Here is a 57,671-nt window from a genome sequence, read left to right on the forward strand (position 1 = left end):
AAGCGTTAGGAAACTTGCAAATAAAAGAACCATCAGCCAATAGCGCCTTTTGTTTTCCATGTACTTGTCCTCCCCATTTTATTTATGTAAACGGTTTCAATTAAAAAGTAAATGACTATGTACATTGTCAAATTTCTTTGAAAACAGCTTGTCAAAATTTTTAAGCACTGTCTATTTTCTTTTACAGCAATTAGTTTGTAATAGTATATTTCAGCTTACTCTTAACGCAATCCATTGCGAAACTTTTCCAACTAGTTGCCTGTCTTCTCACATACATTCTTTTTTGGAACGGTTGCCTCCCCTCCTTTTATTGTAGTTATTAATATTGCAATATTTATGCCAGCTTTCCCGTGGCACATTTCTTGCTTTTTTATGTTTAAATAGAAGAAAAGGGGATGAATGGAAACGTATGTATGAAAAAAGAAGAACTCTATTAAATAAACATTTATCAGAAAAAGGAATAGAAGCGGGAATCATTATCGATCCGGCCAATGTGTATTATTACACCGGCTTCCTATCTGAGCCTTACGAACGGTTTATGGCCTACGTCACTTGCCCAAAAGCAGAAAAGGCCTTTTTGTTTGTACCCGCTTTGGATTTTGAAGCTGCCCAAATGGATGCCGACATGGAGACAATCATTCCCATCGCCGATGATGAAGACCCTTTTGAAGTGTTGAAAAATAGCATGGGTTCCTTTCCAACCTGTTTTGGGATCGAAGGAAAAGCCTTCTCCTATGACCGTTATACGAATTTGCTAAAAATGTATCCCGGCGCTCAAATAAAAGATGTACAGCCGTTTATTAATCAGCAGAGGGAGAAAAAATCAAGGGCGGAAGTAGAAAAGCTATCCCATTCTATAAAGCTAATTGAAAAAGTGCTGGCCGAAGGTATCAAAAAAGTTGCGGCAGGCATGACAGAAGCCGAATTGACTGCTGAGCTTGAGTTTTTGATGCGTAAGTTTGGAGCGGACGGCCCTTCTTTTTCCACCATCGTCCTTTCCGGTGAAAAATCCGCTCTGCCGCACGGTTCACCCGGAGATCGCAAGTTGGAAGAAGGAGACTTCCTGCTAATTGATTTTGGTGTCGTCAAAGATGGGTATTGCTCTGACATCACGAGAACTTTTGTACTGGGGGAGCCATCTGAAAAACAAAAAGAGATCTATAACATTGTCTTGACATCAAATGAAGCCGGAATTCAGGCAGTAAAGGCCGGAGTCCCCTTGAAAACATTTGATATCGCGGCCAGGAAGGTCATTATAGATCATGGATATGGCCAATACTTCAACAACCGGGTTGGACATGGACTGGGCATTGAGGTCCATGAATCGCCTTCCATCCACCAACATCATGAAGAGATCGCCGAAAAAGGTCTCGTTTTTACAATTGAGCCAGGAATTTATATACCCGGAGAGGGAGGAGTCCGAATCGAAGATATTGTGTACATCAATGAGAGAGGAGAAGCAGAAGTACTCACTTCCTTCCCGAAAAAGCTGCAAACCCTTTAAATAGACTGGGCCATACCTCAACATAAAAGGCTTCGGATTCGTTTCTAATCCGAAGCCTTCATTGATGAAGGGGGTATTTTAGAAAGATCCAACCGATCGCCGCTTTTGTTTACAATATATCTTCCTTGTTGGTGACCGTATCCGCGGAGTCGGGAATGATGTCTTTTCCGGCAATCCTTGTAAAGTGGTCAGGAGCGTATTGGGCTTTTAGTTTCATGCCTATCAGGTAAATGAATACGGATGCAATCAGGGACTGAACTGCTGGAATTCCAAAAGGGACAAGATACTGTGTTACATATCCCAGGAATCCTCCGCCCGCCATGGCAATTGTTGCCACCCAATTCCAGCCTTCCTTGTCCTCCCAATTTTTATTTCGAATAAAAAAGAAATCGGCAAACATGACACCCGCAATGGCTGGATAGATCACACCCAAAAGTACGAGAAAATCCATAAAGTAAGACAGGATGCCCAGCAACGCTAAAAGTACGCCAACAGCCGAACCGATCACTGTGAGCCAGGCACGTCCTCGTCCCGATTGGACATTAAACATATTAGCGGCTGCCAGTCCGATAGAGTAGCTGGCAACAAGTTGGCTAGTCCACAAAGCGAGCCACAAAATTAAAAATCCCCAAAATGGAAAGCCCAAATTTTGCATCACAAGAACGATATCAGCTTCGCCCACACCTACTGACATAATGGCTCCTGTCAAAAAGAACACAAAACCAATGACAACGATTCCCAATGGTATCAATGCCTGATCTTTTAGGGCTGGTTTAGAATATCGCGTATAGTCTGAAGCAATTAACCATTGCGCCACATTCGCGCCCAAAACGAGGCTGATGCCTCCCATGAATGTCATGGTTGGTTCCGGACTCCAAGACATGATGGCATCCCAGCCTGTTCCTTTCAGGACGTAAAAAACAGCCGCTGTAATCAATAATAATCCTGAAGGGACTGCCAAATAGTCAGTCCATTTCATGGAATGATAGCCAATGACCGCCGGCAAAGCAAAAAGAGCCCCGGCTAATACTGTTAATAATGCCCATAAAATTCGGGAATTCGCATAATCAATCCCGAATACCGCCGCAATCGCATTTCCAGCAACAGCCGTATTTACCGCGAACCACCCCACATTTAAAATCACTAAAGCCAATGCAATAATAAATCTTGCTTGTAAAGATCCAAAACTGTTTCTCGCGATGACTGAAGAAGGCAGTCCCGTTTTGGCGCCAATATATCCTTGCAGGGCATTGCCTGCCCACTGGATGATAACCAAGCCTATCAGAAGAATGACCAAAACCTTTGTCAGTCCAAAACTGCCTGCAAGGGCTGCCCCAATCATGATCACCGGGACAGAGAACTCCAATCCTCCAAAAATTGTCGCAGGCACAATCCAGTGTTGTCTTTCGGATGCAGGTACACGATTCATTGCGGAGTCTTTATCTAAAAAACTCATGTGAATTCCCCCGATTTCCTCTCATTTTAGGCTCTCTCCATATACATTTTTTGAGCGCCTTTTAGCCAAATCATCTCTCCCAATTCCGTCAACGTTTCTATATCACACTCTTTTACTCGTCCAATGACGTTCACTGGCTCCTCGCCACATTTACTTCTCGTCATTTCTGCCCCATAGTAGATGGCTATGACATGTTTTTGCTCTTCGTTTTCTCCTCTTCTCCAGTTGCTCCAATAACACACTTCTCCCAAGCTTGTATAGATCGTTTGATCCTCCGGAGGAATTTTTTGATCGATGGGCAATTCGGCATTGATCTCCCTTCCTGACCATCTGGAATGTACTGCTTCACTTTTAAAAGGCAACATCTTATAAATTTCTCGCGCTGTCCTGCTGTCCTCGTTTAAATGCACAAATAAGCTTTTGCCCGATTGAAATGTGATTTTGATTTTTTTCACGTTTGCTACTCCTTCTCACACATTTATACCTGAATATTCCGACTTATATTTTAAAAAAGGAATTCTTTTGAACCAAAAGAATTCTTTCAAAGATGTCCATCCCTATCCGTCTATATATTCATTTCTTAAATCGCTTTCTATGTCTTCCTGTCTGCGTAAGGAATACTTGCCAAAACCGCCGCCGCCTCCGGTTTTAACAATCACTCGATCTCCTTTGCTCAATTCTTTTCCATTCACCTTTAAAATATGCTCGCTGCCGTGTCCAGAAACAATTTCAACGTCCGGCTCCTGGCCCGGTTCTCCTCCAAAAAGTCCCCATGCAGGTGTTTTGGATCGCTCAAACCACAGTGATACATAAGTTTCGTCACGTAACACTTCATATTCTCTTATAACCCCAAGACCGCCCCTGAACTGCCCTTTTCCACCGGAATTTTTTCTTAAAGCGTATTGGTTGATCCGGATCGGGTATTTGGATTCAAACACCTCAATAGGCAAATTTTTAAAATCTCCACTTACATGGTTAATCAAAGCCGATGGCCCATCGCCGCCTTGGAATGCTCCCCAACCGCCTGCTGTTGCTTCCACACTTAAAAATTCACTGTTATTGTCTTTTCCCGCAAAAGTGACAACCATTGAATCTCCGTAATGGGCGGCCGCTGCTTTTTCCTTCATAACGGGAGAAAGAGCTTTAATGATGAGGTCTATTAATAGACCTAATGGTGTAAAATACCACCCGCAAGGCGCAGGTTCAACGGCATGAAAAACGGTTCCCTCTGGCGCCACGACACGGAGCGTTTTAAAGTTCCCGCCCGTGACAGGAGCACTCGGGCTGATTAGATCTTTAAATGCAACCCTGCAAGCAGAAATTGTCTGGGCATAGCCACAGTTTGTCTGCCCTCTCCTTTGACGGCTTGATCCCGATAAATCAATCGTTATATGTTCGCCTTCCACTAAAACTTTTACTTTTACATAAATAGGTTCATCGTTTGTCCCGTCATTATCAAGATACCCCTCCGCCTCGTATGCTCCATCTGGTATTTTCTCGATGACTTCTCTATCCAACATCTCAGATTGCAAGAAAATATCATGGATACAATGGCCGATTCTTTCGAGACCAAACTTATCTATTAACTCTTTAAATCTTTTTTCACCCGTTCTGCACGCTGCCACTTGAGCATTCAAGTCACCTAAAGCCGCTTCCGGAAAGCGGTTATTCGTTGTTATTAACCGTATAACATGTTCCAGAGGTTTGAAATTTTCATATATTTTCGTAGGAGGGATACGAATGCCCTCCTGGAAAATACTTGTGGCATCCATCGGATATCCCGGATCTTTTGATCCGATGTCAAGCCAGTGGGCTCTTGTAGCGGTAAATCCCACAAGTTGCCCTTCATAAAAAATCGGAGAAAATGTCGTTACATCATTTAAGTGGGTTCCTCCAATATAGGAATCATTTAATATATATAAATCGCCTTCTTTGTACTTCTCTATCCCGCCTATTAAGTCCGTCGTTATTTTAATGCATTCATCCAGGTTGCCGAGGAATATGGGCAATCCGGCCGATTGGCCTAGCAACCGGACCTCTTTGTCAAATAAACAAACACTGCAATCCTTCATTTCATAAATGATCGGGGAAAAAGCGCTTCTGGCTAAACTGGCATTCATTTCATCCGCAGCAGAGATCAGGGCATTTCGCACAATTTCAGTAGTAACGGGATTTTCTAAAAAGTTTTTTTCTTGCACTTTCATGAATATACCTCCTCTTTGCTGAAGATTTTTTCAACTTGAATGTTCTTATTTTCATCAATCAAAACAGCGTATTTAGGCGGAATCACCATTGTCGTGTTCTGATCTTCAATAATAGCCGGGCCTGTCAAATTGTTTCCGTTCATCAAATCCGCCGTTGAGTATATCCCGGTTCTTTTGGCTTCACCACTCCAAAAAGTCTCTCTTGTATGCTGAGGCATTACTGTTTTGCTGTCCTTTTCCTCTTTTTGATGAAACTCCAATTTCTCCAAATCACCTATGGCGGTCATCCTGAGATTCACGATTTCCGTTGGATTATCCGGATTATGATGCCCATATATTTCGAAATGAGCTTGATGGAATAAGCGCTCCAAATCATGTGGATCATCCGAATGATTCACAATGTTGATCGTGTATTCTTGCCCCACATAGCGCACATCCATGCTTTTCTGAAGACGTATTTTATGAGAGCTGATATGCTGCTGGCGCATCATGTCCATACATTCTTCTTTCATTTCTTCATGGGAATGCATTCTGTCTTTATCAACGCTTAACAATAATGAGTGATCATTTCTGACAGAATCAAAACGAATATCTGTTTGCAGCATTCCCCAAGCGGAAAATGTCCCGGATGTGTTTGGAACGAATATTTTTTGTATCCCCAATGACTCGGCAATCATTACCGCATGCATGGGTCCGGCGCCGCCAAAGGCCACCATCGTAAAATCACGCGGATCAATGCCTTTTCTGACAGTCAGAGTCCGGATGGCATCTGCCATCTTCGCATTGGCAATATTACATATGCCTTCAGCCGTTTCTTCGACAGATAACCCAATTTCATCTGCCACAGATTGGATGGCCTTATAAGCGGCTTTCTTGTCCAGTTTCATCCCTCCCCCCAAGAAATGATCCGGATCAATCCTGCCAAGAATTAAATTGGCATCAGTGACAGTAGGTTTTTTCCCGCCGTTGCCGTAACAGGCTGGGCCCGGGTACGATCCGGCGCTCTCCGGGCCGACTCTCAATCCTCCTCCCTCTGTATAGGCGATGGAGCCCCCTCCGGCACCAATCGTATGAATATTCACCATAGGTGAAAGAAGTGGAAAGCCTTCCATCATTGTTTCAGCGGTAATATCCGGTTCCCCGTCAATCGTCATGCTCACATCAAAGCTCGTACCGCCCATGTCTACACAAATTAAGTTTTTTTCATTTATGAGCGCAGAGAGATTGGCACCTCCGATCGTGCCGCCCACCGGCCCGGACATAAGCGTTTGCAAAGGCAGTTGCTTAGCCACCTTTGATGTCATCACACCGCCATTTGACTGCATAATGTAAATATCGTTTGTATATCCGCTTTCAGCGAGCATCGTTTCCAACTTATTTAAATATTTCCTGACGATCGGAGCGATGTACGCATTCATGATCGTGGTGCTTGTACGCTCATATTCACGCCACTCTCTTGCAATATCACTAGAAAGCGAGACTGGGATATTCAGCTCTTTTTCTATCAAATCCTTTACCGCCTGCTCATGGATTGGATTTCTGTAAGAGTGCAAAAAGCAAACAGCGACGGCTTCATAATGGTTTTTTTTCAGACGGTTCACCAATTTTTTAACTTCCTCATCGTCAATTGGCTGTAATATTTCTCCGTCATGGGAAACTCGCTCCGCCATTTCATATATGTGTTCTCTATCAACCAATGGAGCTGGTTTTTTATACTGAATATTATACATGTCCACACGGTTGGCTCTGCCAATCTCATAAACATCCCGAAATCCTTCTGTTGTGACCAATGCAACCTTGGCACCTTTTCTCTCCAACAAAGCATTGAGCCCCGAAGTCGTACCATGCACAAAATATTCAATTTCATTGAAACCCCTTACATATTTACTGATAGATTGCATGACGCCTTCAGCCAGGTTATCAGGTGTTGTCAATGTTTTATGAGTGTGGAAACTCCGGGTTTTTTTATCGTATAAAACCAAATCTGTAAATGTGCCACCTATGTCTACTCCTAAACGGTAACGGTGCATGGTATATCCTCCTCATTTCTTTCAGATATGAACGTGCAGTGAACAATTGTTATGCGCTTACATTATTTCATTCGCAAGCAGTTTTATCTGCTGCGAATCAAAAAACGGCTGGTGTTACAGAGCTGACTAATGTCGTCTCGCTATCAAGCGGATTTTCCCATTTATGAGGAATGGTTGAAGGAAAATGAATGGCATCTCCCTTTTTTAACAAGTATGTTTTGTCATGAATATAAATGAGAACCTCGCCTTCCAATACATAATAAAACTCTTCTCCCGGATGCTGAACCAATTCCGGATCTTTATGTTTTGGATCTAACGTAATAATAAAGGCATCTATTTTTCTTTCTGGGAACTGACTGCTTAATCTGATGAGCGTGGAATCCGAACTGCCTATTCGAAAAGGATGTTGGTCTTTTTTATAAACCGCATAGTTTACATCCCTCTCCTCTTCGAAGAAATAGACCATGGGCACTTCTAAAGCATCTGCTATTTTCTTCAATGAAGTGATCGCCAATGACGTTGTTCCTCTCTCGACTTGCGATAAAAAACTAATGGAAAGACCAGTCGCCGTACTCAGCTCTTTTAAAGTCAGCCTCCTCTCTTTTCTCAACTTTTGAATCTTAATAAAAATGTCCTCCATCAAAATCCTCTCTTCTCTATTTTTACAGTATTACTGAAATTATTTATGATTATACTGTAAAAAATAGAGTGAATCAACCTTTTTTTTAATAAAATTGATTTTTCATGAAAAGGTTTTATGAGGAAGTGGCCGGGACATAAGCAAATACGAAATAGCAAAAACCGAACAATTCATTTATAATTGTCCGGTTTATTTGTGTAAAAAAATCCCCATCATCGCTACGTCAACATATTTCGCTTTCCGTCGGGAGTAAATCAAAATAGTCGCTAGTAAACCCCAAAAGTCGCTTCCCCCAAAAAAGACGAGTAAAATCCCCAAAGGGGAGGATGGATTTGCCGTGATTAAGTTTTCTTCGAGGGTTTCTTGACAGCCTAGGGGCTGGGACATAAGTTGAAAGTTGATTAATATTCGTAAAAATCGTTAGAATAATACCGCGTGAAATCAAGGTTTTAAACTTGATTCCATGCGATTTATTTCATTTTTACAAGGGGACGTCCCGGCCCCTTTATGGCAGTTTTTCTCTAAAAATCTATTGATTACGATCTCACTTTCACCCAAACACTTTTTACCTCGGTATATTCATTCAGCGCATAGCTTCCAAGTTCTCGGCCGATTCCCGATTGTTTATAGCCCCCAAATGGCGCGCCTTCCATTTCCAAGCCGTAGTCATTAATCCAAACGGTTCCTGCCTCGAGACGACTGGCCACATAATGGGCAGTTTGAATATTTTCCGACCAGATTCCGGCGGCCAAACCATAATGACTGTCGTTTGCCCTGCGAATGACCTCTTCTACCGTGTCAAACGGCATCACCACAACGACCGGCCCGAAAATTTCTTCCCTGGCGATGGTCATATCGTCTGTCACATCGGCAAAAATAGTCGGTTGCATGAAGAAGCCTGTATCGAATGCCCGTTTTCCGCCTGCAACCATTTTGGCTCCTTCTTCCTCTCCCTTTTGAACATAGCCAAGGACGCGTTCTAATTGTTTCATGGATATGAGCGGCCCCATTTCCGTTTTATCGTCCAACCCATTGCCAAGAACGAGTTCGTTCGCTTTTTCAACTAGGGCATTCAACACTTGATCATACAATGAACGCTGGACGTAGACGCGTGAACCCGCGCTGCAATTTTGCCCATGATTGTACATGATCCCTTGGAAAGCCCCTTCAATCGCTTCTTCCACATTGGCATCTTCAAAAATAATATTTGGCGATTTGCCTCCGAGCTCCAGGGTTACATGTTTGATTTGATCTGCCGCTTTCTTCATAATGTTTTTTCCCGTGACGGTCGATCCGGTAAATGCAACTTTATTTACTTTCGGATGGGTGACGATTGCTTCGCCTGCTTCGGGCCCGAATCCCGGAACAATATTGACCACACCGTCGGGAAAGCCTGCCTCTTTAAAAAGTCTTGCTGTATAAAGAAGCGACAAGGGAGTCTGTTCGGCAGGCTTGATGACAACAGTGCAACCCGTTGCAAGTGCCGCTCCCAGTTTCCATGAGGCCATTGCCAGCGGAAAATTCCAGGGAATAATCTGCCCCACCACCCCGACTGGCTCATGAACCGTATAATTTAAATATTGTTTAGAGATGGGAATCGTTTGTCCATACAACTTCGTCGACCAGCCGGCATAATAGCGAAAATGGTTCACGGTTCCATCCACATCATCTTCCAGGGCATTTTTAAATGGCTTGCCATTATCAAGCGTTTCAAGCTGGGCAAGCTCTTCTCTGTTCTCCTCCAGCAAATCAGCCAATTTATAGATCAAATGTGAGCGCTCGGCCGTTGTCAAAGCAGACCATGGTCCTTCATGAAAAGCCCTGTGGGCGGCCTCGACAGCCGCATCAATATCTTCTGCCTGTGCTTCGCTCACCGTTGCCAGCACTTCCTCTGTCGCCGGATTTAATGTTTCAAATGTTTTCCCGCTTTTCGCCGGCACAAAATTTCCATTTATATATAGACCAATCGGTTTACTTAAAAAATCCTGTACCTTTTCATTCAAAGTTGCATAAGAAGTAATCATAGATAAGTCTCCTTTTTGTAATAGAATACATTTTTATACAAATCTTTTTCCTTCTAAATAAACTTCTTTTATTTCTTCGAGGTGATTGAGATCTAATAAAGGGTTTTGATCCATTAAAATAAAATCGGCGAAATAGCCTTCTGTAATTTGGCCTGTAGGAATTCCTAATATCTTTCCCGCATTGACTGTCGCCGTTTTCAAAATGTCTCTAGGATTATTCACATATTTATTCATTGTATGAAGTTCACCCAGCAAAGAGGGGTGAGGAGTGGATATGGATCCGGCATCCGAACCGGCGCCAACAAGCACTTGATCAAAAAACTGACAAAATGCTTTCTCGTGCGCCTCTATTACTTTTTTTGCTTTTTCTCGGGCATATAAAGGCACATGCTCCAGACTGGCAAGCTTTTGATAGACTTCCAATGTCGGTACCCACGATGAACCCTTTCTATTCATTAACTCGACGATCTCCTCATCGATATAATGACCATGCTCGATTGAATCTACTCCCGCATTAATAGAGTTGATAATCCCCTCCCTTCCAATGGCATGGGAGGCTACCTTAAGATCAAATCGATGAGCCTCCTCACATATAATCTTTAACTCTTCGTAAGTGAGTTCCGATCTTTCGGCTACTTCGCCTTTGCTTCTGCCATATACTCCTCCGGTGGCGCTTACTTTAATAACACCGGCATGTTTGTATATTTGCTCTCGTGTCGCTTTTAGAACTTCGGAAGGTCCATCCGAAAAACTTCCCCAAAAAGGATCATGTCCGCCCGTCATCGTGATCGTTTTTCCACATGCGACTAATCTTGAACCGGCGATCAGGTTTCTATCGGCTGCTTCGGCCACATGTAAGGCAATATCTTTTATGGAACCAAGATCCCTGATTGTCGTAATCCCTTTCGTTATATATTTTTGGTAATTGGTTACAGCGCGAATGATAATTTGTTCATAGCTTTCTTCCGCGTTCGTTTTAACAGGGTCCGTCTCACCGTCCCAAATAATATGGACATGTAAATCGATTAATCCAGGAAGTAAAAACATCCCGCTTCTATCAATGACATGCTTATCTGATGGAATTTGATCACTTGGTAAAACTTTATAAATCATCTCATCTTTAATCCAAATAGCCTGCTCTTCTTTCAATGCCAGATTTTCACCACAAAAAGCCGTTACCCCATTTATGATAAATTCCATAAACATACCTCCGATAAATGGATCATTTAGTTGCAAATTTTTTTCATCAGATTTTTGCAGACATTGCAATATGTTCAAGGACTCATGAAAAATTTGTCCAATACGGTGACAGGCAGTCACTATTTGTCCTGCGAATCTGCAACAGGCGTATCGGAGAAAGTCCGGATGTATAGTAACTCCCGGATTAACGATAGGTTAAATCTTCTAATTCACGCGGGTATTCGGTGATGAGTCTATGACCATTCTCAGTCAGTATAAGTGTATCTGAGTGTCTAAATCCCCCTATGCCTGGAATAAAAATTCCCGGCTCAATCGTAAATACCATCCCCTTTTTTAACATCAAATCATTATCAAACCGTAATGAAGGCTCTTCATGCGCGGATATCCCAATGCCATGCCCAGCCCTGTGAATGGCGTACTGTCCAAATCCAGCCTCTCTTAACACATTTCTTGATACCTCGTCGACTTCAGCGGCCGTAACTCCCGGTTTAATAAAATCAATTGATGCTTGCTGGGCCAGTTTTGCCGCTTCAAAACCTCTTCTTTGCTCTTTCGTTAATTCGCCAAGGACTACCGTTCTTTCCAGCTCGGCCCGATAACCGTTGAGTGCCACTTGACGGCTATGAATAATCACATCTCCTTTTCGTAGTTTCCTTGTATTTGAAAAGACATGCGGCATGATCGTGCGTTCTATGCCGGAAGGAGACATGGCAAATAAATCCAGTGTTGAGTTTGGATGCTTTTTAGCCGTTTCCTTAAATAAAGCTTCATTTCCTGCCGCATCCATTTCGATTTCCGTGATTCCTTCTCTACACGCCTTTAAAGATTGATCTACCGCCAAGTTGGCAAGCCGGCCCGCTTCCTCTATCAACTTCAACTCTTCTTCATCTTTTATATAACGCATTTCAACGATTTTTTGTCCTACATCAACGAGTGTAAATCCCAACTTCCGGATCCATTCAGCCAGACCCGCGGAAGTCGCACTCATATCGATGCCGATTTTTGATCCTGTCGAATACGGAACGAGCAATTTTTCCAAATGTTGATATGGATGAATACCTTCCTTTGCTTTTTCCGGATGTTCATAATAAGTAAGAATACGATCTATCTTTGCTTCTTCCTTGGCATGAACCTCTTCCAACGCCGGAACGATTAAGCTCGTTGATTTTTCATCTAGCACAAATAGAATGGGACGCGAATATAAGATCGCCTTAAAGGAACTGAGATAATATTGATGATCCGGATTAGAAATGACACAAGCCGCAAGCCCTTGCTCATTCATAAACGTTCTTAATTCATTTAACCGATGGTCTATATTCATTTTTCACCGACCTCCCGGAAGTTTATCATTTGCTTGATGAACGATTGTTGAATCTGTATCCATACTCGCGATATCCTTCTTTTTTGACGTGAGTAACGTGATAATAATGAGGGCAGCGACCGATAACGGCAAAGAAAACAAAACACTGTTCCAATCAAACGGCTTATTGAGTACAAGTTCCCAGAAAAGGGTTGCCATCCCACCAGTAATAATAGAAGCCAGCGCCCCCGCCGTATTGGCTCTTTTCCAAAAAAATGTCGCCATCACAACGGGTGTAATTGCTGCACCATACATCGTGTAAGAATACATTTGTACTTCTAATACACTCGGAAAAAAAGTACCGAGTACATAGGCCAAAATACCAAGCAGTATAACAGACATCCGACTAAAACGTAAATGCTGCCGATCTGTGAGCGTACCCTTAAATCGAGAGTAAATGTCGTAAACGATATTTCCGGCAATGGATAATAAAAAGGAGTTAGCTGTCGTAATGACCAACGCAATGGAAGCAACCAATATCAGTGACCCAACGGGAACCGGTACTGCATTTGCGGCAATATGAAAAATAGAAGTGTCAGATTGAATTTCCGGGTATAACACAACAGCAGTTGTCGCAATAAAGATCGCTAAACTAATAATGATGACATTCCCAAAAAAGAATCCGATTGTTGATTTTTTTGCGGTGATTTCGTCCCTGGCTGCCGAAAATCGATTGTACATATTTTGGTCTCCCAGTATTAATAGGAAGGTCGGTAAAAAGAACCCCAACAATTGCGGGAATGTCAATCCTCCCGACCAGCTTACATGACTGTCAGGCAATGCGGAAACCATTCCAGAAAAACCATCTACCTTGGGCAATAAAAATGGGACAGCGATTAAAAATCCAAACACAATCAATATAGCGCTTACAAAATCTGTGTAAGAGACAGAAAATAGTCCACCTGTTACAGCTAAAAATATGACAAAAACAGCAATGAGTATCGTGCCGGTTTCAGGTGATATGTCAGTCGTCATACTCAGTATGACTCCTCCGCCTATGAATTGGTAAGCGGTAATGCCCACATACGCCAACAGGATAAAAACAGTGGCGACAAGCCGAGTAGTACTTCCATATCTATTCTCCAACATTTCTGGTAAAGTATTTTTCTTCAATAATCGGGCCTTATCGGCAATGAAGTATAAAATCATGATCCCAATAGGTCCACCGGCAAAGTAAATAATAGAGGCGAGAGGCCCGTATTGAAAAATAAAACTGGCCCCTCCGACTATTGTTCCTGATCCCACCCACGTGGCAAGCAATGTTCCAACGAGGATAAAACCCGGCAATCGCCGCCCTGCTATCATAAAATCCTCGGTATTTTTAACTTCGCGCTTAGCAAAATACATTCCTAAGAAAACCATGCTAGTTAAATACACAATAACAATGATTAAATGAACATTCATGGCTTACCACCCCTGGTAGAAGATTGACATTTTACTAAACCATGTAATCCTGTCCTTTCCACTGAATTTCGCAAACATCATATTCTTTTATTTTACTGTGGCGAGTGTAATGTTTAATTGAGATAAAATATCTCTCAACTGCTGTTCTTCAGCCGGCGACAATCCCAGTCTTGGATAGCGCGACGGTCCGCCGGCCTGCCCGGTCAATTCCAGAGCCCGCTTGACAATTTGGACATATTTCCCCGATCCTTCAAGGAAATGACAGAGAGGAAGAATGCGGTCGTTGATTTCCCAGGCCTTGTCAATTTCACCATTTTGGAAGTAGTGAAACATATCTGTCACCAGTTTCGGCACAATATTGCCCGCTACGGACACCCAGCCCGTTGCTCCGACGAAATAAGATTCCATGACCAGCTCTTCAGCTCCGCAAAACACTTCAATGTCGCCTTTTCCTTCACGGGCGAGGTCTCTCGCTTTCTGAATATCGCCGCTCGATTCTTTGACATGTGTAATGGTTTCACATTCTCTTGCAAGCCGCAGCATCAACTCCGTGCTCATATCGATGCCGGACAGACCTGGATTGTTATACAGCATGATCGGAATATCCGTTTCTTTGGCAACTTCTTTAAAATGAAAATAGATTTCTTCTTCCTTCGGTTTGCAATAGTAAGGATTAATGATCAAGGCGGCGTCCGCGCCATTCGCTTCCGCCTGTTTCGTGTATTCGATTGTTTCTTTCGTCGTTTCGGACGCTGTCCCAACCATTACAGGAATTCGTCCGTTTACTTCTTGAACCACCGTTTCAACCATCTTATATTTTTCTTCTTTCGTCAGACTGACAAACTCTCCGGTGCTCCCATTGATAATGACTCCAGCCACACCTTGGTCGATAAAATAATGTATATTGTTCTTAACACCTCCCCAATCAATCTCCTGATGTTCATTCATCGGGGTAATTAAAACCGGAAAAGCTCCCCTGATTTTTGACATTTTACTTCCTCCATTCATTATGTTATAGACTTGCAATTTGTTGATCCGTCTCTTCACTGTCCGAATCGTTCGTATACCAAATAAACTTATTCGTAAACCCGTAAATCAACGTAATGAATACAGCCAAAAAGTTAAACCATAAAAAGGGAAGGTAGGACAAAGTGCTTACACCTAATACAGTGGCCATATATACCCCGCCATCACTCCACGGCACCATCGGCGTCGTAACCGTTCCGCCCGCTTCTGTATTTCTTGAAAGCACCCGCCGGTCAATGCCAAGACGATCATAGTTTTTTTCGGTAATCTTACTCGCCGTGATAATGGATACGTAAGCAGCGCCTCCAAAGAAGTTCCCAAAAAATCCGGAAATGATCGTAGAAAGTGTCACTTTCCCCGCATTATCCGCCCAAGCAAGCATCGTGTTGCAAATAACCTGCAATATGCCGATTTTCTCCATCAAACCGCCAACGCCAAGAGCAAACAAAATGAGAACAATGACATCAAGCATGGAGACAATCCCGCCCCTGTTGAGCAAATTGTCGATAAAATCGACGCCCGATTCAATCGCAAATCCGCTGTAGGAAGTTTTAATCGCATCCAGTATCGTCATATCTTGAAATAGAAAGGACCAAATGGCTCCGAGCAAGGCACCAAAAGCAATCGTCGGAATCGACGGCTTTTTCATGGCTAGAAGGATAATAACAATCACGGCAGGAATGAGCATATACCAGCCAATATGAAAATGCTCCTGCAATGAAGCCATCGTCGCTTCTGCACGGCTTAGGTCGCCGCTTTTGTTCACGTAAAACAAACCGGTAAAGATAAATAACAAGCCCGTTAACACCCAAGCGGGAACACTGACATACAGCATGGATTTGATGTGCTCAATCAAGTTTACTTTCGTCAATGAGGCCGTCATAATCGTCGTGTCTGAAAGCGGAGACATTTTATCTCCAACATAAGCTCCGGAAATAACGGCCCCTGCCACAAGCGCCATCGGTATTCCAAAACTGTGTCCAATCCCCATCATGGCGATGCCGGCAGTGCCCGCTGTGCCGAATGACGTTCCGGTTGCCAGCGATGTCAACGTACAAATAACGAAAGCGGCAAATAAAAAGATCGTCGGATTAATAATGGTGAGACCATAATAAATGATGCTCGGAACGATTCCGCCGGCAATCCATGTACCAATCAACGCCCCCACCGTAATGAGGACCAAGACAGCTTCCAAACCGTTATGAATCCCCTTTAAAATGCCATCCTGCAAATCGGAATACGTGTAACCGATTTTAAGGCCGACAAGCATAATGACAAACCAGGAAACGAACAATGCCAATTGAATCGGAAGGCCAATTTGCGCAACAAACACGTACATGATGACAATAAAACTCACTAACACAAAGATTACTTCAGGCAGATTGGGAAGACGCTTTTCTTTTACCATGGTTTTCCTCCTCATTTTTCATAAACCAGGAATGCCATTACTTAAGCAAAAAACCGTCAGGCAGAGGGTCCGTTGGATCGAGGATAAACGTTTGCGCCCCTGTCATAAACCCTCTCGCACGTATACTGAACCGATTGTCGCCGTCGACTTGAAGCAAATTTGCTTCAAGAAAACTTCCAAAAATGCTTTCATTCACTAGCCGTTGTTCCGACCGGATTTCCCCTTTCCCCACCAGACTTGTAAAACAGGCCGCCGTCGAACCGAAGCCCGGCGAACGGACGAGCCATCCGTCCTCCCGGAACGTGACTGATTTCACCCTTCCCTTGGATGCTTCCGCCCAATCCATTAACACAACCCTTTCAACTGCGCGTTCCCTTGCCAACTTTTGAACAGCCTGTCGTCCCCATTCTTTTAATTCTGAAAGATTGGCGAGTTCCAGCACGGCGCCAACTTCTTTCGCGTCAAACAGAGCATACAAATGCTCCCCCTGCACGAGGGTATACATTGTCTCTAAAAAAGGAATGTCAGACTTCACAAGAGTAAACGAACCTGTCTCCACAATAACGGATACAACCTGTTCCTTTTCCATTACCGCCGATGCAAAAACGATGCCTTGAACGGTTTCTATCAAATACTCGCTTGATTGTTTCTCCTTTAAGCGGCCATTTTCAAGCAGGGCAGTAGTGATGGCGGCAACTCCGGCATTATGAACAGGCAATGTGCCTTCATGATCAAAAAAGATAACAGCCACATCCGCTTCTTCACTGACAGGCGGAACAACGAGACAGCCGGTGATCCCCGCAAAACCGCGCGGCTCTTTTACAAGCAATTTCATTTCTTCTGAAAAAGTGGCCGGCAGCTGCTCCTCCAATTGTTGCAGACTTCTGTAATGAACGAGTGGCACATCATGGATGATCCGAAAAACTTCGCCTGCCACATGCACGTCAGTCGTGTGATACATTTTTTGCAGTTTCATGTCACATCCTCCGTTTCATGCTCCATCGGCGGAATAAGAAGAAACCCTTCCCTAAGCGGATCTTCCTCATTGTAGAAAAAGCGGTGCATGCCCATCAGCCAGGCCGATCCCGATATGTTTGCCACAACCGCGTCCATTCCTTGGACTTGCGTTTCATGAAGCACACGCCCTGTAAATAATGTGCCGACTATACTCTCATGGACAAATTCTTCTTCTATCCCTATTTCGTCATTGGCATAAAGAACAGCCAGCTTGGCAGAAGTCCCCGTCCCGCACGGTGAACGGTCGATCCCGCCCGGCGGGACGACAACGGTGTTTTTTACATCCGCTTCTTTATGCGTTGGCTCCGTAAAAAATTCCACATGGGTCAATCCCCTGATAAACGGAAATTGCGGGTGGACCACTTCCGTTGATTCGTTGATGGCGTTACGAATGTTGATCGCCTTTGCAATAATGTCGGAAGCGTTTTCAGGAATCAAATCGAGTCCCACTGATTTGGCGTCAATAATCGCGTAAAAGTTTCCCCCGTACGCGATATCCGCCTGTACCTCGCCAATGCCTTCCACATCAACGCTGACGCTCTTTAACAAAAAGGATGGCACATTGTTAAAAGAAACGGTGACCGCCTTTCCGTTTTCGACAAGGATATCCACTTCCACCAACCCGGCCGGTGTATCCAATGTCAAGGAGGTCACAGGCTCTTTTACAGAGATGAGCCCCGACTCTGTCAAAGCTGTGCAGACGCCAATCGTATCATGGCCGCACATCGGCAAATATCCGCCTGTTTCAATGTAGATGACGCCGATATCCGCCGCGGGATCGCACGGCTCTGTCAAAAGCACTCCCGACATCACATCATGCCCTCTGGGCTCATTCATGAGCAGCTTGCGGATCCAGTCATACTCTTTTTTCATGTACAGCATCTTCTCCGACATCGTGTTTCCTTTTAGTTCGGGAAGCCCGCTGATGAGAGTTCTCGTTGGATTTCCTCCTGTATGTGTATCTATCGTTGTAAACACTTTTTGCGCCTTCAAATACTTGCCACCCCTTTCTGAAAACGATGATAGCTTAAAGGTTGAATCGGAATACTGGTCTCTTTTTCATTCATGAGCTCCTCCACAACTTTCCCTGTGACAGCCGCCAGGCTGATTCCATCCCCCTCATGTCCTGCCGCTATGTAAAAATTTGGAATCTCATCCACTCGCGACACAATCGGCAAATGATCTTCCGTGTACGGCCGGAGACCTGCGTAAGTACGGATCATCATCATGTCAGCCATTTTTGGATAAAAGCGAATCGCTCTGCGGGCAATACATTGAATGACTTCATGCTCTACCTTCGTGTTAAAACCGACAAATTCCCGGCTGCTCCCGATTAGAAAATTTTGGCTTTCCGTCGGTTCAAAGACAAGCGCCACCCCATATTTCTCTGTAAGCGGATCAACCCGGCGCTCCCCGCCAAACTTGGAAATTAAATAGCCAAACTCCATCACTTTACGCAAACCGATCTGTTCTTGTCTGGAGGCGACAATGATATGCCCTTTCCTTGGCTTGATCGGAATCGACAGGCCCAGCATTTCCCCGATTTTAGGCGCCCAGACGCCAGCGGCATTCACCACATGGTTAGCGGTAAACATTCCGTTTGACGTATCAATGGAAAAAGACCCGTCTCCTTCCTTTTTTACACGCCTCACCTCTGTATGTTTCCAAGCCTCTGTTCCTTGCTCCTTTGCCGCTTCCAACAATGCAAAAGCAAGCATATATGGATTGACGGTTGAATCTGTGGAACATTCCAAACCCCCAAGCAAGTCGTCAGCAAAATACTTGGACTCATGCCGTATATCATTTCGGTCCAACATCCGAAACGGCAATCCTGCCGCTTTTTGGCGTTCCACCCATTGCTCCGCAGCTTCCATTTCTTCTTCAGATTCACAAACAAGAATACTTCCTGGTGCGCGGTATTCAAATGGATAATCCAACTGGCGTGATAAGTCAGCGACAAGCTTCTGGCTGACCAAAGACATCTGGCTGTCAAAACCCGGATCTTTATCTATAGCCAAAATATTTCCGTCACAACGAGAAGAAGTGCCGCTTACAAAATCTCCTTTTTCAACAAGGGTCACTTGCCGACCGGATTTGGACACGTAATAGGCGATAGCACACCCGATAATTCCGCCGCCGATGATGAACACATCACAATGTTTCAAAGCTGTTCCTCCCTTCGGTGCTTACTTTTTATAGGTTGCAAATACTGTGCCAGGTCGCTCCGCCGGCCACATGAGAAAATCAATATTACTTTCGGGAAAATTTTAAAAACTTGAACATATTAGTGTATAATAATCTTTACACTGTAAAATTTTTTATATATAAGGGGTGGAATCATGGCTCTTTCGCTGCCAACTATCCGTGAAGTGCTGCATACGAAAATACGGCCTAACAACATGGACTATATATTGGAAAGAGACGGGCGCTTTTTTTACCAAAAAAGTCCGTTTGAAAAAGAATGGCGATGTAAAACGGTATACGAGGACGACACTTTTATGGCATTAACCAATGCGTTCCAAGAAACTTTCGTCACAGTGGTGCTTGATGCCAATGACAAGCCGAACGGCTATATTACCGCAGCTCAGATGATCCAGTTTCTCTACACCTCCTTTCAACATGTAAGCGCTTTTTATGAAGCAGTCATCAACACATCAGATTCTTCGGTGACGGCCATTGACGCCGACGGTCGTGTCAAAACATGGACAAAGGGCGCAGAAGAAATATTTTCGATTAAACAAGAAGAAATATTGGGACGGTTGATTACGGACTTTTTTGAACCTGACAAACTGGAAATCTTGCATTCTCTTCACGAAGGGAAAAGCATTAAAAACAAACAACATCATCCGCGTTCCGACTTATTTGTACTGATCAATTCCAATCCCGTCTATTACGAAGAGGAAATCATTGGGGCGGTGGTGTCGGAAACGGATGTCACCAGCCAAGTAGTACTCAATGAAAAACTGTTTAACATGTCCTTTGAAGTACACCGCCTCGAGCAAGAGGTCGCGAAATACAGAAAAACAAACGATCCGTTCAGCACTATTAAAGGAAAAAGCAGAATCCTCCAGGAAACAGTGGATTTGGCAAAAAAAGTGTGTGCCGTTAAGTCAACCGTCCTGATTTTAGGGGAAAGCGGCGTTGGAAAAGAAGTGTTCGCCAAAGCCATCCATGATGCAAGCGAAAAAGAAAGCGCCCCATTTATTTCCGTTAACTGTGGGGCCATACCGGATTCTCTCTTTGAAAGTGAAATGTTCGGTTATGAACGCGGGGCCTTTTCAGGCGCCAGCCAAAAGGGGAAAAAAGGAAAGATTGAACTGGCTAACGGAGGAACTTTATTCCTCGATGAAGTGGGAGAAATGCCGCTTGACATGCAAGTAAAATTATTACGGGTGTTGCAGGAGCAAAAATTTTACCGAATTGGCGGTGAAAAGGAAATCAATATTGATTTCCGTATCATTGCCGCAACAAATCGAAACTTATCGGAGCTCGTGAAAGAAGGAAAATTCCGTGACGATTTATTTTACCGTTTAAATGTCGTCAGTGTCCAAATTCCTCCTTTACGTGAGAGGAAGGAAGATATTATTGAACTGACAAATCATTTTTTAAAAGAGTTGTCTATTCGCTACGATCGTCCCATCCAAGATTTTTCCCCCGAAGTTATGCATTCCTTATTACAGTATGACTGGCCGGGCAATATTCGGGAACTGCGCAATGTCATCGAACGGCTTGTCGTTTTTGCGACGGACGGTATCATCAAAAAAGAGTATTTGCCTTTCGTTCCGGACAGCTTCTCTGATCAAAAACAGCTGCCCAAATGGGAAGAGCAAGAACAACACCAAACCATTTTGCCGCTTCAGACCGAAATGGAAAAGCATGAAAGAAAAGTGTTGGAGCGGGCCTTAAAGATCGTAGAAGGAAATAAAGCGGAGTGCGCCAAGCAACTCGGCATCACACGAGCCACCCTGTATAACCGGCTAAAGCGCCTTGGACTTGACTGAATATCCTCCCTTTGTTGGTACAGTTTTTGCATTATAAACTTGCATAGACAGCAAAAGGAGGCAAAGCCTATGACTGGCAACGAGAACTTGGTCATTTGCCGATGTGAGGAAGTCACTTTCGGACAAATTCAAACAACTGTTGAAACATATACATGCAGTGCAAGGGAGTTAAAGCTCAGAACGCGGGCAGGAATGGGTTTCTGTGGAGGCCGCACATGCAGGGTGACACTTGACCGGCTCATTGAAGAGGTACTGCCGGGCATCTCCGTTTCAGACATTCCGTTGAAATACCAGCCGCCTGTCAGACCGGTCACTTTCGGAACGGCAGGTGATCTTGATGACTAGAATTATTGACCACCCTATTTTAGGCAAAATCGAACATAGAAAAAAAATTCCTTTTCAATTTGACGGAGAAACATATACCGCTTACGAAGAAGAAACAATCGCGGCCGCCCTTTTAGCCAATGGCATCCGCCAACTCCGTGTCCACGAACAAAGTGGAACACCTCGCGGATTTTACTGTAACATTGGCCATTGCATGGAATGCCGTGTCACCGTCAACGGGAAGGCAAATCAACGCGCCTGTCTTACGATTGTGAAAAAAGATATGGCTGTTGAGAGCGGAAAGCAGCATCCCAATATGATTAAAGAGATGGTGGCAAAAAAATGAGCGATGTTATTGTGATTGGCGCCGGACCCGCAGGACTTGCAGGAGCCATTGCCTGTGCTCAACACGGCCTAGAGGTAACAGTACTCGATGAGTTTATAAAGCCGGGCGGCCGGCTGCTTGGACAGCTACACGAAGAAAGACCGGGAAAATGGTGGAACGGAATAGAAGAATCGAAACGCCTGCATGAAAAAGCAAAACAATTGTCCGTTCATATACACTGCGGTGTTTCAGTCTTTGATTTGGAAAAAGCCCAAAAACTTTGGAAAATCCATACAGACGCCGGAACATTTGATGCTCCTTTTATATTACTTGCCACTGGAGCAGCCGAATTTCCAATCCCCATACCCGGCTGGACATTGCCGGGTGTGATGTCTATTGGAGCCGCCCAAGTGATGACCAATGTCCACCGGGTTCGGGCAGGGAAAAAAGGGATCATTATCGGAGCAAACATACTATCCTTTGCCATATTAAATGAACTGCAACTGGCCGGCATTCGTGTGGAACGGATCATCCTCCCAGAAAAAAACGCGCTCAGTCAACATGCCGCTATACCGGAAAATGTCATGGAATCCCTGCTCCATGCTTCCCATTTGGCTCCTTCGCGATTTTTGCGCATTGGCAGCCGCTTGATGAAGCGTCCTGCTTTCCGAAACTGGGGTCTTCAATTTTATCCGAAACAAGGCATAAAAGTAAACGGCACTTCCCTCCAACTCCGAAAAGCGGCTGTTGAAATTGTGGGAAAGACAAAAGTGGAAGGGGTACGAACCGTCAATATTGATTCCCGGGGAAATATCATGTCAAATTCGCAAACGGAGTACGAAGCGGACTTTGTTTGCATCGCGGGCGGGTTATATCCACTTGCTGAATTGGCCGCAGTCGCCGGCTGTCCGTTCCGGTATATTCCTGAATTGGGAGGGCATGTCCCTGTTCATTCAGAAACAATGGAAACACCGCTTGAAGGCCTGTTTGTGGCGGGAAATATCACCGGGATTGAAAGCGGAAAAATTGCCATGGCCCAAGGGACTGCCGCCGGACTCTCGATTGCAAAACAGGCGGCAAAAGAGTCCATGATCATTGATCAAAAATTGGATGAGGCCGTACGAGCTATCCAGGAAACCAGGCAGGCGGCCGCCATTCAATTTTCACCAAACATCCAACAAGGCAGAGAGCGCATGAAAAAGATTTGGGAAGAGCTTTCTGCCGAATAGGCTCATAAAAAAACAGGACCGGGCAGGTCCAGTTTTTTTATGCTGATTTGATATTTATGGCAATCTCTTGGCGTACCCTCATGGTTTTAAAAACCTGGCCAATTCACGAACTAACATCTTTACTGTTCATATACTACTTCACCAGTTCTGGATACATCATAACCGAGGGATTGCAATTCTTCTTGAAAAGATTTATTTTGTAAAATCGCCTGCACGTTGCCGATGAGCTGTTCATTTTCATTTGTTTTTAATATGACAAGATCATAGCTTTCTGTCATCAAGGGGATAAAATCAATATTCGCAACTTTGGCCGTATGTTCAATGCCGACACCGACATCGGCTCTTCCATTGGCCACGCTGCTAGCCACTCCCAAATGGCTTGTTTGAATATCTCCATATCCTTTTACGTGTTTTTTCGATATACCGTTAAGCCGCAGTTGTTCGTCTAGCAGCACCCGGGCTCCGGCCCCCTTCTCACGATTAATCAGCTTTAAACCAGCCTTGGCCAAGTCCGGCCAACCCCTTATTTGCAATGGATTTCCCTTTGCCACATAAAGCCCGGCCCTGCGGCCGATCAAGTTCATCACAATAAAGGATTGACTGACAAGCAGCTTTCTTATGTAGGGAATATTATATTGAAGTGTATCACCGTCGAGCAAATGCGTACTGACAATATCCGCTTTTCCCAAATACATGGCAATCAAGCCGTCAAGGCTGCCCGCGTAAGAACGCAACGGACGATACTGGTTTGTGTTCGATTCGATCTGTCTGGCCAAAATATCGAGACTGCTATCCTGGCCGCTGATCACGACTTGACGCACTGATCCTTTTACCGTTTTTTCAGCTTCCACTTCCGGAGCAGATTTCACTTCCAGTGTCCGTAATTTGTAATGCTCCAGCTCATTCGCATCCACACGCATTTGCCGTCCTACCCGGAACGCTTTCAATTCCCCTTTTTTAATTAAGTCATAAACCGTCAATTTGGAGACTTTCAAGAGCCGGGCAATCTCTTCCGTTGTAAAAGACTCATTGTGTGCCATCAACAACACCTCAATACATATAATCACTCTATTTTATCATTTACTTATATGTTCAAGCTAACTATAATTAGTTATAACTAATGATAAATAGATATAACCAAATCTGCTTTTTTGGGGGATTCAGATGAAAAAGTTCGCCATATTCATCTTGCTAGTCGCTTCGTTGTTATTGGCAGGATGCAACAGCAAGGAAACAACCACCAACGTCGACAAGGAAACAGAAGGGAAAAAGATACCATTGACTGTTTCCGCAGCAGTCAGTCTGACAGAGGCACTGGAAGAAATCAAAGAACTCTATGAAAAAGACCATACAGTCGATATCACTTTGCAGTTGGGCGGCTCCGGCACATTAGCCCGGCAAATTCAGCAGGGCGCACCTGTTGACATTTTTCTTTCTGCCAACCAGGAATGGATGGACACATTGGAAAAAGAAGACCTAATCAATCGTTCGACACGAGCAAATATTACAGGAAATAAAATGGTCATGATTACAAGTGCGGATTCCGATATCCAATATACTTCGGCAGCACAAATTTCAGCGAAAGATGTGGAGCAGATCGCCATTGGCAATCCTAAAAGCGTTCCGGCAGGTAAATATACGGAAGAAGCACTACATCATTTGAATAAATGGAATGAGCTAAAAGATCAGCTTGTTTTGGCAAAAGACGTTCGGCAAGTATTAACATATGTGGAAACCGGGAATGCCGACATCGGTTTTGTTTATGAAAGTGATGCGGTGAATTCCGATAAAATCAAGATGTTAGCCACTGTTGACGATTCTTTGCATGGCCCTATCGTTTACCCGGGCGCCGTCATCGCCAATACGAAGCATGAAAAAGAAGCGGAAGATTTTCTAACGTTTTTGCAAACAGAGGAAGCTCAAAACATTATGAAAAAATACGGATTCAAGAAATAACGTTGGTAAGGTATGATGGAACATATGAACTACTCTCCGCTTTTATTATCATTTAAAACGGCTGCTATCGCGACAATCATCGTCTTTATCACAGGAGTCGTCCTTGCAAGGGTGATTGGGCGCAATTCCTTTACCGGAAAAAGCGTAGTGGAAGCCATCATTATGCTGCCGCTCGTTCTTCCTCCAACCGTTGTCGGCTTCGGCCTGTTATACATTTTCGGAAAAAATGGCATAATTGGCAAGCTGTTGCTTGACTGGTTCGACTTTCAAATTGTTTTTACCTGGTACGGAGTCCTCATCGCAGCAATTGTCGTATCGTTTCCATTGATGTATCAAAGTGCCGTCGCCGCTTTTCAACAATATGATCCGAATGTTGAAAGTGCCGCCTATACGATGGGCGCTTCCAAATGGAAAGTATTTTGGACGATTTCCTTTCCGCTTGCCTGGCCGGGTTTGCTCGCTGGGACTGTCCTTTCCTTCGCCCGCGCACTCGGTGAATTCGGCGCTACTTTGATGATCGCCGGCTATATCCCGAACGTGACGGATACGATTCCGCTCGCCATCTACTTCGCAGTGGAATCTGGAGATATGGAGCTTGCCACCTTTTGGGTCATCATTATCGTTGCCCTTGGATTCAGCGCCATTTTATGGCTAAACTGGTGGAGTAAAAAGAACATGATGAAACACACGAAATCTTGATGGAGGGTTCGAATGTGCTTACCGTTGATATTCAAAAAAAACGATCCCATTTTCACTTGAAGGTGCAGTTCACGGCAGCCAATGAAATCGTCATCTTGTTCGGACCTTCCGGATCAGGGAAAACAACCATCCTACATTGTATTGCGGGACTGAACCAGCCCGACTCCGGGACCATCCGCTTGAACGAGACAACATTTTTTGACGGCAAGCCGCTCGTTCCCATCCAAAAAAGAAACATCGGATATTTGTTTCAAGATTACGCCCTTTTTCCACATATGACCGTCTGGAAAAATATCTCTTACGGCATGAAAAATGAAACATTTGCCAAAGACTTCATGAGAGAACTGCAAATCGAACATCTGGCAAACAAATATCCTTCTGAAATTTCAGGTGGCGAAAAACAGCGTGTAGCCCTTGTAAGAGCGATTGCCACCGAACCAGACGCCCTGCTTTTGGATGAGCCGTTTTCCGCATTGGATGACCATACGCGTATAAAAAGCCATGAAGAATTGCTCCGCATCCACCAGCTCTGGCGCATTCCCATTATTTTAGTCACTCATAACCGCGAGGAAGCTGAAAAACTGGGAGATAGAATTTTATATTTGGAGAATGGAAAACTGGCGAACGAAAGACCCCAACAAAAAACAGAGCCTGGTACATAAGTTAAAAACAAACTGACATTCCCGTACAAATCGTGAAAATAAAACCGCGTGAAATCAAGGTTTGTAAATTTGATTTCACGCTGGCTTATTTAATTTTATAGGGTTTTGTCCGAACCTCAAAGTTAGCTTTCTGACTACTTCGCCCAATCAGGTGCGAGCAGAATTGTGTATGTCACCATATAGCGGCCAAATGCGGAAAAGTCTCCCCCGACAGAAAGCAAGCTCTTTTCACCTTCTTTTAAAAAACATTCACTCCTTCCTTATTAGCTTTCTACTTTTTTAACGAACTCGTTTGCAAAAGCGTTAAGGATTTGTCCGGCTTTTTCCGAGATTAATTGATTCTTTTGCTGGTTATTAAGCAATGTCTCGAAACCGCCCATATGCTGAAGTACTTTTTCATCTTCTCCCTTTTCTTCAAAAAGCTCAACAGCGATCATATGAGTTTTTAATGCGCGGGCTGCCTCCGGATTGGAGAACTCTCCTCCTACTTCAAAATGCTTGATGAAAGAGAGGATATCTTGCGCATTTATATCAGATGTCCCACTTGCTTTATTCGAGGCTCCAAAGTCAGCAACTTTTGCGTTATTATGCACTGAAATGAGCGTTCCATGAACGGAGTTTCCAACTACAACCGGCCCGTATTCTCCGTATTTTTCGTTCACAGATACTTGGTTGTTGTCGAGCAAAGCAAGCGATCCGTTAAATGAGCTGCCTACAATGGATACATCGCTTTTCGTAGACATCACAGTTGTTTTCCCCTGGACAGTGGATTCGACTATTTGAACTCTTTCGGCATTTATACTCTCAATGGCACCATGAATTGTGCTGTTCGATACTATGATTGATGCGCCTCCTTGGACCGTCAGTCCCCCGGATACTTCAGCATCTTCAATACAGACGACCCCATCTTTCACCACTACATTACCTGGGTGCTTTCCAGTCATTTTTTCCGAACAGGCTGGTTTTCCGCCAGGCAAAACAGTCACGTGAAAGTCTTTGGATAAGCCGATATTTCCCGCCGCATCAATTGCACGATGTTCAACGAGATGTGTGCCAAATCCAGCAACAAACGGCCCTCCAGGATCATTCTCATTGTAAGTTTGCTCAAAAGCAGCCTTCGAAAGACCTCCTGTCCCCAAGTTACCATATACGAGTGCCTTAACTACTGTTCCGGAATGTGAAAATGTAAACGGTGTACCCAGAGGGGCGTCCGGAAAACCAAAGTAATTGTACCATCCATCTTTATTTAGCCGAAATTCGCCTACGACAAACCCGGATTGATTATCTTTTGGATCAAGCAGCATATCAAACTCATTGAAATATACGTAATGTTCAGTCCCTAACATGGCCAGCGGATCAGACAATGTTTTTTCGGCTAGCGGAAGTTCATTGTCAACAGTCCAGCCAACTGTATCCGATCCCCCGCCAGAGTCCAACGGGTCCATAACCTTTGCCTTTAATTCAAATGATCCTTTCGGCAAATTGAACTGGCTTAAATCGAGATGACGGGTATCATGTTTGTCTTCTATTTTCTTCCCATTAATCTCCCATGTTACTTGTAACACCCTGTCGACAGGATTGGCTGTTTCAACAAAAACGATTTCATCATGCGTCAAATGATGAAGCGTAGTAGAATGGTTGGTGAACTGAATCTCCACATCTTTTTTCGGAAGCGGAGCTCCAACTGTCCACTCTCTCGTTTGTGTCATGCGCGGCCCATCCAAGTATGCGGGGTCTCGGACAAATTCGGTAGTATCCTTCACAGTTGCCTTTATACTGTCTCCCTTTTTTACATTCACTTTCCCAAGTTCTAAATAGCGGCTATTATTCGTATCTGCCACCCTTTTCCCATTAATCTCCCACGTTACATCAAGCATATGAAATCTTGGATGCATTGTCTCTACCCATAGTACATCCTCGGTGCCGACTTCTCCTTCAGGCGTTGAATTAACCGGCATCTTATTGGCGTTTCTCATTCCAGTAATCCGCTGAGTCATGATTTCCCTGCCAACCTGATCGAAGTAAAATCCAGTCCACCGCATCATAGAATGCTCGCTGGGACGCCAAACATTTGACCCGCGTGTTGAACCACTTTCGTAACCGTCCGGATCCGCAGCCCGAATCATCCCCCCAGACTCGCTTTCTTCCCCCAACCAACGCCACCACTTTGCCTTTTGCGCCATCATTTCCTCTGAGCTCATCCGCGTATGGTGCAAAGAGCTTGGCTCGCTGTTCGGATGCGGCAGACCTGGATATTCTCTGCCCCAATAAGGATATTCATCTTGCAGTTGACCCAAGGAATGACCCAACTCGTGCAAAGAAACCAACGGTCCTTGCGGGCTTCCGCCAGTTGTTGTGGCATGCACGCCGCCGATCCCGCCATAAGTAAACGTATTGGCTATAACAAGCGTTTGAATATTTTGAGATTTTTCAGGTATTCCTAAAAGCGGAGCCACATGATCTCTAAGTATCGCATCCCTGGCTTCAACTCCTCCAGCCCCGTATGTCACACCGCGCGCTAACGGATCAGCCGGACATTCATTCGCATATTGGAGATGAAAAACAGTATCCCGACGGACATTTCCATCATCCGGGTCGCAACTGATTCCTGATTCCTTGGACGGTGTCTCTACCATATATACGTTAAAGTAATTCCGATAACTCCGAAACGGCTCAACACTCCACTGGACATTTTGATTCCGATCCACATCCTCGTGAAACTTGTCCATTTCATCAGCGGTATAACCATCTCCCAGAATGATTAGATTCAATCGTTCACTTGCCGGTCCTGTTACCTGCAATGGAACGATATTGACATCACCAACCTCAAGCTGTCCGCTTTTCGCTGATGCAATGGAAAAACGATCTCCTTGCTCCGTTGCAGGACTCAAACCCATAAGCATCAAGACACCGATCGCAAACAAGGACAATATCACCTTTTTACCTTGACGAAACACGTCATTTTCCCCTCCCTAATCAATCTGTTTTTTTAATGTTTTCCTATCATGTCAACATAATGTTAAAGGTAAAGGTCGATTTGAAAAGAATGTTTCATATGATAAGCAAAAAATAGGAATGATGGTAACTAGGTTTGTTTAGTAACAAAATATTCCAATTGTAATGTAAAATAGTATAAAAGATATAAAGGGTGAATGTATGAATAAAGGAAAGCTTCCACTTGTCATTGCCATTGCTGCGGTATCTGGTGGAGGAAAAACAACAGTAGCCACACAGTTAAACCAGAGCTTACAAAATTCAAAAATACTTTATTTTGATCACTACAATTTTGAAGGTCCAGATGACATGATCGATTGGGTAGACAGAGGAGCTAATTATGATGATTGGAACTTGGTTCCGTTGATTAAAGATTTAGAAGGGCTACTTAGCGAACCACTAGATTACATTGTGCTGGATTTTCCGTTCGCCTATAAACACACAAAAATGAGTAAATTTATTGATTTCGCAGTGTTTATTGATACTCCTTTGGATATCGCAATGGCAAGAAGAGTGATGAGAGATTTTAAGAATAATTCTATTGATGATATATTGTTGGATATGAAAAATTATATTGCACAAGGAAGACGGGGTTATCTTGAGATGCTAAAAACGATAAAGCCAAATTCGGATATCATTGTCGATGGGACATTACCTTTATTAGAAATTATTCATAAAATCTCTACATCTGTAGAAAAAATGTAATAACAGGAACGAACTTGGAGGTACATTTCCTCCAAGTTCATTTTTCCTGCTAGAATACGGTATTTCTAAGTCGTAACGTCTCTGCGGTTGGCCAAGGTCATTTGAATTACCCCTTTTTGTTAATTCCCCACAAAAGTGAACCAAACACTTTAACATAGCCTAATAAAAATCGAGGGTAATGTCTGTTTGTTCTTCCGGACACGTCCTCTATAGGAACGCACATATTTGTTAGACATATCGTTTACGATAGATACCATTATTCATTTCCAACTTTTTCAATCAGCTCATCTGCATAAATCTGAAGGGCTTGTCCAGCTTTTTCCGAAATCAATTGATTCTTTAACTGGTTATTTAACAAAGTCTCAAACCCGCCCATATGCTTGAGCACCTTTTCATTTTCTCCTTGTTTTTCAAAGCGCTCTACAGCGATCATATGGTTTTTTAAAGCCCAAGCTGCTTCTTGGTTGGCAAATTCGCCACCAGTCTCAAATTGTTGAATCAACGAAACTAGATCGCTGGCAGTGACATTTGTTCCGGCAACACGTTGGATTGTTACGGCTTGATTCGTATCTGTTTCCGATACTGCCGTAAAAGAAAGCACTGTCTGCGAATCTTGGCCTTCCGGAACTTGCACATAGACTGGCACATTCACTGTCTGCCCTGCTGCCACTTCAATCACTTCGTGTTGGAGCATCGTGTTCCATCCGCCTTCTGTTGCCGCATTCAGCCGGTATAGGTCAGCACTATCCCCACTGTTTGTCACATTGAAATGGTATGTGGCCACTTTTCCGGGAGCCGCTTTTTCCGCCTTGTCCTTGACCGCTTCTACTCCACGATTATAGTCCCCCGCACCATCCAAATGCCGGACAGCCACCCGGTAAGAAAGCACACCATCTTCGTCATATTTCTTATCAAGAATATAAAAGTGGAGCCTGTTATGCTCATCAACGTATTCGCTGACCACTCCATCCGCTGTTCCTGCTTTAAATAACGCATCTGCCAACTGACGATAGTCTCCTTTTGAATACATGGCTTTTTCACCATTCGGTCTCGTGAAGTCTACCTGATCAATATCTTCCGGATTTGCATCAATCACCCATATGTTTGGTGCGGATTCAGCGTTCTTTGTTTTGGCCAACAGCACTCCTGAGTCTGGTATAAATGAGTCAAACCCTACACGATCTACCACTTCCAAGGTATAGTTGTCGTACCATTTCGCTCCCCGTTGCATATCGGCGCGCCAATCATCCCGCAAGGAATTGGGCGGCGTCAAATCTTCCATTTCGATATTGATGCCATATATGCCGCTCCGGCCAAACTGCTCACCGCTCGGGACTGCGCGGGCAAGGACGTCCGCAAACACCGGACCGGTGTCTGCCAATTCATCCCGGTTGACGTTCAAATATTGGCCTTCTGTCAAGAAGCCCTGTTTAATCTTGTTTCTCAGCATATGATGGGATGGCGCAGAACCTCCTAAAGTTGGCTGAACCATCCATCTTGTATGAGGGCCGCCTGGCCCATTAAAGCTGCCGCGACTCATTAATTCCCAAGGACCTGAATACGTGCGGGAAACAGGGTCGGCATATGGATTGTTATAGTTGTCCAGCAACTGCATAATATGTCCAAATTCATGTGCGAAGGTTCCCATTCCATCGTTTTCACCTTGAACAGATATGCCATTTCTTATATCAGCGTGGGACCAAATCCCTTTGGCGGCAACCCATGAAGTCCATGGAACATACCGTGTCGCAGCCCAATTTGGCATATCGGGATATTCGGAAGGCGCTCCATATTCATCACTTACAGATTCGGGACCATCAAACATCATTTCACCAAACTCCTGCCAAACACCTGACTCATCATATCCGGCGTGCAGTATAAATGTAAAATCATATTCTTCTCCCGAAGCTTCCATATCGGCTTTTGCCTTATTCATCGCTTCTGTTCTAAAAGTACTTTTAGGCGTATAATCCGGTGGTAAAAATGGCTGCTGTCCAAACTCATTCATGCCATACTCAAATTCGTTGTGATCCATTCTGTAAGGACCAAAGGCATCAATGTCCACCGACCATTTTCCAAAAGAATTTTCCATCCAGTATTCGTTAATTGTCCGGTGATTGTTTAAAGGTTGAGGTTTGTTTAAAGAATCTTCCCAATACTTCGGCACCTCTTCCCTGGGAATATTTCCATTGATCGGATTCCCATGATGCTCGCTTCCCTCTTCCGAACTTAGAATAAACTCCCGGTCTGGAAAGTCTACTACGACCAATGCGCCTTTCAACACTCTTTCAGGTTGAATATTCGCGTTGTTCCAATCCATCCCTGGTACGGGTCGATAGTCATCCCATGTCATATGTTCCGGCAACACCCAAGACTCGGAATCTACCGGTTCCGGAAATGTGTCCAACCCGGATTGTTGAGCATAAACAGGTGAGGTGAGGCCTACTGAAAGCAAAAAAATACCTAAAACAACAAAAATGCTATTTATTCGCCTCAAACCAGCAACCTCCTTTTATTTTTAACAAAAGCATACCATTTAAATTTAATTCCGACAATTGAGAATATACTGAATGATATTTAAGTACTATAAAGGCTGACTGGTCCTTTGTTCATAAGAACATCGCCTATAACCCATTTTTTTACACATTATTCATTCTTCTTAAATAACAACTGAAATAGGGTTTAGGTGATGTTTTATTCTTAATGTTGATTATATTCTGAATAAAAGTGTGGATCATCACATCTATTCCTTTTCTGTACCCATTTCTAGAGACTTAATGAAAAATAGTGATAAAGACCTGTAAAGCATTTGCAAAAGGTTACAAGGTATGAACAAACCTTTAAGAATCCGTTCTCCCTTGATGGCTGAGTATGCACTGGATGCTTCGCTTTTGCCAAACAGCATAAAAGCAAATGATAGGCAATATATCCTAACGACAACAGATTACTTGCTTACTATTTTATTTATTTTAATAATTTTAAATTGTTTAAATTAAACAGCGGTGTTATGTTATGGATAACTCAAACTGTATTTTTTTAACGAGGGAGGAAATAGGAATTGCGCGGCAATACGAGCAAACCGAAATGAACGATTCACCAAAGGAGGAAGATGGGTAATGAAAAGGCCGGTCATCTATTCACTCTTCATGTTGATGATCCTTTTGGGAAGCACCGCCGAAGTTTCAGCCAATCAGATTTCACCGACTGCTTCCTCCAAGGAACCAGTCAAAATGAATGGACTTGTTCCGGAAACAGCAACAGAATACACCAAAATAGAACTAGAAGACGGAATGACGAAGCCGATCTATCCCATTGATGAGGCCATCATCGAGAACTTGTTGGTTGAAACAGAAACAGATAGCGACGGGGATGGTAAACGGGACCGCGTGGCTATTCGTGTCATGCGCCCGCATACAGATCCCGGAATAAAAGTGCCGGTCATCTATGAAATGAGCCCATATCGGGCCGGCGGAAATCCAGTTGATTTTCACAACGTTGATATGGATTTGGTTCCGATCGACGGCAAGCCGTCGGCAGCAAATCTTGGCTCTTTGGGAGATTATTATGTTCCAAGAGGCTATGCGGTCATTTTAGGATACAGCATTGGGAGCGGTGCCTCGGACGGCTGTCCAACAGTAGGCGATGTACATGAAATCATGGGAACAAAGGCGGTCATTGATTGGCTCAATGGACGGGCTAAAGCTTTCACAGAAGATGGGGGTGAAGTGAATGCCGATTGGTCGACTGGCCATGTCGGCATGATTGGCGTCTCCTATAACGGCACATTGCCAAACGGCGTTGCGGCTACCGGTGTGGAAGGGCTGAAAACGATTATACCCATAGCGGCAATCAGCAACTGGTACGATTACTACCGGGCAAACGGCGCCGTGGTTGCTCCCGGCGGCTACCAGGGAGAGGATGCCGACGTATTGGCTAAATATGTTTTAACACGGAAAAATCCCGATATTTGCCAACAAGGAATTGATCAGCTCACCGAAAAACAAGACCGAATAACAGGTGATTATAACGAGTTTTGGAACAGGCGGAATTATTTGAATGACGCGAATAACATCAAAGCAAGTGTCTTGATCGTCCATGGCTTAAACGACTGGAATGTAAAGACAAAGCAGTTTTCACAATGGTGGGAAGCACTAAAGCAAAACAACATACCGCGAAAAATGTGGCTCCATCAGGGAGGACATAGTGGGGTTTCATCAAATAATTGGAAACAGACGGAAAATAGATGGTTCGATTACTGGCTATATGGAATTGAAAACGGATTGATGGACGAACCGAAGGTCGACATCCAGCGTGAAGACCGTACGTGGCATCAGCAAGAGGACTGGCCTGCCCCTGAAGCAGCTTCCGTAAAGCTGCATCTTAAGGAAGGCACCGATACAGATAGCGGAGTTCTCAGCAGCGAAGCGTTCGCAAATGCATCGAGTCATGAAAGCCTGACCGATACCCCCTTGAAAAAAGCAACTGAGCTTGCGGCAGAACCGGAAATAAAGTCTGAAAATCGCCTTGCTTATCTTTCACCAGTATTAAAAGAGCCCATCCGTCTAAGCGGCACACCTGTAGTGACATTGAAGGCAAGCATTGACCGGCGTGTAGCCAACTTGACCGCACTTCTTGTCGATTATGGCGGAACAAAGCCGGAAATCGTCACACGGGGATGGATGGACCCACAAAACCTGGAATCAGCCGCACAATCTGTACCACTAACACCTCATCAAGCATATACATTCAAGTGGGATATGCAGCCAGATGACTATGTGTTTAAATCGGGGCATCGCCTGGGCATCATTCTTCTTGCAAGCGACCATGAATTCACAATCCGTCCTCCGGCCGGAACAAAAATAACAATATTTCCTGGAGAAAGTGAAATAACCTTGCCAATTGATGGTGACTTGCAACATCTGAATATCACCGCGGCCATCATGGAAAAAACTGTACAGCAATTCGAGAAAGATGGGGAGTTTACAAACAATGAGGCCGCCCGTTCCTTGCAGGTTCATTTAGTATCCATCCATCATTTCGAACAGCAAGGCAAAGCTGAAAAGGTAGTTCAACATATGAAAAGTTTTTACCCTTTGCTTGATCACTATTTTCAAAAAGGACATATGTCAGAACGCGCCTATCAAACTTTGAAATCTGACACGGATTACTTCATAAAAAAATGGCAATGACCTTTTGATTACCAAAATGATGATGAAATAAAGCAACTATTCTCCCCTTGATCCAGACAGATGGGGAGTTTTTTGATGACTCTAAAAAAGGGCGAGAACACCTAAAATTCATATCTTTATCTGTCAACTGCAATAAAATGCCAAAAGCGATAGGCATTTGAAAGAAGCGGTAGATGAGTGCGTTCAAGAAAGTGAACCGGCTTCAGCCCGCATACATAATAGGGCTGAAGCCAGTGTTATTCTAGGCGAAAAGCTCGCAAGGAAAGGCAATCACCATGTATCCCTCTGAATTTACGTAATCCGCCTTAAACACATCCTTGAATACATCCACCCTTACACAATTCCCGTCATTTCTACGAGTGGTTTCAGATCTACTTTTTTATTGGAGTGTCGCTAAAATCGCTTCTCCGTTTTTCTCATACGTCCCCGGCTTTTTCATCCACCTGCCTATATACGGGCTCGCCCTCTTGTTGACACACGGCTTCTTCAAATTCCGGCAGCATCGCACCGACAGTAAAATATTCTAATTTTCCTCCTGCTTTTGCATTGGAAGTATCGGTAGAATATTGTTTTGCCAACGCTTCAAATTTTTCTCCTTTATCAAACGTTTGTTTTATTTCCTTGGCCGTCTTTTCATTCTTTACCAAAATAGGGGGAGCCTGAATCTCCGTTTTCATGCGCTTATAGTACTCTTTTATCTATTTTTCTCAAATATTACCACCACATCTATCGCCTTTTCGTTTAAAAGGCCGATGCGCACCGCCCCTTCCCCAAGAAAGCCTTGACTTGCCAGCCACATCTTAAGCTGGACGCCCAGTTGATCTTTGCTCTCTATCACCTTTTCATCTATTTCTTTATCATTTAATCTTCCAATATGTTGACAAACACACTTAACAATTCCTGTCTATATCTTTCTTTTAGCTCCCATCACTTTCCACTACAACTACCACCGCTCATTTGTGTGTTTTGCGTTGCATGCGGACATGATGAAGGGCTTAAGAATGATCACCAAGCTACTCGCTATGCCTCGCTTTAGTTTTTCATCTTGGGGTCTAAAACGTCCCGCAGTCCATCCCCCATAAGATTGAACCCGAGAACAACGAGCACAATACAGACTCCCGGCACAATCAACGTCCACGGCGCAAGCTGTATAAAATCCCTTGAATCCGCTAGCATTTTACCCCACTCCGGCAAAGGCGGCTGCGCTCCGAGCCCCAAAAAACCAAGTCCGGCGGCATCCAAAATGGCTGTGCCAAATCCCAATGTACTTTGTACGATGAGCGGAGCCATGCTGTTCGGCAATATATGGTGGAGCAGTATGCGGCCATTTTTCATTCCCTGGGCCCTCGCCGCCATGATAAACTCCTCTTCCCGCAAACTAATGACCCTGGAACGGACAAGACGCCCAAAAATCGGAATATTAACGATGGCAATCGCAATCAAGGCGTTTTGCAGAGAGGCTCCCAAAATGGCTACAATAGCGATGGCCAATAAAATGCTCGGAAAAGCAAGCAAAATATCAAAAAATCGTGAAATAAGCATGTCCACCCAACGCCCGTAATATCCGGCAAGAACACCTAAAATCGTTCCAAAAAATAGTGCGCCTATAACCGCAAAGAAACCGACTTGAAGAGAAAGTCTCGCGCCATACGCAATTCTTGTAAAAATATCCCGCCCAAGATCATCCGTTCCAAGCCAGTGTGTTGCAGACGGAGGCTGCAGCCTGTCGGAAATGACTTGTTCATCGAATCCGTAAGGCGTAACGAACGGGGCAATGAATCCAAGCAAAACAAAAAATAGTATGATAAAAAAACCGGTAATGGCGAAACGATTTTTTCTAAGCTGTCTCAAAGCATCCCGCCACAGGGAGGGAGGGGCTCCCATTTCAGGTTCCTCGGGCCTTTTGGGAGGAATTTGTGTTGAGGGCCCCATTTCAACATTTGTTTGCATATTTGATCCCCCTTATTAGTATTTGATTCTGGGGTCGATGACGGTATATAAAATATCGACAATCAAGTTAATAATGACAAATATAAAAGCGATCACCAATATTCCGCTTTGAATGACCGGATAATCCCGATAATTAATCGCCTCAAATATATAACGTCCCACACCTGGCCAACTAAAGATCGTTTCAGTTAAAATCGCACCGCCCAATAATACGCCTGCCTGCAGACCAATGACGGTGATGACAGGGATAAGGGCGTTTTTTAATGCGTGTTTATAAATCACCAGGAACGTGCCCGCCCCCTTTGCCCGGACTGTCCTAATGTAATCGGACTTCATAACCTCCAACATGCTGGAACGTGTCATTCTGGCAATAATCGCCATTGGAATCGTTCCGAGTGCGATAGCTGGCAAAACGAGGTGTTTTAAGACTGTCACCGTTTTTTCAAAGTCCATTTGCAGAAGAGAATCGAGGACATATAAATGGGTGATGGGTGTAATGGGATCCTTGCTTGCCTCTCTTCCATAAGCAGGGAGCCATGCAAGCTCTTGGGCAAACAGCCACTGCTCCATGAGCGCCAGCCAGAAGACGGGCATTGATACACCGATTAAGGCAAACAGCATCGCCAAAAAATCAAACCATGAATTTTGCTTCCAAGCACTGATAATACCGGCATTGACCCCGATAATGATGGCAAATAAGATGGCGAAAAATGTCAGCTCAAAAGTCGCCCCCAACCGTGGCAGCATTTCAGTCAATATGTCGTTTTTAGTCCGCAAAGATGTTCCCAAGTCCCCCTGCAGCACATTTGATAAATAGATTCCATATTGAACGGGATACGGCTTGTTTAAGCCCAATCTTTCTTCCAGTTCCTTAACTGTCGACTCTTTAGCCGCTTCCCCTAAAATGGTTTGTGCCGGATTTCCGGGAATCATATGTACAATCGCAAACGTAATAATCGTCATTCCAAGCAAAACAGGAATAAGCACGAAAATACGCCTGCCAATATAGGCATACATACATCCACCCCATTTCCTAAATTGATGAAAGTGCATTTGATTGTAAAAATAAAAATATAGGGTAATAGAAGGACTCTATTACCCCACCAACTCGTGTGGTCTGCGCCACTCTTTTTCTAATGAACCGGCTTTTGTCCCAGCCCCATATTGATCTTTATTCCAGTTCTACTTCTTCCAACGGATCACTCGTGGATGGATGAGGTATAAAGTTTTTCACGGTGCTTTTTGCCGCCACAAGCGGTTTGGAATGTACCAACAATGCTGTCGGGGCGTCTTCACTTAACAGCACTTGCGCTTCCTTGTATAGTTTGGCCCGCTCGTCTTGCTCTATAGATAGCCGTGCCTGATCCAATAATTTATCCACTTCTTTATTTTCATAGAAGTTTCTGTTCTCTCCTCCGATCGCTTTACTGTGCATCAAGCTGTCAAAGAAGTAATTCGGGTCGCCATTTGTGCCCGACCAGCCCATTAAATACAATTCTTGATCACCTTTCGCCGTTTTCTCCAAATAAGGCGCCCATTCTTCACGGACAATGTTTACCTTGATGCCAACCTGTCCCAAATTGTTTTGAATGATTTCGCTTACCTTTTCTGGGTCAGGCATATATGGCCTTGATACAGGCATGACCCATAGGTCAATATCAAATCCATCCTTATACCCTGCTTTTTCCAGCAGTTCTTTCGCTTTCTCCGGATCGTAATCATACCCTGCCACTTCATCGTTATACCCCAAATAGGTTGGCGGGATGAGGTTCTTCGCGGGCGTCGCGTAGCCCGAATACAATGCGTCAATGATAGACTGTTTGTCAATGGCATAATTGATCGCCTGGCGTACTTGCTTATTATTTAACGGTTCTTTCTGATTGTTGAATCCCAAGTAACCTACGTTATTTTCGCTGCGTGTAAATAACTGCAAATTTTCATCCGCTTCAATGCCTTCGGCATCTTCGGGGTTTACATCATCAATGATGTCCACTTCACCCGATTTGAGGGCAATCAAGCGGGCGGCGGTGTCTGGAATGACTTTATAAATAACTCTATCTAATTTGGGCAATCCTTCTTTCCAATAATCTTCATTTTTTTCCAAAACAATTTGGTCATCCTTCGTCCAACTAGCAAACTTGAATGGACCAGTTCCCACCGGATTTTCGTTAATTTTTGAGCCATGTTCTTCTAAAGCGGCCGGAGATGTTATGGAAAAGTAGTGCATGGCCATATTTTGCAAGAAAGAACCTAACGGCTCATTTAAAACAAACTCGATTTCATAATCTCCTTTTACATTGACCTCCTTGATGATATGTCCCTCTTCCCCTTTATAGCCTCCGAACATGGCGCCGTATAAAGGATAAATATATCCATCATCGGTAAAGCTGTACTGATGTTCCGGATCGGACCAACGTTCAAAGTTGATTTTTACTGCTTCTGCATTGAAATCTGAACCGTCATGGAATTTCACTCCTTCTTCCAGGAAGAAAGTATACGTCAATCCATCTTCCGAAACTTCCCATTCCTTAGCAAGCTTGGGTACGATTTCAAATGACTCTCTGTCATAATCGAGTAAGCTTTCGTAAATATTCTTCGTCACACGGGAGGTTTCTCCATCAGAAACACTGGCAAAGTCCAAACTGCTGGAATCCCCGCCGCGAGCATAAATAAGCACCTGTTCAGTATCTTTTTCTTTCTTCCCCGATCCTTTTGAATCATCTGATGAAGTCTGATCTCCACCGCTGCATGCCGCAAGGAACAAAGCTAGTCCCGTGACAAGTGAAAGTAAAAGAGTTAAGCGTCTCTTCAAACCCATTTCCCCCTTTTCATTCATAAAATAAATTTAATAAAGCTTATTCCTTCTATTTAATAAAGATGACAAGCCACAAAATGCCCTTCTTCCATCTTGCGAAATTCTGGCCTTTCAATTTTGCAAATTTCCATTGCCTTTGGACATCTTGGATGAAAAGCACACCCCAATGGCGGACTCGAAGGGCTCGGCACATCTCCTTTTAAAATAATCCTTTCTCTTGCTACATCCGGGTCCGGTACGGGAGCCGCCGACAAAAGGGCTTCCGTATAGGGATGTTTCGGATTTGAGTATAGTTTGTCTTTCTCGGCCAATTCCACAATCCGTCCCAAATACATGACGCCAACACGATGGCTGATATGTTTGACCACACTTAAATCATGCGCGATAAAAATATAAGTCAAATGAAACGTTTCACGTAAATCCTCCAATAAATTAAGAATTTGGGATTGAACGGAAACATCCAGAGCAGACACGGGCTCGTCACATATGATTAACTTCGGATTGTTCGCAAGCGCTCTTGCAATGCCGATCCTTTGCCGTTGCCCCCCGCTGAACTGATGGGGGTAGCGGGAAGCATGATACATGCTTAGACCCACTATTTCGAGCAGTTCTTTCATCCGGGCTTTTCGTTCCTTTGCGGATGCCATTCCATGAACGAGAAGTGGTTCGGTGATAATTTTTTCCACTTTATGCCTTGGATTTAAGGAAGCATATGGATCTTGGAAGATGATTTGCATATCCCGCCTTAACTTTCGCATTTCTTCAGGTGGTATGGTGGTGAGTTCTTTTCCCTCAAAGCGTATTTTTCCGGCTGTCGGTTTCATCAATTGTAAAATGCACTTGCCGGTAGTGGACTTTCCACATCCGGACTCGCCGACGATTCCAAATGTCTCTCCCGGCATGACATGAAACGAAACTTCGTCAACAGCTTTCACTGCTCCTATTTTCCGTCCCAAAACGCCGCCTTTTATGTCAAAATGTTTCTTTAAACCCTTAACTTCCAAGAGTGGCTTTTGCATGTTCTCCCTGTTCACTCTCCTTCCCCTCATATAAAAAACAGCGACTGCTCCCCCCTTTTGCAAGCGCATACAATTCTGGCGTTTCAACAAAACAGCGATCAAATGCAAACTCGCATCGCGGCGCAAAATGACATCCAACCGCTCCAATTTTCGGCTGTGGAACCGTACCTGGAATAGAATACAATTTTTGCTGTTTTTTATGTAAAACGGGGAGGGACTTGATCAGGCCCTGGGAGTAGGGGTGCTTCGGGTCTTTTAAAACTTGCCGCATCGTACCTTCTTCAACAACCTGTCCGGAATACATCACCAACACCCGGTCACATATTTCGGCCACAACCCCCAAGTCATGGGTAATGAGTAATATGGCAGTCTCGTTTTCTGTATTTAACTTCTTCATCAAATCAAGAATTTGGGCTTGAATCGTTACATCCAGAGCTGTAGTCGGTTCATCCGCTATCAAAAGTTTCGGCTCGCATGCCATCGATATCGCAATCATGACGCGTTGCCTCATTCCGCCCGAAAGCTGATGGGGGTATTCATGGATAATTTGTTCCGGCCGGGGAATACCAACGAGTTTCAGTAATTGGATCGATTTCGCCCGGGCCTCTTTTTTGCTGATTTTTTGATGGATTCGGATCGCTTCAATGATCTGATCTCCAATCGTAAACAGAGGATCGAGAGATGTCATTGGCTCCTGAAAAATCATGGAGATTTCATTTCCCCTTATTTTTCTCATTCGCTTGTTGGAAGCTTTTACGAGATTTTCACCTAAAAAATAGATTTCCCCTCCCACAATTTTACCGGGAGGATTTGGAACCAATTGCATAATCGACAAGGACGTGACGCTTTTTCCACATCCTGATTCCCCAACAATTCCCAGCACTTCTCCTTTATGTATCTTGAGACTCACTCCATTTACAGCTGGAATTTCTCCGGTGTCGGTAAAAAAATGGGTATGTAATTGATTGATCTCTAAAATTACTTCATTCAAATATGTTCACACCTCCTAAAAAAAGCCATCCTATTTGGAATTATGTAAAAAATGAGATTAGGTTAAATATACTTTATTTAATCACAGTTTTCAAGTTTTATTGCAATAACATTTGTGTCTTCTTTCATTTTCAACCGCTTGTTTATTTCGTTACTGTTCATTTAAAATTTCCCGGCATCGCCTCGCCGACTGCTGCCGGGAAACAACTATTTTTCAAAAATATCATCCTATTACCGGCAAACTACGGCCCGCTTTCAATAAGTGATTCAGCTTCTTCTTTGAGCATATAATAGCCTTTATTGGATATTAGCCCATTATTTCGTTGCTGGTCCAGCAACAACATAAATCCATTCATATGTTTCGCTACTTTATCACCGAGCCCTTTTTTCTCATAAAGTTCAACTGCCGCCATATGAGTAGTTAAAGCACGGGCTTCCTCTTCACTTTGAAACTCGCCATCCTCTTTTAAACTCTCCACAAGCGATAGAATTTCTGTTGCGGTTGTTGGGGTTGTTTCTCCAAGTGCGTTTTCAAGAGCTTTTCTGCCTCCAACGATCGGCAATTCTACCAAACTCTTTCCTAGATGGACATGAAATGCAGCACGGTTTGGGTCCGTAAGGAGCCTTCCTTTATTGCTTCCAGCAATGACAATTCCAATCCGATGGCCTTTTTTAAATACATAATCTTCTGGAAGGGTTTCCCATTTGATGCGATGATTTTTTCCAGGCTCCAGAAAGACAGGGTGTTCAAGCGATTTTCTATTCTTGGCGCTAAGCCATCCATGTGTCACAATTTCATAGGGGGATTCAATTGTTGTTAATTCCGTTTCCAGATAGCAGGCGCTGTCGGTTGGAGAACTTTCACCCCAGCACGTTCTGTTGGAAAGTGTCCGGATCCCTTCATCACTGCTTTGATGATCTACCCTTACATCTGTTCCATAATCTACGATCAGCGCTGTAAGATTCGTATTTTCCTTATCAACGACCGTGCGAATATCTATTTCGGGAACACCGCTTAACCGGACATCTTCCTGAAGTTCCGGAGACAAAAAGATGAGTCTGTCCTCTTTTACTGTAAATTCATTTTGCACCATCTGCTTGTCAGTTTGATCCGGGTTATCCGTGAATGTTTGGACAGCTTCTCCATTCACCGGTCCAGTTGTCAGCGTGCCTGGCAAGCTTTCATTTCCTGGAGCAAGTCGTACTCTGACAAACGTTGAATTTTCAGCCGGCCAACTGGAATGTGTTTCCCACTCACCCGGACCTGTTTCCAAGTCTAAAATCGGTTCATCCATGATGCCGTTTTCTATGTCCAGCAGCCAATAGTCGAACCAGCGGTGAAGTGTCTGTACCCATTCTGCTCTTCTAAAATCAAACGGGTCTACATGCCCTGTCTGTGTAAGCCATAATTTCCTCGGTATATCGTTTTCAGCTAACGCTTCCCACCATTTGGAAAAATGGTTCGCTTTCACATTATAGTCATTTAATCCGTGAATCATAAAAACGCTTGCCTTGACCTTGCCTGTATCTTTATAGTAATTGCGCTCATCCCAAAACTCATTGTAATTTCCGGTTTCATCATCAGCGGCGACTCTTATTCTTTCGTGGATCGGTGCGCATTGCCGCACCCTTTTACTGTTTGTCACCCTGCTTGCCAAACCACTGGGGCCGTTGCGGTAAAACGGAATGCCTTCGTAACGATAATAATAATACCAGCTGCTGATGGCACCGATCGGCACGATCGTTTCCAAACCTTCTACACCCGTGGCGGCTACTGCATTTGCTAAGGTTCCATCGTAAGACTTGCCGACCATTCCCACTTTTCCAGCTGACCAATCGGCACTCACTTCATTTCCCTCTTTGTCGAACGCTTTTCCCTTTCCGTTTAACCACTCGATGACCACTTTTACGCTTTCCGTCTCTTCAAATCCACCTGTTGTGGGACAGCCATCGGAATTGTTTGTTCCCACCATATCCAGCAACACGACCGCATATCCCCGCGGAACGAAGTAATTGTCGTAAAATAAAGGGAACATTTCGTTTGTTCCGGAACCATCCGGATCTTTTACTTGGGACTCATTACCTCGTCCCAACTTTTCATAATAAGGACTTGCCTCCATGATTACGGGCACCTTTAATCCTTCCTCTGTTTCTTTTGGACGCATAATGTCAATCGCAATCCGATCCGGCTCTCCATTTTCATCACTGTCCAATTCCGATTGAATGAAAACGGTTTCTTTAATGGCGTCCAAATAAGAATAGATGGGCCGTGTGACGCCATCTTCCAATTCATGTCCAGAAACCGTTACCTGCTCGGCATATACTTTATCATTGTCGAGGTGGGAAAACGACGGCACTAACAAAAGAGACAATACTAGACTAAGGGCCACTCTACTTGTACTCCAACGCATTATATCATTTCCCTCCCTTTTGTTTATATTTTCATAATAATTTAAATATTCTTGATAGAAAAGGGTCTTTTCGGTTAATTATCTGGGATATTTTACAAATTTTTTTTACGAGAATGCTAGATTTCCCAAATCGACATTAGTCTTGTAGTGAGGAAAACGCCATAACATGGTCAGAACGGCTGAAAAAAGAAGCAGATTAAAAAAGCGTCATCAAAACACGCCAGATTAAATCTTTTGGTGCAGATAGCCCCATGTCTACCTTTGCAATATAAAAACCCTTCCAAGAAGTAATACCTATTTCCTGAAAGGATTTCTATCGTTCTATTTGATCCAAACTGTGTTTTTTTGCTCTTGTTCGTTCACGGTCAGCTGGAAAATATCTGGTCGCGCATAATGGCCTACGACATCAAAGTCAAACTGCGCTTCGGCAATCTTATCCAGATCGATTTCCGCGTAGAGAATCTTTTCCTTTCCAAACACTGGCTCAACAATAAATTCGCCCAGCGGATTCACAATACAGCTCCCCCCGCGGGTGAGTTCTTCCGGCCATTCGTTCATTTCCTTGCGTGAAGAAAGATCCTCCGGATACATACTCTTTGTGGCATACTGGTTGCATGACAAAACAAAGCATCTTCCTTCCAGCGCGATATGCCTCATCGTGCAAAACCACGTATCCCTTCCGTCAGCGGTTGGCGCAACGTAAATTTGCACACCTTTATCATACATGGCCGCGCGCGCAAGCGGCATGTAATTTTCCCAGCATATGAGTGCGCCTATTCTTCCGTACGGTGTATCAAAAACGGGCAATGTGCTTCCATCACCTTCTCCCCAAATAAGTCTCTCCGCCCCAGTAGGCTTCAGCTTGCGGTGTTTTCCCAACAGCTCCCCATCCGGGCCGAAAAACAACGCTGTGCAATAGAGCGTCCCCTGGCTGGATTCACTTTCTTTTTCAATCACCCCTATCACAACATAAGCTTTTGCCTTCTTGGCAGCTTTGCCGATTTCTACTGTCTCCTCTCCAGGCACTGTAATGGAATTGTTCCAATACCGAAAAAAATCCTTTCTCCCTTCATTAGACCGGGAACCTACCACCGTTCCAAAGGACATACCCCTTGGGTAAGCCGGTATGAACGCCTCCGGGAACACAATGATATTGGCCCCTTTTTGGCTCGCTTCTCTGATCAACCGGACCGTCTTTTCGACCCCTTTCACTTTGTCCATCACTTCTGCGCCGGCTTGAACAACAGCGACTTGACACTGTCTTTTTTTCTGCAAAATCATCATCCTTCCACTTTTCTTTCCGGGAAAATATATTTCCACCATCTCCCTCTGATATAGATGTTTCTCCTGCATATCTGGCTACCTTCTGTCGGCAAACTGATGCCAAAATTGCGGCAATCCGAGTGCTTTGTACCTTTGGCAAAAACGAAAAGACCTGAGCCTGATGCAATATCGGGCCCTGGCCTTATTAACGTTTCACTTTTCGTAGCACTTCAAGAGCATTGCTTGTCCCAATTGTTTTTAAGGTTTATAGTTATATAGTGCTGTTTTCATAGACTCATAAGAGTTGTTCCAAAAGTCCGGATTCTCCCTAAAAGATTTTGCCACTTGTTTTACCATCACTTTAAATTTTTCATCGTACCCTGGATCATCCTTCGGCGGCAAGTCTTTTTTGAACCCGTCAACAAACTTTTTTGTAAAATCTGTAATCGGTCCCCATTTCGCCACTTCATTTCCGTTTTCGTCTATAAAAATAAAAATCGGAATAATTCGTTTTTCATTCGTCAAATATCGGTCCATCAGTTCCAAGTTTTGATCCCGGAGCAAAAAGCGGACCGGCATATCCGTTTTTTCAGCCAAACGGAGCAAAACAGGGATGTTCAGCATACAATGTCCGCACCAAGGTTCTGCCAAGACAATGACCCGCAATTGCTTGTCTTTTATGGATTGAAAAAAGCGCTCATCCTCCGGGGGAGTAAACTGATCATAAACCCGCGAAAAGCCGTCCTTGTGATATTCAAGTGTTTCGATATATTCATCCGGCGTCAACCCTTTTTCATACCAATTATGTAAATCCATTCTCTTCATCTCCTTTTCCACTTTTATACTAAGAGTACTTCAATAAAATAGATTGTGTAAACCAAACCGCATTCTTCCGTTGTTTCAATTTCGCCAAATCGGTTAAAGTAAAAAGAGATTCCATTTGGAAGAGGTGTTAAGATGCATCCCATCGTATTGTTTGACGGCGAGTGCCATTTTTGTGATGCCAGTGTCCAATTTATCATTCAAAACGATCCAGAAGGAAAGATTCACTTTGCTTCTTTACAAAGCGACATCGGCCAAAAATTATTAAAAGCCCAGGATGTACCTGCCCATATCGACAGCATGATGTTAATCGACGAAAACAAAGTGTACTATAAATCGGCAGCAGCACTGCGGATATGCAGCCATTTGAACGCACCTTGGAAATGGTTATATCCATTGATGGTCGCTCCTTATCCAATCCGCAATCTATTTTATGACTTGATTGCGAAAAACCGTTACAAATGGTTTGGCAAAAAAGAAAGCTGTATGCTTCCGCCGCCGGATATACGCGCCCGATTTTTATCGTAGCAAAAGAACTTGTCACATCCACTTCGGATTTGACTCAAAAGCGGCACTTGGCCGGAGGGGGTTCGCTCAAATGGCGCTCCCTCCGACTTTTGCTTTATTTTCATTCCAGACTCTTGAAAGAGGCTGTTTGTCTGCCGATATTCCCAACATTCCACCCTGAATACAACTTGACAGGCGTTTGACCAAGCTCAAACTGTTCGGGCCGATATTCCCAACATTCCCCCCTGAATACAACCGCCGGAAAGCACCAAAGCGGTCTTGTCATGAAGCCGCCGTTGGCATGCCCTTGCCGGGGCCAAGAGCAATATTGCGCTTTCAAGTCGGGGAGAGGGAGCGGACTTCCCCTCTGACGACCTTTTCTTCGCCCCCCGATCATTCTTTTTCTAAATCCTTCACAAGCTAATCATAGAAGCCTCCGTATTCCCTAGTACACGATTTAGCCGAACTTTCACTTTCACAAAAAATAAGCAGCAAGCCCTTTGGCCGTGGGTTGTGCCGCTGCTTTCTACCTTTTCCATTATTTTACTTGAAGCAAACGGGGCGCCGTTGTGACGAGCAAAGCGATCACGATAAAACATGCCAATGAAGAGATAATGTAAGAAGTGCCGTTGGAAATCAGTGAATAAAGAAAAGCGGATTGACCCGAAGGTGCAAACTTACCCCAAAAAATGATTCCGGCTATGAAATGCCAAGTATATCTGGCAAAGCCGCCAACAAAGATCGCTGCAAACAAGAGCAGTACGAGCCTTGTTTTTCCTTCAGACCTTACAGCCTTTTGCACTGCAGGCGCAAACCATCCTGCCGCTCCAACAAAGCTAAAAGCAACGAAAAATTCAATGAATCCTTGCAGAGGCGTTAATATTTGTCCCGCGGCTTCCCCGGAAACTACTTGCAACATCCCCCACAAAAAACCTGCAGCAAAACCGGCTTTAGCCCCCCAACGAAGCGCCACAATAAAAATAGGCACCATGGCAAACGAAAATTTGATCGCCGGCGTTACCTGAATCGATGGAATCATGTCCAGCATCATCGCAAATGCCGCAAAGATCGCTACCTCGATCAAAATGCGTAAAGACATCTTTTTTCCCATAAAAAAACCCCCTATGATGTAATAACCGACCGTAACCATAGGGGAACAAAGACAATGAAATACTCCATTGCCTTCACACCTCAAATAACCATCCCTGCGCTGGAATTAACCAACAGGTTCTAAGGGTCTGGAACGAATCCACTCTCAGCCAAAAGCTCCCCCTGGCACGCCGATTCAACTACTATCCTTTATTGTAATCTTTTTTTGAAAAATTTCAATATTTGTTATTGCAAGTTTGATACCCGCCAATACTGTGAAGCCATCGTCCCCGACATCCATTCCAGGCCTTGGTCCTGCGCCTGATGGACAGGCTCCCATACTGCTTGGGATTGAGCGTCCGATTGAACATATACTTCATGGTGAGGCGACTGATCATGCTTCCCGGAAATATCATACAAACCATCCCGCCAAAAAGTGGCACAAACTTCATAGTCGACAGCCGGGGAAACAACAAGCGGGTTTTTCACGGAATGTGTAAGCCGAAACATCGCTTTTTCACTGGATTTCTCGATCTCTTCCACTTCCATGCCCTCACTGGATGCTGTTGCTCTATCCTTCATTCTTTTCGTCCATCCGTATCCCCTCGTTTCTCCCACATCTTTCTCAAACTGTATGTGCGGAGTTCCTCCACCAAGCCGCACATGGACTTCTGCTTTCGTTCTGTAATTGGAAGAATGGGGATCAAACCCCCGATTGTCCCCTTGAAAATAACGATACGGAGAAAAAAAGTTGGGGTTTTTTATCCACTTGTTGTTTAAAAATGTTTGATAAAGAAAACGCCAATCAGTTTCGGAATCCTTTCCATTTGACTGTAAAACTTGTTCAATGGCACGAATCTTTTTTGTCATCCGGAACCTCTCCATCGTGGCGTCTTTTTCCCTTTTTCGCCCTCGTTTAAAAAATCCGATGATTCCCGCCGCCAAAAATTTTGGTTCATTTAAATCCTCTTCCGAATACGGAAGGATTCGCTCCGCCTCGATCGAGTATGTATACTCGGCATCCTGCCGGACAGTTTTGTCCGTGTAAAAGCAATTTGTAACACATGCAAGCTTTTCTCCATTGCGCTTGATTATATATTCACTGACCCCGGATATGGGCTCCCAACCCAAACTGATAAGCGAACGCGATACAACAGTCGTTACGATGAGATCCTTAAGAATATTACTTTCATCATTTTTTTCCGGCTTTGTCGCTGTTTGGATTTTTACTGGTCCAGATGTTATTTCCATCATTTCCACGGTGTATAAATAACTCGTTGCCGGGTCCAGCCCCTTATCCGAAAAACAAATGTCGGAACCGCTGTATATTAACTGACCTTCTCTGTACAAACGGTAGAAGCCTATTCCTTCTTTCCAACGAAACGTGATGGCGTTCGTGGATTGCTCAATAGACTCAAGCTGGATGTCAGGCAGATTCGGCACCGATCGCTTTCGCCGTTTGGCAACAAACATAAGGATTCCGGCCAGACTCGCCAATGCAGCAAAAGACCGTTTGACCATAGAGTCACCCCCTAGTTGAAGTTCATTATTTAATACCCAAAAATATAACCGACAACACTTTCTGAAATTTGGCCGTAATAAGCGCACAATCGCACTGTAAAGAAGAGAAGTCAACTCCGCGATACCGGGAAACGTCGAAACTTTGGTTCTAACAAAGATTTTCTTCGGCTGGGTATCCCTCTTTGGTGAATAAAATGTACGTTTCAGTCCCATATGATCGAAATCGATCGGTTTGTATAGCAATTCAGAACAATACATGAGAGACTGGTAGGAACATTAAAGAATGGCAGATTGGCGAAGAGAAACCTTTATAGGGAAAAACTCCAATTCAGAAAATATATTTGGAAAACATTTACAGTAATCCCCAATTTATATCCATACATTTACATTTATTTACTTCTCATCACATGATGAAAAACTTCTTTCATGAGATGACTTCATTTTTTAACATTTATGCCGATTAAATATAATGTAGGAACTGAATTTTTTGCTAAATTTTGTCGAATGAGGAGCCGGAGCAAACAAAGCCTTCGTTAACAACGGCGCCTTCCTCCATTTGACCCCATACATCTAATAAGAACGGTCGTTCCTTTACATGGATCATTTAGAGGTGATGCGAAAAGGTTAAATCATCCTTTTTAACCATTATTAACAGTAAATATTATTTTCATATTATGTAGGGGTTGGTGTAATAAAGATGAAGATTTTTAATTGGTTTTTAAACTTAAAAACGGCAGTAAAATTGATCACAGCTTTCCTTATTCTCGCATTGCTTCAAGTGGGAACCGGAGTGGTCGGGTTGACTCAAATGAACACATTAAATCATTCCATTTCCAACATGTATAACAATAACTTGAAACCAATACAAGAAGTGGCGGAAGCCCGGGATTTAGTCCAACAATTGAGATTGGCCAGCAGGGATTTGTATTTGACGAAGACACAACAAGAAACCGAAAAGTTAGTTGAAGATATTAAGAGAATCAGAAAAGAAATTGAAGGACATGTTAGCGCATACAGTAAAAGCGAATTAACAGAAGAACAGGAAAGTAAAGTATACAGATTTAATAATATTTGGGAATCACACAACAATTCATATGATCGCGCCCTCCAATTGGCGACGGAAGGAAAAAGCGAAGAATATTTGTTAAGCCTTAATGGCGGATTGCTAAATATTCAAAATGGGCTGATCAATGAATTGAATGACCTTATGGACATGGACGCTGCTGCTGCCGAACAAGCCCAAAAGGACGCGCAAAAAGTATATTCCACTACATTCATGATAACGATAGGCATTATTGCTTTTATCTTTTTACTAAGTATATTGTTCGGCATCTTCATTGCCAGAATCATTTCTCGTCCACTTGGAAAAGTGGCTGATTTAGTGGAAAAAGTAGCTGACGGTGACCTATCCGAAACAGTCGATATACAGGCTAAAGATGAAATCGGAATTCTCGCCCGCTCTGTAAACAAGATGATTGGAAATTTGCGGGCCACTATTCAAAACATTTTAGGTGCTTCAGAAAATTTATCAGCTTCCGCCGAGCAACTTTCAGCCAGCACTGAAGAAGTCGCCAGCGCCAGTACAAATCAGGCGAATGCCGCGCAAACGATCAACGAATTATTTAAAGAATTGGCGGCTGCCATTGCCTCCATTGCCCAAAATACGGAACAAGCCGCGGAATATTCAAATAGGACGATTAAAATTGCCCAAGAAGGAGAACAAGTCGTCCACTCCTCTGTCGAGGGAGCCAATATGGTGAGCGTCCAAATGTCCGCACTCGAAGAAGATTCCAATAAAATTGGCGAAATTATAGAAGTCATCAATGATATTGCCGATCAAACAAACCTTCTTGCTCTAAATGCAGCAATAGAAGCAGCGAGGGCGGGAGAACAAGGTCGCGGATTTGCCGTAGTAGCCGACGAAGTCCGCAAGCTGGCGGAACGAAGCAGTGAGGCAACAAGTGAAATATCCGACATTATTAAACATATGCAAGACGCCACTATCCTTAGTGTGAAATCCGTTGAAGAAGGAGTCGCGACAACAAAGCAATCCGGCGAGGCCTTCGAAAATATTATTCAAATGATTAATGACACCGGGAATAAAGTAACAGAAATTGCCAGCGCCAGTGAAGAGCAATCTGCCCAGACATCCGAAATACTCTCCTATATTGAGAGCATTTCAGCCACAACAGAAGAAGCCGCTGCCAGCAGTGAGGAAACTGCTTCAACAGCCAATGCTTTAACTGAACTGGCTGAGGAGCTAAATGCCTCGGTTGCAACCTTTAAGCTAGACAAAAAAATATAATCTATTCTGAGGGCGTCCCCGAAGTCAACTTTTCGACCTTTGGACGCCCTCTTCCATTTAACAAGTTAGAAGTCTGACAGCCAGGGACCCTCTTCTCTTGTTGTTTCGTTTCACGATCATTCATGAAAAGAATGTGAACCTTTTCGTCCCGTTGCGCCCTGGTAAAAAGATTATGATACACTAAACATAAAAAGTGACGGAGTGTGTCAAGCTATGAATAACCCCGTTGTATACAAAAAACGAAACTATCGTCCTGCTATCACGGCGATTACCATCATCTTGATCGGAGCAATCGGTATTCTATTCGGACTGCCGGGAGTGGAAAACTTCGATGCGTTTGATGTTACCATTCTCCCGTTGATAAACGCCATTTTAAACAGCTTTACGTTTATATTTTTATTTTCGGCGCTTATCGCCATTTTAAAGCGGAATATCACCGTTCACCGCAGATTTATTTACGCTGCTTTCACAACGACATTTCTTTTCCTCATCACGTATGTCACGTATCACTTTTTAGCTCCCTCCACCTCGTATGGAGGAACGGGCTGGATGGCGGCTTTATATTATTTTATACTCATTTCCCACGTGCTACTGGCGGCTGCCATCGTGCCGCTGGCGTTAACAAGCGTCGCTCGCGCCTGGAACATGGAAAATGAGCGCCACAAAAAAATAGCCCGCTGGACAATGCCGATTTGGCTATATGTCAGTCTTACAGGCGTACTCGTATATGTCATGATTTCTCCATATTATTAACAAGAAAATGAGACTGGGACACAAGCAAATACGAAATAGCAAAAGCCGAACAATTCATTTATAATTGTTCGGTTTATTTGTGTTAAAAAAATACCTATCATCGCTACGTCAACATATTCCGCTTTCCACAGGTCTCTTCAGCTTCCTCGGCTTGTTTACCGCCTGTTCCCCGAAAGGCAGCACGACGTTCAAGGTTAAGGTTCACTACCATATTGTAAGTCGCCCATCCCTTGCGGAGTTTTCATTCATAGTCCCTTTACTCGGATCGGGGGATAAAAATTTTTCAACGGGTTGATACAGTCAAACTGTTTCCAAAGATAAAAAGGACCTCCAATCGAAACAGTACCGGCATGCAGATCGGCGCCGGGGAGTAATGGGAATTTTTTCTTCCATGCAACCGCATCAGAAACCTCTTGCGACAGTATCCGGCAACAATTGTGGTGAAAAAATGCCCCTCATCCATTTACTAGAACCCCTTTTTATATTGACGTGAGTCTTGTTCAATCAGAAAAAAGCGTACTCGAAACAATGTGAGTACACTTTTTCCTCTAACTGTTAATGATCAGTCCCGTCCGCTTGAACCGCTATAAACGTCCATCCCAAATTCAATGAATCACCCTGAAATTGATTTTGATCTTGGCCATTGTCAACAAATTGGAACTTTACAACAAGGCGGTCACTGGAACCAATGGGCAACCCCTCTTCACCAAAAGCGGGAATCGTAATATTTGTAGCAACAGCATCCGGGGTCATATTTTTTAATCTTGCCAGTGTCGTTTTGTAAATAGGTTGATTGTGTTTATCCATATTCAACAAAAACTCTACTGAAATATGTTCACCAAAATCTTCTGTATTGTCACCTTTTGCATCAATAACCTCATAGTCTGTCTCGATGATCACTTTTCCAATGTCCAAAGAACCTTTGTTTTCCAATTTAAAGTCACGGAGAAAAGAATCTCCGGGCTTGATATTTTTTACTTGAATGAGTGTTTCAGGGTTCACAGACAAATCAAGAGTTCCCGATGCAAATGTGTTATCAGAGACTTTATGATCACTGAAATAAGCGTACGTTCCTCCTCCTATTAATGAAATGCCTAGCAAGATCGACATTAGGCCAATGCCGAGTTTATTTTGATTACCCATTCTTTTCCCCCCTCGTTCCATCTCCCCAGAGATCAAGATAGAGTCCATCTTGCCATTATGAAGCATCCTTTAAATGAGTTTGTTGGGGATGATGATCCGCCACATAATCCAATATAGCCGTACTTATCATATCCCCTGCAAATTGGAGCCTTTCCGGACTGATATTTTCGATCGTGTCATATGACGTGTGATACTCCGGCTCCAATCCGCCATTGGCGGTTCCCATATTAAAGCATACGGCCGTTATGCCCGCATTGTGGAATGGAACATGATCTGACAACCCTCTCTGAAACAGGATCAGTTTTTCTTTATCTTTCCCCCATTTGTCAAATGCGGCGTTCATATAATCCCAAGCGATATTAGGTTCGCCATCCACAGTATTAAAGGCCAGGTATGAGGCCGGTTCATATTTTGCGCCCATCATCTCCATCTGGAAATGAATCGCGCTACGATCAAGGTCTTCTTTTGGCAAGTGATCAACATAATAATGCGAACCGACCAAACCGATTTCTTCCGCGCCAAAAGCAATGAACCTCAGCTCTTTATCAGTTGGCAAGTCTTTCATCATCCTAGCCATCTCAACAATAGCGGCAGTCCCGGAGCCATCGTCATTGGCTCCTGGCGAATAAGGAACACTGTCATAATGAGCCGTAACATAAACGATTTCAGGATTTGTAACATCGGACGGCTTTTTCACCGCCACCACATTTTGTGATGTTTGATTTGTATGGGTGCGAATGATGAGATTCGCTTTTGCCGACCCTTTTGAAAGCTGCTCCCGTAATGATTCGCCATCCACTTTTGTAACACCCACAACCGGAATGGTGCTGTTGTTATTTAGCGTCGGACGGAGTGGAGCAAGGCTTTCATCATGATCATAAATGATGACCCCTGCCGCTTGCGCATTCGTTGCATTCTGCACTTTTTCCCAGAAAGTATTCTCACCTCTTCGAACTAATGCGATTTTCCCTTTTGCTTCATCAGAAAAGTCTCCAGAAAGTCCATGATTCGCATAATATAATTCGGCTGTAATGCCATGCTCATCTGTTGTGGCCGATCCACTCGCCGCTCCCACCGGGAGTTCCTTGTTTTTATCAGTTAAAATGCGCAATGTCCTTTCCACTCGATTGTTAATGGGAAACTCTTGAATGGAAACATCGTAGCCAAAGCTTTGAAATTGCTTTTTCAAATATTCCGCCGCTTTCTTTTCTTCTTCCGTTCCGGCAACCCGCGGCCCAATTCCTGCACTTAATTCCCGTATATGATCCATGACTCGCTCAGAGTCAAAAACGGCTTCCCACTTTTTTATTAAGGCATCCGCATACTCTTTTAAAATATTTGCCGCATGATCGGAAATATGCTTGTTTTCGAGGTGTTTGTGTAACAAAATGTGAAAGCTTTCCATATGCTTGATCGCTTTCTTATATAACTTTCGTTCCTCATAATGTCCCACTGCAGTCATATGGGTGCTTAATGCACGATAAGTTTCCGGAGTGGAAAATTCCCCATCTTTTTGAAAAATCTCCATAAGAGCTTTCATGTTGGCAATACTAATATCATCTTTATCTTGAGTCGCAACAGGTGAATCTATCAGATTCACAGTCTGAAAAGCTGAATTTTTTGGTGAAAATCCCATTAATAGAAAAAAGATGATGAAAAGGGAAATAGATCTTCCAAAGCGGCCTGACTTCATATAAAAGCCTCCTTCGATCATCATTCAATGACAGTTCAGCTAAATTGGAGCAGAAAACCCTGCTCCAATTATTTCTTATCGCTGTTCACCCGGCTTTTGCGTTGCGTTGAATGTCCAGGTCAACTGTAAGGAATCTCCCTGAAATTGGTTTTGGTCCTCTTCGTTATCCATAAAGTTGAATTTGACGACAAGATCGTGAATCTCCCCGGCCGGAAGTCCTTTATCCCCAAACTCGGGATAAAATATATGCTGATTGATCGCTTCCGGTGTCATCTCTTTCAATTCGGCCAACGTCGTTTTAAAAATCACTTCATCCAGATTGTCTACGTTGTAGAGAAATTCCACTTCAATATGCTCCGCAAAATCTTCGGTGTTGTCCCCTTGCGGATCACTTACGGTATAGTCTGTTTCAATAAACACTTTGTCGATATCCAAAGTGCCGCCATTTCCTAATTCAAAATCACGAATAAAAGAGTCTCCCGGTTTCATATTTTCAATGTTGATGATTTCAGTCGGAGCGACAGTCAAGTCCAGAGTACCCGCCGCAAAGGTGTTGTTTGTCACCTCTCTGTCGCTAAAATAAGCGTAAGTTCCTCCCCCGATAAGCGCGATCCCGAGAGCCGCCGACATCATACCCATACCAATACGTTTTTTCATTCCCATTTTTCATTCCCCCTCAATAATGTTTGATCTCAAAAAGAAAGTTGCTCCTTTGTGTTGCAGGACATTTTGTTACTTTTCGTTTCAAAGGCGCTGCGTCCAACCGCATTCCCCTTCATAATGAATGTCAAGCAACATGCCGGATGAAACGTCGCCGTAGCCCGCAGCTATCAAAAAAGTTCCGCACATATTGCCTTTAGCCGGCGTTTGCAACGGACGAGCCATTGTCAGGCTGATGAAGCTGATTGATGAAATAATCGGAATTTCCTTTCAGCATTTGATAGGCTCCAGTCGTCATGCCATCTTTATGATGGTCAAGCAACTGATGAAAAGCCGCCATATGTTTAACCACTTTATCCATCTGACCTTTGGCTTCATAATGGCTTAAAGCTGTCGCGTGCATCTTCAACGCTTGCGCGGCACCGCTGTTCGTAAATTTCCCCAACTCCTCATAGCGTTCAATCGTTTCTTTTATATGAAGCGCAGATACTTTTACAGGTATTTCCGGCCGGGGAGGACTGATAGGAATGATCCCCTGATAATCGGTGTTAAAGCCGCTAATTGGGCGGATTGGCACTTCATTCCACCGTTCAGGATCGACTTGATACAAATCACCGGACGCCAGCCCGTATAAAAAAGCATGAGTCGCAATCACATTTTGCTGAACTAAAGGCTCGCGCTCCCCATCTAAAAATTGACCGGACGTCTCTAAGAAAACAGCGGGATTGCTGTGTCCATTCGGATTAAGACCTTCATAATTAATACCGAGCATCATACCGGATGAAACGCCGCCCCGGATATCAATGACGTTAGCGCCTGTAATATATTGGTCGACGGTGAACTCTTTATACGGTTTCATCGCATCGAATACGGTAACCATCGCCTGGCGGGTCAAATCCTCATATCGTCCGCCCTGAATATGAGGCAATGTTGGTCCCCCCGGATTTAAAGAAATGCCGAGTGACAAAGATACGGGGATACTTGTCCCATAGAAATTTTTGCTTCCCTGATGGTGAATGTCCATCATAAATTCAGGCTGTACTTGGGTCCATAATTTGTAATACCCGATCGATTCGATCGCCTGAAATCCGCCTTCAACCCAGTCTCTGTTTAAATCAACCGTAACTGTTCTGCCATCTACTAGTTTCGGTTCTCCTGTTTCATGGTCATACAGGATCGTTCCCCGCTGATTCCTTTCAGCGCCATCGACATTGTACATGGGGATAAAATAAACCGTTAATTCATCCATGATTTTTTTGTCGGAAGCATCTTTTTCATTTATCAAATTTTCAATCAGACGCAGCGTGGCGTTTGTTCCATACGGCTCATTTCCATGAATGCGTCCCTGAACCCATATTTTCTTGTTCCCATTA

General features: G+C 43.9%; 45 protein-coding genes, 1 pseudogene and 1 riboswitch (2 of these 47 running past the window's edge). Of the genes and pseudogenes, 13 read left to right on the plus strand and 33 right to left on the minus strand.

What is annotated here, in order from left to right; translation table 11 throughout:
* On the minus strand, window positions 1-60 hold the beginning of the coding sequence (locus tag NST31_RS06445; protein ID WP_339164647.1) for a peptide ABC transporter substrate-binding protein. Its footprint begins 1,611 nt before the window's first position; 60 of the gene's 1,671 nt are visible here — the first part of the coding sequence; the start codon lies at window positions 58-60; the stop codon falls past the left edge of the window.
* A gap of 349 nt (window positions 61-409) precedes the next feature.
* Between NST31_RS06445 and NST31_RS06450 the strand changes: the two genes are divergently transcribed.
* The gene (locus NST31_RS06450) at window positions 410-1,504 is read left to right on the plus strand and encodes a Xaa-Pro peptidase family protein (protein ID WP_339164649.1); all 1,095 of its coding nucleotides are present in this window, start codon (window positions 410-412) and stop codon (window positions 1,502-1,504) included.
* Between the two features lie 109 nt (window positions 1,505-1,613).
* On the opposite strand, the gene NST31_RS06455 is transcribed toward NST31_RS06450, so the two are convergent.
* From NST31_RS06455 to NST31_RS06520, 14 genes are all read right to left on the minus strand, one after another.
* A complete protein-coding gene (locus tag NST31_RS06455; RefSeq protein WP_339164651.1) occupies window positions 1,614-2,960 on the minus strand; it encodes a cytosine permease in 1,347 nt (448 codons plus the stop codon).
* 26 nt (window positions 2,961-2,986) lie between these two features.
* Window positions 2,987-3,415, minus strand: a complete 429-nt coding sequence (locus NST31_RS06460) for a cyclophilin-like fold protein (protein ID WP_077113623.1) — start codon at window positions 3,413-3,415, stop codon at window positions 2,987-2,989.
* Window positions 3,416-3,517: 102 nt separating this feature from the next.
* On the minus strand, window positions 3,518-5,164 hold the full coding sequence (locus tag NST31_RS06465; RefSeq protein ID WP_339164652.1) for a hydantoinase B/oxoprolinase family protein: 1,647 nt from the start codon (window positions 5,162-5,164) through the stop codon (window positions 3,518-3,520).
* Window positions 5,161-7,194, minus strand: a complete 2,034-nt coding sequence (locus tag NST31_RS06470) for a hydantoinase/oxoprolinase family protein (protein WP_339164653.1) — start codon at window positions 7,192-7,194, stop codon at window positions 5,161-5,163. The genes NST31_RS06465 and NST31_RS06470 overlap by 4 nt, the downstream gene beginning before the upstream one ends.
* Before the next feature lie 97 nt (window positions 7,195-7,291).
* Window positions 7,292-7,834: a cupin domain-containing protein gene (locus tag NST31_RS06475; RefSeq protein WP_339164655.1), complete on the minus strand. Its 543-nt coding sequence runs from the start codon at window positions 7,832-7,834 to the stop codon at window positions 7,292-7,294.
* Between the two features lie 536 nt (window positions 7,835-8,370).
* Window positions 8,371-9,858, minus strand: a complete 1,488-nt coding sequence (locus NST31_RS06480; protein ID WP_339164656.1) for an aldehyde dehydrogenase family protein — start codon at window positions 9,856-9,858, stop codon at window positions 8,371-8,373.
* A gap of 33 nt (window positions 9,859-9,891) precedes the next feature.
* Window positions 9,892-11,058 (minus strand): amidohydrolase family protein, encoded by a 1,167-nt coding sequence (locus NST31_RS06485; protein WP_339164658.1) that lies wholly within the window; start codon window positions 11,056-11,058, stop codon window positions 9,892-9,894.
* 184 nt (window positions 11,059-11,242) lie between these two features.
* The gene (locus tag NST31_RS06490) at window positions 11,243-12,379 is read right to left on the minus strand and encodes a Xaa-Pro peptidase family protein (protein WP_077113569.1); all 1,137 of its coding nucleotides are present in this window, start codon (window positions 12,377-12,379) and stop codon (window positions 11,243-11,245) included.
* 3 nt (window positions 12,380-12,382) lie between these two features.
* Window positions 12,383-13,822 (minus strand): sodium:solute symporter family protein, encoded by a 1,440-nt coding sequence (locus NST31_RS06495; protein WP_205179061.1) that lies wholly within the window; start codon window positions 13,820-13,822, stop codon window positions 12,383-12,385.
* Between the two features lie 87 nt (window positions 13,823-13,909).
* Window positions 13,910-14,812 (minus strand): 4-hydroxy-tetrahydrodipicolinate synthase, encoded by a 903-nt coding sequence (dapA, locus tag NST31_RS06500; RefSeq protein ID WP_077113571.1) that lies wholly within the window; start codon window positions 14,810-14,812, stop codon window positions 13,910-13,912.
* A 22-nt stretch (window positions 14,813-14,834) separates the two neighbouring features.
* Entirely contained in the window at window positions 14,835-16,256 is a 1,422-nt protein-coding gene (gene nhaC / locus NST31_RS06505) for a Na+/H+ antiporter NhaC (protein WP_339164660.1), read from the minus strand.
* Between the two features lie 37 nt (window positions 16,257-16,293).
* Complete coding sequence (locus tag NST31_RS06510; RefSeq protein ID WP_339164661.1) at window positions 16,294-17,232, minus strand: proline racemase family protein; 939 nt, start codon at window positions 17,230-17,232, stop codon at window positions 16,294-16,296.
* Window positions 17,229-18,266: a proline racemase family protein gene (locus tag NST31_RS06515; RefSeq protein ID WP_205179072.1), complete on the minus strand. Its 1,038-nt coding sequence runs from the start codon at window positions 18,264-18,266 to the stop codon at window positions 17,229-17,231. The genes NST31_RS06510 and NST31_RS06515 overlap by 4 nt, the downstream gene beginning before the upstream one ends.
* Entirely contained in the window at window positions 18,263-19,438 is a 1,176-nt protein-coding gene (locus tag NST31_RS06520) for an FAD-dependent oxidoreductase (protein ID WP_339164663.1), read from the minus strand. Before NST31_RS06520 ends, NST31_RS06515 begins: the two co-directional genes overlap by 4 nt.
* Before the next feature lie 174 nt (window positions 19,439-19,612).
* On the opposite strand from NST31_RS06520, the gene NST31_RS06525 reads away from it, so the two are divergent.
* The 4 genes from NST31_RS06525 (at window position 19,613) to NST31_RS06540 (ending at window position 23,152) form a co-directional block, all read left to right on the plus strand.
* Complete coding sequence (locus NST31_RS06525) at window positions 19,613-21,274, plus strand: sigma 54-interacting transcriptional regulator (protein ID WP_339164665.1); 1,662 nt, start codon at window positions 19,613-19,615, stop codon at window positions 21,272-21,274.
* Window positions 21,275-21,343: 69 nt separating this feature from the next.
* Complete coding sequence (locus NST31_RS06530; RefSeq protein WP_077113577.1) at window positions 21,344-21,619, plus strand: (2Fe-2S)-binding protein; 276 nt, start codon at window positions 21,344-21,346, stop codon at window positions 21,617-21,619.
* The gene (locus tag NST31_RS06535) at window positions 21,612-21,944 is read left to right on the plus strand and encodes a (2Fe-2S)-binding protein (protein ID WP_205179085.1); all 333 of its coding nucleotides are present in this window, start codon (window positions 21,612-21,614) and stop codon (window positions 21,942-21,944) included. The genes NST31_RS06530 and NST31_RS06535 overlap by 8 nt, the downstream gene beginning before the upstream one ends.
* Window positions 21,941-23,152 carry an FAD-dependent oxidoreductase gene (locus NST31_RS06540; protein WP_205179087.1) on the plus strand — a complete coding sequence of 404 codons (1,212 nt, stop codon included), beginning with the start codon at window positions 21,941-21,943 and terminating at the stop codon, window positions 23,150-23,152. The genes NST31_RS06535 and NST31_RS06540 overlap by 4 nt, the downstream gene beginning before the upstream one ends.
* A 119-nt stretch (window positions 23,153-23,271) precedes the next feature.
* Here the strand turns inward: NST31_RS06540 and NST31_RS06545 are convergent, their stop codons facing one another.
* Entirely contained in the window at window positions 23,272-24,192 is a 921-nt protein-coding gene (locus NST31_RS06545; protein ID WP_205179089.1) for a substrate-binding domain-containing protein, read from the minus strand.
* Between the two features lie 124 nt (window positions 24,193-24,316).
* On the opposite strand from NST31_RS06545, the gene modA reads away from it, so the two are divergent.
* The 3 genes from modA to NST31_RS06560 are packed head-to-tail and all read left to right on the plus strand — an operon-like array spanning window position 24,317 to window position 26,469.
* Window positions 24,317-25,108 (plus strand): molybdate ABC transporter substrate-binding protein, encoded by a 792-nt coding sequence (gene modA, locus NST31_RS06550; RefSeq protein WP_077113581.1) that lies wholly within the window; start codon window positions 24,317-24,319, stop codon window positions 25,106-25,108.
* A 24-nt stretch (window positions 25,109-25,132) separates the two neighbouring features.
* On the plus strand, window positions 25,133-25,807 hold the full coding sequence (gene modB / locus NST31_RS06555; RefSeq protein ID WP_077113625.1) for a molybdate ABC transporter permease subunit: 675 nt from the start codon (window positions 25,133-25,135) through the stop codon (window positions 25,805-25,807).
* Between the two features lie 14 nt (window positions 25,808-25,821).
* The gene (locus NST31_RS06560; protein ID WP_077113582.1) at window positions 25,822-26,469 is read left to right on the plus strand and encodes an ATP-binding cassette domain-containing protein; all 648 of its coding nucleotides are present in this window, start codon (window positions 25,822-25,824) and stop codon (window positions 26,467-26,469) included.
* Between the two features lie 263 nt (window positions 26,470-26,732).
* Here NST31_RS06560 and NST31_RS06565 read toward each other — a convergent pair whose 3' ends face one another.
* The gene (locus tag NST31_RS06565; RefSeq protein ID WP_077113583.1) at window positions 26,733-29,426 is read right to left on the minus strand and encodes a M64 family metallopeptidase; all 2,694 of its coding nucleotides are present in this window, start codon (window positions 29,424-29,426) and stop codon (window positions 26,733-26,735) included.
* 199 nt (window positions 29,427-29,625) lie between these two features.
* On the opposite strand from NST31_RS06565, the gene NST31_RS06570 reads away from it, so the two are divergent.
* Window positions 29,626-30,168: a hypothetical protein gene (locus tag NST31_RS06570; protein ID WP_077113584.1), complete on the plus strand. Its 543-nt coding sequence runs from the start codon at window positions 29,626-29,628 to the stop codon at window positions 30,166-30,168.
* Window positions 30,169-30,424: 256 nt separating this feature from the next.
* Here NST31_RS06570 and NST31_RS06575 read toward each other — a convergent pair whose 3' ends face one another.
* Window positions 30,425-32,665 carry a M6 family metalloprotease domain-containing protein gene (locus NST31_RS06575; protein WP_205179091.1) on the minus strand — a complete coding sequence of 747 codons (2,241 nt, stop codon included), beginning with the start codon at window positions 32,663-32,665 and terminating at the stop codon, window positions 30,425-30,427.
* Between the two features lie 733 nt (window positions 32,666-33,398).
* On the opposite strand from NST31_RS06575, the pseudogene NST31_RS06580 reads away from it, so the two are divergent.
* Window positions 33,399-35,069, plus strand: a pseudogene (locus NST31_RS06580) (Xaa-Pro dipeptidyl-peptidase); the annotation flags it as partial.
* Window positions 35,070-35,773: 704 nt separating this feature from the next.
* Here NST31_RS06580 and NST31_RS06585 read toward each other — a convergent pair.
* The 9 genes from NST31_RS06585 to NST31_RS06625 form a co-directional block, all read right to left on the minus strand.
* Complete coding sequence (locus NST31_RS06585; RefSeq protein WP_077113587.1) at window positions 35,774-36,034, minus strand: peptidylprolyl isomerase; 261 nt, start codon at window positions 36,032-36,034, stop codon at window positions 35,774-35,776.
* Between the two features lie 355 nt (window positions 36,035-36,389).
* Window positions 36,390-37,241 (minus strand): ABC transporter permease, encoded by an 852-nt coding sequence (locus NST31_RS06590; protein ID WP_236017041.1) that lies wholly within the window; start codon window positions 37,239-37,241, stop codon window positions 36,390-36,392.
* An 81-nt stretch (window positions 37,242-37,322) separates the two neighbouring features.
* Complete coding sequence (locus NST31_RS06595) at window positions 37,323-38,324, minus strand: ABC transporter permease (RefSeq protein ID WP_077113588.1); 1,002 nt, start codon at window positions 38,322-38,324, stop codon at window positions 37,323-37,325.
* A 154-nt stretch (window positions 38,325-38,478) separates the two neighbouring features.
* A complete protein-coding gene (locus NST31_RS06600; RefSeq protein WP_077113627.1) occupies window positions 38,479-40,125 on the minus strand; it encodes an ABC transporter substrate-binding protein in 1,647 nt (548 codons plus the stop codon).
* Between the two features lie 50 nt (window positions 40,126-40,175).
* Window positions 40,176-41,141, minus strand: coding sequence for a dipeptide ABC transporter ATP-binding protein (locus NST31_RS06605; protein WP_077113589.1), 966 nt, complete (start codon window positions 41,139-41,141; stop codon window positions 40,176-40,178).
* A complete protein-coding gene (locus NST31_RS06610; RefSeq protein WP_077113590.1) occupies window positions 41,116-42,132 on the minus strand; it encodes an ABC transporter ATP-binding protein in 1,017 nt (338 codons plus the stop codon). Before NST31_RS06610 ends, NST31_RS06605 begins: the two co-directional genes overlap by 26 nt.
* Before the next feature lie 241 nt (window positions 42,133-42,373).
* Window positions 42,374-44,542, minus strand: coding sequence for a Xaa-Pro dipeptidyl-peptidase (locus NST31_RS06615; protein WP_077113591.1), 2,169 nt, complete (start codon window positions 44,540-44,542; stop codon window positions 42,374-42,376).
* A gap of 321 nt (window positions 44,543-44,863) precedes the next feature.
* On the minus strand, window positions 44,864-45,823 hold the full coding sequence (locus NST31_RS06620) for a carbon-nitrogen hydrolase family protein (RefSeq protein ID WP_077113628.1): 960 nt from the start codon (window positions 45,821-45,823) through the stop codon (window positions 44,864-44,866).
* A 240-nt stretch (window positions 45,824-46,063) separates the two neighbouring features.
* Complete coding sequence (locus tag NST31_RS06625) at window positions 46,064-46,621, minus strand: thioredoxin family protein (protein WP_077113592.1); 558 nt, start codon at window positions 46,619-46,621, stop codon at window positions 46,064-46,066.
* Between the two features lie 141 nt (window positions 46,622-46,762).
* Between NST31_RS06625 and NST31_RS06630 the strand changes: the two genes are divergently transcribed.
* Entirely contained in the window at window positions 46,763-47,155 is a 393-nt protein-coding gene (locus NST31_RS06630) for a thiol-disulfide oxidoreductase DCC family protein (RefSeq protein ID WP_077113593.1), read from the plus strand.
* Between the two features lie 517 nt (window positions 47,156-47,672).
* Here NST31_RS06630 and thiT read toward each other — a convergent pair.
* Window positions 47,673-48,245 carry an energy-coupled thiamine transporter ThiT gene (gene thiT / locus NST31_RS06635; RefSeq protein ID WP_077113595.1) on the minus strand — a complete coding sequence of 191 codons (573 nt, stop codon included), beginning with the start codon at window positions 48,243-48,245 and terminating at the stop codon, window positions 47,673-47,675.
* A 74-nt stretch (window positions 48,246-48,319) separates the two neighbouring features.
* Window positions 48,320-48,417, minus strand: a riboswitch (TPP riboswitch).
* A 52-nt stretch (window positions 48,418-48,469) separates the two neighbouring features.
* Entirely contained in the window at window positions 48,470-49,744 is a 1,275-nt protein-coding gene (locus tag NST31_RS06640; protein ID WP_077113596.1) for a DUF3238 domain-containing protein, read from the minus strand.
* 697 nt (window positions 49,745-50,441) lie between these two features.
* On the opposite strand from NST31_RS06640, the gene NST31_RS06645 reads away from it, so the two are divergent.
* Together NST31_RS06645 and NST31_RS06650 are read left to right on the plus strand one after the other, a co-directional pair.
* Window positions 50,442-52,049 carry a methyl-accepting chemotaxis protein gene (locus NST31_RS06645; protein ID WP_077113597.1) on the plus strand — a complete coding sequence of 536 codons (1,608 nt, stop codon included), beginning with the start codon at window positions 50,442-50,444 and terminating at the stop codon, window positions 52,047-52,049.
* A 213-nt stretch (window positions 52,050-52,262) separates the two neighbouring features.
* Complete coding sequence (locus NST31_RS06650; protein ID WP_077113598.1) at window positions 52,263-52,802, plus strand: DUF420 domain-containing protein; 540 nt, start codon at window positions 52,263-52,265, stop codon at window positions 52,800-52,802.
* 555 nt (window positions 52,803-53,357) lie between these two features.
* On the opposite strand, the gene NST31_RS06655 is transcribed toward NST31_RS06650, so the two are convergent.
* The 4 genes from NST31_RS06655 to NST31_RS06670 all read right to left on the minus strand — a co-directional run.
* The gene (locus NST31_RS06655; protein ID WP_077113600.1) at window positions 53,358-53,945 is read right to left on the minus strand and encodes a CalY family protein; all 588 of its coding nucleotides are present in this window, start codon (window positions 53,943-53,945) and stop codon (window positions 53,358-53,360) included.
* A 55-nt stretch (window positions 53,946-54,000) separates the two neighbouring features.
* Window positions 54,001-55,638, minus strand: a complete 1,638-nt coding sequence (locus NST31_RS06660; RefSeq protein WP_077113601.1) for a M20/M25/M40 family metallo-hydrolase — start codon at window positions 55,636-55,638, stop codon at window positions 54,001-54,003.
* Between the two features lie 75 nt (window positions 55,639-55,713).
* A complete protein-coding gene (locus NST31_RS06665; protein WP_077113602.1) occupies window positions 55,714-56,301 on the minus strand; it encodes a CalY family protein in 588 nt (195 codons plus the stop codon).
* 193 nt (window positions 56,302-56,494) lie between these two features.
* Window positions 56,495-57,671 carry the 3' portion of a M14 family zinc carboxypeptidase gene (locus NST31_RS06670; RefSeq protein ID WP_077113603.1) on the minus strand. It continues 248 nt past the right edge of the window, so the window shows 1,177 of its 1,425 coding nt (coding positions 249-1,425); its start codon lies beyond the right edge, outside the window; it ends in the stop codon at window positions 56,495-56,497.

This window comes from Siminovitchia sp. FSL W7-1587 (assembly GCF_037963795.1).
Classification (GTDB): domain Bacteria; phylum Bacillota; class Bacilli; order Bacillales; family Bacillaceae_C; genus Siminovitchia; species Siminovitchia thermophila.

Excerpts from the sequence above, each read along its gene's own strand:
- NST31_RS06450 (WP_339164649.1), top strand. The coding sequence starts at position 410 with ATGTATGAAAAAAGAAGAACTCTATTAAATAAACATTTATCAGAAAAA.
- NST31_RS06455 (WP_339164651.1), bottom strand. The coding sequence starts at position 2,960 with ATGAGTTTTTTAGATAAAGACTCCGCAATGAATCGTGTACCTGCATCC.
- NST31_RS06465 (WP_339164652.1), bottom strand. The coding sequence starts at position 5,164 with ATGAAAGTGCAAGAAAAAAACTTTTTAGAAAATCCCGTTACTACTGAA.
- NST31_RS06470 (WP_339164653.1), bottom strand. The coding sequence starts at position 7,194 with ATGCACCGTTACCGTTTAGGAGTAGACATAGGTGGCACATTTACAGAT.
- NST31_RS06475 (WP_339164655.1), bottom strand. The coding sequence starts at position 7,834 with ATGGAGGACATTTTTATTAAGATTCAAAAGTTGAGAAAAGAGAGGAGG.
- NST31_RS06480 (WP_339164656.1), bottom strand. The coding sequence starts at position 9,858 with ATGATTACTTCTTATGCAACTTTGAATGAAAAGGTACAGGATTTTTTA.
- NST31_RS06485 (WP_339164658.1), bottom strand. The coding sequence starts at position 11,058 with ATGGAATTTATCATAAATGGGGTAACGGCTTTTTGTGGTGAAAATCTG.
- NST31_RS06490 (WP_077113569.1), bottom strand. The coding sequence starts at position 12,379 with ATGAATATAGACCATCGGTTAAATGAATTAAGAACGTTTATGAATGAG.
- NST31_RS06495 (WP_205179061.1), bottom strand. The coding sequence starts at position 13,822 with ATGAATGTTCATTTAATCATTGTTATTGTGTATTTAACTAGCATGGTT.
- dapA (WP_077113571.1), bottom strand. The coding sequence starts at position 14,812 with ATGTCAAAAATCAGGGGAGCTTTTCCGGTTTTAATTACCCCGATGAAT.
- nhaC (WP_339164660.1), bottom strand. The coding sequence starts at position 16,256 with ATGGTAAAAGAAAAGCGTCTTCCCAATCTGCCTGAAGTAATCTTTGTG.
- NST31_RS06510 (WP_339164661.1), bottom strand. The coding sequence starts at position 17,232 with ATGAAACTGCAAAAAATGTATCACACGACTGACGTGCATGTGGCAGGC.
- NST31_RS06525 (WP_339164665.1), top strand. The coding sequence starts at position 19,613 with ATGGCTCTTTCGCTGCCAACTATCCGTGAAGTGCTGCATACGAAAATA.
- NST31_RS06530 (WP_077113577.1), top strand. The coding sequence starts at position 21,344 with ATGACTGGCAACGAGAACTTGGTCATTTGCCGATGTGAGGAAGTCACT.
- NST31_RS06535 (WP_205179085.1), top strand. The coding sequence starts at position 21,612 with ATGACTAGAATTATTGACCACCCTATTTTAGGCAAAATCGAACATAGA.
- NST31_RS06540 (WP_205179087.1), top strand. The coding sequence starts at position 21,941 with ATGAGCGATGTTATTGTGATTGGCGCCGGACCCGCAGGACTTGCAGGA.
- NST31_RS06545 (WP_205179089.1), bottom strand. The coding sequence starts at position 24,192 with ATGGCACACAATGAGTCTTTTACAACGGAAGAGATTGCCCGGCTCTTG.
- modA (WP_077113581.1), top strand. The coding sequence starts at position 24,317 with ATGAAAAAGTTCGCCATATTCATCTTGCTAGTCGCTTCGTTGTTATTG.
- modB (WP_077113625.1), top strand. The coding sequence starts at position 25,133 with ATGAACTACTCTCCGCTTTTATTATCATTTAAAACGGCTGCTATCGCG.
- NST31_RS06570 (WP_077113584.1), top strand. The coding sequence starts at position 29,626 with ATGAATAAAGGAAAGCTTCCACTTGTCATTGCCATTGCTGCGGTATCT.
- NST31_RS06585 (WP_077113587.1), bottom strand. The coding sequence starts at position 36,034 with ATGAAAACGGAGATTCAGGCTCCCCCTATTTTGGTAAAGAATGAAAAG.
- NST31_RS06590 (WP_236017041.1), bottom strand. The coding sequence starts at position 37,241 with ATGGGAGCCCCTCCCTCCCTGTGGCGGGATGCTTTGAGACAGCTTAGA.
- NST31_RS06595 (WP_077113588.1), bottom strand. The coding sequence starts at position 38,324 with ATGTATGCCTATATTGGCAGGCGTATTTTCGTGCTTATTCCTGTTTTG.
- NST31_RS06600 (WP_077113627.1), bottom strand. The coding sequence starts at position 40,125 with ATGGGTTTGAAGAGACGCTTAACTCTTTTACTTTCACTTGTCACGGGA.
- NST31_RS06605 (WP_077113589.1), bottom strand. The coding sequence starts at position 41,141 with ATGCAAAAGCCACTCTTGGAAGTTAAGGGTTTAAAGAAACATTTTGAC.
- NST31_RS06615 (WP_077113591.1), bottom strand. The coding sequence starts at position 44,542 with ATGCGTTGGAGTACAAGTAGAGTGGCCCTTAGTCTAGTATTGTCTCTT.
- NST31_RS06620 (WP_077113628.1), bottom strand. The coding sequence starts at position 45,823 with ATGATTTTGCAGAAAAAAAGACAGTGTCAAGTCGCTGTTGTTCAAGCC.
- NST31_RS06625 (WP_077113592.1), bottom strand. The coding sequence starts at position 46,621 with ATGGATTTACATAATTGGTATGAAAAAGGGTTGACGCCGGATGAATAT.
- NST31_RS06630 (WP_077113593.1), top strand. The coding sequence starts at position 46,763 with ATGCATCCCATCGTATTGTTTGACGGCGAGTGCCATTTTTGTGATGCC.
- thiT (WP_077113595.1), bottom strand. The coding sequence starts at position 48,245 with ATGGGAAAAAAGATGTCTTTACGCATTTTGATCGAGGTAGCGATCTTT.
- NST31_RS06640 (WP_077113596.1), bottom strand. The coding sequence starts at position 49,744 with ATGGTCAAACGGTCTTTTGCTGCATTGGCGAGTCTGGCCGGAATCCTT.
- NST31_RS06645 (WP_077113597.1), top strand. The coding sequence starts at position 50,442 with ATGAAGATTTTTAATTGGTTTTTAAACTTAAAAACGGCAGTAAAATTG.
- NST31_RS06650 (WP_077113598.1), top strand. The coding sequence starts at position 52,263 with ATGAATAACCCCGTTGTATACAAAAAACGAAACTATCGTCCTGCTATC.
- NST31_RS06655 (WP_077113600.1), bottom strand. The coding sequence starts at position 53,945 with ATGGGTAATCAAAATAAACTCGGCATTGGCCTAATGTCGATCTTGCTA.
- NST31_RS06660 (WP_077113601.1), bottom strand. The coding sequence starts at position 55,638 with ATGAAGTCAGGCCGCTTTGGAAGATCTATTTCCCTTTTCATCATCTTT.
- NST31_RS06665 (WP_077113602.1), bottom strand. The coding sequence starts at position 56,301 with ATGGGAATGAAAAAACGTATTGGTATGGGTATGATGTCGGCGGCTCTC.